This window comes from Yoonia sp. SS1-5, from assembly GCF_038443705.2.
GTDB lineage: Bacteria > Pseudomonadota > Alphaproteobacteria > Rhodobacterales > Rhodobacteraceae > Yoonia > Yoonia rhodophyticola.
Genome location: NZ_CP151767.2, coordinates 2,347,501 through 2,405,171 on the forward strand (window position 1 = coordinate 2,347,501; position 57,671 = coordinate 2,405,171).

Annotated in this window: 51 protein-coding genes, 1 tRNA gene, 1 pseudogene and 1 riboswitch (2 of these 54 only partly in view); of the genes and pseudogenes, 21 read left to right on the forward strand and 32 right to left on the reverse strand. The window is 58.9% G+C overall.

Going from position 1 to position 57,671, the window contains the following annotated elements; translation table 11 throughout:
* A protein-coding gene (msrQ, locus tag AABB31_RS13150; RefSeq protein ID WP_342077708.1) for a protein-methionine-sulfoxide reductase heme-binding subunit MsrQ crosses the window boundary here: on the reverse strand, positions 1 to 145 show its start. 467 nt of this gene lie to the left of the window's left edge; 145 of the gene's 612 nt are visible here — the first part of the coding sequence; its start codon is at positions 143 to 145; its stop codon lies off the left edge, out of view.
* A gap of 46 nt (positions 146 to 191) precedes the next feature.
* Positions 192 to 1,094 (reverse strand): protein-methionine-sulfoxide reductase catalytic subunit MsrP, encoded by a 903-nt coding sequence (gene msrP, locus AABB31_RS13155; protein ID WP_342077707.1) that lies wholly within the window; start codon positions 1,092 to 1,094, stop codon positions 192 to 194.
* Between the two features lie 280 nt (positions 1,095 to 1,374).
* Here msrP and AABB31_RS13160 point away from each other — a divergent pair, with 280 nt between their 5' ends.
* Both AABB31_RS13160 and AABB31_RS13165 read left to right on the forward strand, forming a co-directional pair.
* Entirely contained in the window at positions 1,375 to 1,851 is a 477-nt protein-coding gene (locus tag AABB31_RS13160) for a fasciclin domain-containing protein (protein WP_342077706.1), read from the forward strand.
* 70 nt (positions 1,852 to 1,921) lie between these two features.
* Complete coding sequence (locus tag AABB31_RS13165; RefSeq protein WP_342077705.1) at positions 1,922 to 4,504, forward strand: fasciclin domain-containing protein; 2,583 nt, start codon at positions 1,922 to 1,924, stop codon at positions 4,502 to 4,504.
* Between the two features lie 45 nt (positions 4,505 to 4,549).
* On the opposite strand, the gene AABB31_RS13170 is transcribed toward AABB31_RS13165, so the two are convergent.
* Complete coding sequence (locus AABB31_RS13170; protein WP_342077704.1) at positions 4,550 to 5,350, reverse strand: phytanoyl-CoA dioxygenase family protein; 801 nt, start codon at positions 5,348 to 5,350, stop codon at positions 4,550 to 4,552.
* A gap of 101 nt (positions 5,351 to 5,451) precedes the next feature.
* Positions 5,452 to 8,064 (reverse strand): ATP-dependent chaperone ClpB, encoded by a 2,613-nt coding sequence (gene clpB / locus AABB31_RS13175; protein ID WP_342077703.1) that lies wholly within the window; start codon positions 8,062 to 8,064, stop codon positions 5,452 to 5,454.
* A gap of 199 nt (positions 8,065 to 8,263) precedes the next feature.
* Here clpB and AABB31_RS13180 point away from each other — a divergent pair, with 199 nt between their 5' ends.
* The 3 genes from AABB31_RS13180 to AABB31_RS13190 all read left to right on the forward strand — a co-directional run bounded on the left by AABB31_RS13180 (position 8,264) and on the right by AABB31_RS13190 (position 9,687).
* Positions 8,264 to 8,410 (forward strand): hypothetical protein, encoded by a 147-nt coding sequence (locus AABB31_RS13180; protein WP_342077702.1) that lies wholly within the window; start codon positions 8,264 to 8,266, stop codon positions 8,408 to 8,410.
* A 180-nt stretch (positions 8,411 to 8,590) separates the two neighbouring features.
* Positions 8,591 to 9,304 carry an orotidine-5'-phosphate decarboxylase gene (gene pyrF, locus AABB31_RS13185; RefSeq protein ID WP_342077701.1) on the forward strand — a complete coding sequence of 238 codons (714 nt, stop codon included), beginning with the start codon at positions 8,591 to 8,593 and terminating at the stop codon, positions 9,302 to 9,304.
* A gap of 170 nt (positions 9,305 to 9,474) precedes the next feature.
* Positions 9,475 to 9,687: an orotidine 5'-phosphate decarboxylase gene (locus AABB31_RS13190; RefSeq protein ID WP_342077700.1), complete on the forward strand. Its 213-nt coding sequence runs from the start codon at positions 9,475 to 9,477 to the stop codon at positions 9,685 to 9,687.
* Between the two features lie 84 nt (positions 9,688 to 9,771).
* Here the strand turns inward: AABB31_RS13190 and AABB31_RS13195 are convergent, their stop codons facing one another.
* The 4 genes from AABB31_RS13195 to AABB31_RS13210 all read right to left on the reverse strand — a co-directional run bounded on the left by AABB31_RS13195 (position 9,772) and on the right by AABB31_RS13210 (position 12,948).
* A complete protein-coding gene (locus AABB31_RS13195) occupies positions 9,772 to 10,044 on the reverse strand; it encodes a hypothetical protein (RefSeq protein WP_342077699.1) in 273 nt (90 codons plus the stop codon).
* Between the two features lies 1 nt (position 10,045).
* The gene (locus AABB31_RS13200) at positions 10,046 to 10,936 is read right to left on the reverse strand and encodes an SPFH domain-containing protein (RefSeq protein WP_342077698.1); all 891 of its coding nucleotides are present in this window, start codon (positions 10,934 to 10,936) and stop codon (positions 10,046 to 10,048) included.
* 42 nt (positions 10,937 to 10,978) lie between these two features.
* Positions 10,979 to 12,220, reverse strand: coding sequence for a D-amino acid dehydrogenase (locus tag AABB31_RS13205; protein ID WP_342077697.1), 1,242 nt, complete (start codon positions 12,218 to 12,220; stop codon positions 10,979 to 10,981).
* 120 nt (positions 12,221 to 12,340) lie between these two features.
* Positions 12,341 to 12,435, reverse strand: a riboswitch (glycine riboswitch).
* A gap of 63 nt (positions 12,436 to 12,498) precedes the next feature.
* On the reverse strand, positions 12,499 to 12,948 hold the full coding sequence (locus tag AABB31_RS13210; RefSeq protein WP_342077696.1) for an NUDIX hydrolase: 450 nt from the start codon (positions 12,946 to 12,948) through the stop codon (positions 12,499 to 12,501).
* 25 nt (positions 12,949 to 12,973) lie between these two features.
* Between AABB31_RS13210 and AABB31_RS13215 the strand changes: the two genes are divergently transcribed.
* The gene (locus AABB31_RS13215; protein ID WP_342077695.1) at positions 12,974 to 14,227 is read left to right on the forward strand and encodes a DNA polymerase IV; all 1,254 of its coding nucleotides are present in this window, start codon (positions 12,974 to 12,976) and stop codon (positions 14,225 to 14,227) included.
* Here AABB31_RS13215 and AABB31_RS13220 read toward each other — a convergent pair.
* Complete coding sequence (locus AABB31_RS13220; protein WP_342077694.1) at positions 14,205 to 15,992, reverse strand: acyltransferase; 1,788 nt, start codon at positions 15,990 to 15,992, stop codon at positions 14,205 to 14,207. The two genes, AABB31_RS13215 and AABB31_RS13220, sit on opposite strands and share 23 nt — an antisense overlap.
* Positions 15,993 to 16,265: 273 nt before the next feature.
* Between AABB31_RS13220 and AABB31_RS13225 the strand changes: the two genes are divergently transcribed.
* The gene (locus AABB31_RS13225; protein ID WP_342077693.1) at positions 16,266 to 17,780 is read left to right on the forward strand and encodes an ABC-F family ATP-binding cassette domain-containing protein; all 1,515 of its coding nucleotides are present in this window, start codon (positions 16,266 to 16,268) and stop codon (positions 17,778 to 17,780) included.
* Between the two features lie 42 nt (positions 17,781 to 17,822).
* Here the strand turns inward: AABB31_RS13225 and otnK are convergent, their stop codons facing one another.
* From otnK to AABB31_RS13245, 4 genes are all read right to left on the reverse strand, one after another.
* On the reverse strand, positions 17,823 to 19,043 hold the full coding sequence (otnK, locus tag AABB31_RS13230; RefSeq protein ID WP_373634848.1) for a 3-oxo-tetronate kinase: 1,221 nt from the start codon (positions 19,041 to 19,043) through the stop codon (positions 17,823 to 17,825).
* A gap of 15 nt (positions 19,044 to 19,058) precedes the next feature.
* Entirely contained in the window at positions 19,059 to 20,567 is a 1,509-nt protein-coding gene (locus tag AABB31_RS13235; RefSeq protein ID WP_342077691.1) for a tripartite tricarboxylate transporter permease, read from the reverse strand.
* Entirely contained in the window at positions 20,567 to 21,313 is a 747-nt protein-coding gene (locus AABB31_RS13240) for a hypothetical protein (RefSeq protein ID WP_342077690.1), read from the reverse strand. The genes AABB31_RS13235 and AABB31_RS13240 overlap by 1 nt, the downstream gene beginning before the upstream one ends.
* Positions 21,314 to 21,398: 85 nt before the next feature.
* The gene (locus AABB31_RS13245) at positions 21,399 to 22,406 is read right to left on the reverse strand and encodes a tripartite tricarboxylate transporter substrate binding protein (protein WP_342077689.1); all 1,008 of its coding nucleotides are present in this window, start codon (positions 22,404 to 22,406) and stop codon (positions 21,399 to 21,401) included.
* A 132-nt stretch (positions 22,407 to 22,538) separates the two neighbouring features.
* Between AABB31_RS13245 and AABB31_RS13250 the strand changes: the two genes are divergently transcribed.
* Positions 22,539 to 23,630: an isocitrate/isopropylmalate family dehydrogenase gene (locus tag AABB31_RS13250; RefSeq protein ID WP_342077688.1), complete on the forward strand. Its 1,092-nt coding sequence runs from the start codon at positions 22,539 to 22,541 to the stop codon at positions 23,628 to 23,630.
* Between the two features lie 66 nt (positions 23,631 to 23,696).
* On the opposite strand, the gene AABB31_RS13255 is transcribed toward AABB31_RS13250, so the two are convergent.
* Positions 23,697 to 24,560: an N-formylglutamate amidohydrolase gene (locus AABB31_RS13255; RefSeq protein ID WP_342077687.1), complete on the reverse strand. Its 864-nt coding sequence runs from the start codon at positions 24,558 to 24,560 to the stop codon at positions 23,697 to 23,699.
* A gap of 151 nt (positions 24,561 to 24,711) precedes the next feature.
* Here AABB31_RS13255 and AABB31_RS13260 point away from each other — a divergent pair.
* The 11 genes and pseudogenes from AABB31_RS13260 to kynU all read left to right on the forward strand — a co-directional run bounded on the left by AABB31_RS13260 (position 24,712) and on the right by kynU (position 34,538).
* A tRNA-Val gene (locus AABB31_RS13260) sits at positions 24,712 to 24,786 on the forward strand.
* 75 nt (positions 24,787 to 24,861) lie between these two features.
* On the forward strand, positions 24,862 to 24,987 hold the full coding sequence (gene ykgO, locus AABB31_RS13265; RefSeq protein ID WP_010141322.1) for a type B 50S ribosomal protein L36: 126 nt from the start codon (positions 24,862 to 24,864) through the stop codon (positions 24,985 to 24,987).
* 171 nt (positions 24,988 to 25,158) lie between these two features.
* Positions 25,159 to 26,358 (forward strand): ABC transporter substrate-binding protein, encoded by a 1,200-nt coding sequence (locus AABB31_RS13270; protein ID WP_342077686.1) that lies wholly within the window; start codon positions 25,159 to 25,161, stop codon positions 26,356 to 26,358.
* 228 nt (positions 26,359 to 26,586) lie between these two features.
* Positions 26,587 to 29,439 carry a monovalent cation/H+ antiporter subunit A gene (locus tag AABB31_RS13275; protein ID WP_342077685.1) on the forward strand — a complete coding sequence of 951 codons (2,853 nt, stop codon included), beginning with the start codon at positions 26,587 to 26,589 and terminating at the stop codon, positions 29,437 to 29,439.
* Complete coding sequence (locus AABB31_RS13280) at positions 29,439 to 29,774, forward strand: Na+/H+ antiporter subunit C (RefSeq protein ID WP_342077684.1); 336 nt, start codon at positions 29,439 to 29,441, stop codon at positions 29,772 to 29,774. Before AABB31_RS13275 ends, AABB31_RS13280 begins: the two co-directional genes overlap by 1 nt.
* A pseudogene (locus tag AABB31_RS13285) lies at positions 29,771 to 31,326 on the forward strand (monovalent cation/H+ antiporter subunit D). Before AABB31_RS13280 ends, AABB31_RS13285 begins: the two are co-directional and overlap by 4 nt.
* Positions 31,316 to 31,819, forward strand: a complete 504-nt coding sequence (locus AABB31_RS13290) for a Na+/H+ antiporter subunit E (protein ID WP_373634850.1) — start codon at positions 31,316 to 31,318, stop codon at positions 31,817 to 31,819. Before AABB31_RS13285 ends, AABB31_RS13290 begins: the two are co-directional and overlap by 11 nt.
* On the forward strand, positions 31,816 to 32,103 hold the full coding sequence (locus tag AABB31_RS13295; protein ID WP_342077682.1) for a K+/H+ antiporter subunit F: 288 nt from the start codon (positions 31,816 to 31,818) through the stop codon (positions 32,101 to 32,103). The genes AABB31_RS13290 and AABB31_RS13295 overlap by 4 nt, the downstream gene beginning before the upstream one ends.
* Positions 32,100 to 32,486 (forward strand): Na+/H+ antiporter subunit G, encoded by a 387-nt coding sequence (locus tag AABB31_RS13300; protein WP_342077681.1) that lies wholly within the window; start codon positions 32,100 to 32,102, stop codon positions 32,484 to 32,486. Before AABB31_RS13295 ends, AABB31_RS13300 begins: the two co-directional genes overlap by 4 nt.
* A gap of 16 nt (positions 32,487 to 32,502) precedes the next feature.
* Positions 32,503 to 33,336 (forward strand): tryptophan 2,3-dioxygenase family protein, encoded by an 834-nt coding sequence (locus AABB31_RS13305; protein WP_342077680.1) that lies wholly within the window; start codon positions 32,503 to 32,505, stop codon positions 33,334 to 33,336.
* Positions 33,336 to 34,538 carry a kynureninase gene (gene kynU, locus AABB31_RS13310; RefSeq protein ID WP_342077679.1) on the forward strand — a complete coding sequence of 401 codons (1,203 nt, stop codon included), beginning with the start codon at positions 33,336 to 33,338 and terminating at the stop codon, positions 34,536 to 34,538. Before AABB31_RS13305 ends, kynU begins: the two co-directional genes overlap by 1 nt.
* 15 nt (positions 34,539 to 34,553) lie before the next feature.
* Here the strand turns inward: kynU and AABB31_RS13315 are convergent, their stop codons facing one another.
* The 4 genes from AABB31_RS13315 to AABB31_RS13330 all read right to left on the reverse strand — a co-directional run bounded on the left by AABB31_RS13315 (position 34,554) and on the right by AABB31_RS13330 (position 39,371).
* The gene (locus tag AABB31_RS13315; RefSeq protein ID WP_342077678.1) at positions 34,554 to 35,978 is read right to left on the reverse strand and encodes a mannose-1-phosphate guanylyltransferase/mannose-6-phosphate isomerase; all 1,425 of its coding nucleotides are present in this window, start codon (positions 35,976 to 35,978) and stop codon (positions 34,554 to 34,556) included.
* 69 nt (positions 35,979 to 36,047) lie between these two features.
* On the reverse strand, positions 36,048 to 37,286 hold the full coding sequence (locus tag AABB31_RS13320) for a polysaccharide biosynthesis/export family protein (protein WP_342078833.1): 1,239 nt from the start codon (positions 37,284 to 37,286) through the stop codon (positions 36,048 to 36,050).
* 181 nt (positions 37,287 to 37,467) lie between these two features.
* Positions 37,468 to 38,058, reverse strand: coding sequence for a YjbF family lipoprotein (locus AABB31_RS13325; RefSeq protein ID WP_342077677.1), 591 nt, complete (start codon positions 38,056 to 38,058; stop codon positions 37,468 to 37,470).
* Positions 38,055 to 39,371, reverse strand: a complete 1,317-nt coding sequence (locus tag AABB31_RS13330) for a YjbH domain-containing protein (RefSeq protein WP_342077676.1) — start codon at positions 39,369 to 39,371, stop codon at positions 38,055 to 38,057. The genes AABB31_RS13325 and AABB31_RS13330 overlap by 4 nt, the downstream gene beginning before the upstream one ends.
* A gap of 200 nt (positions 39,372 to 39,571) precedes the next feature.
* On the opposite strand from AABB31_RS13330, the gene AABB31_RS13335 reads away from it, so the two are divergent.
* Positions 39,572 to 40,738 (forward strand): nucleotide sugar dehydrogenase, encoded by a 1,167-nt coding sequence (locus AABB31_RS13335; RefSeq protein ID WP_342077675.1) that lies wholly within the window; start codon positions 39,572 to 39,574, stop codon positions 40,736 to 40,738.
* A 23-nt stretch (positions 40,739 to 40,761) separates the two neighbouring features.
* Here AABB31_RS13335 and AABB31_RS13340 read toward each other — a convergent pair whose 3' ends face one another.
* The 10 genes from AABB31_RS13340 to AABB31_RS13385 form a co-directional block, all read right to left on the reverse strand.
* The gene (locus AABB31_RS13340) at positions 40,762 to 42,471 is read right to left on the reverse strand and encodes a bifunctional sulfate adenylyltransferase/adenylylsulfate kinase (protein WP_373634851.1); all 1,710 of its coding nucleotides are present in this window, start codon (positions 42,469 to 42,471) and stop codon (positions 40,762 to 40,764) included.
* Between the two features lie 186 nt (positions 42,472 to 42,657).
* Complete coding sequence (locus AABB31_RS13345; protein ID WP_373634853.1) at positions 42,658 to 43,581, reverse strand: RDD family protein; 924 nt, start codon at positions 43,579 to 43,581, stop codon at positions 42,658 to 42,660.
* Positions 43,578 to 44,591 (reverse strand): stage II sporulation protein M, encoded by a 1,014-nt coding sequence (locus tag AABB31_RS13350; protein ID WP_373634854.1) that lies wholly within the window; start codon positions 44,589 to 44,591, stop codon positions 43,578 to 43,580. The genes AABB31_RS13345 and AABB31_RS13350 overlap by 4 nt, the downstream gene beginning before the upstream one ends.
* Complete coding sequence (locus AABB31_RS13355) at positions 44,588 to 45,826, reverse strand: DUF58 domain-containing protein (protein ID WP_373634856.1); 1,239 nt, start codon at positions 45,824 to 45,826, stop codon at positions 44,588 to 44,590. The genes AABB31_RS13350 and AABB31_RS13355 overlap by 4 nt, the downstream gene beginning before the upstream one ends.
* A 72-nt stretch (positions 45,827 to 45,898) precedes the next feature.
* Positions 45,899 to 46,855 carry a MoxR family ATPase gene (locus AABB31_RS13360; RefSeq protein WP_342078832.1) on the reverse strand — a complete coding sequence of 319 codons (957 nt, stop codon included), beginning with the start codon at positions 46,853 to 46,855 and terminating at the stop codon, positions 45,899 to 45,901.
* Positions 46,824 to 48,116, reverse strand: coding sequence for a hypothetical protein (locus tag AABB31_RS13365; RefSeq protein WP_373634857.1), 1,293 nt, complete (start codon positions 48,114 to 48,116; stop codon positions 46,824 to 46,826). Before AABB31_RS13365 ends, AABB31_RS13360 begins: the two co-directional genes overlap by 32 nt.
* 4 nt (positions 48,117 to 48,120) lie before the next feature.
* Complete coding sequence (locus AABB31_RS13370; RefSeq protein WP_373634858.1) at positions 48,121 to 48,831, reverse strand: hypothetical protein; 711 nt, start codon at positions 48,829 to 48,831, stop codon at positions 48,121 to 48,123.
* 5 nt (positions 48,832 to 48,836) lie between these two features.
* The gene (locus AABB31_RS13375) at positions 48,837 to 49,295 is read right to left on the reverse strand and encodes a DUF805 domain-containing protein (protein ID WP_342077668.1); all 459 of its coding nucleotides are present in this window, start codon (positions 49,293 to 49,295) and stop codon (positions 48,837 to 48,839) included.
* Positions 49,296 to 49,700: 405 nt separating this feature from the next.
* Positions 49,701 to 51,227 carry a peptidoglycan-binding domain-containing protein gene (locus AABB31_RS13380; RefSeq protein ID WP_342077667.1) on the reverse strand — a complete coding sequence of 509 codons (1,527 nt, stop codon included), beginning with the start codon at positions 51,225 to 51,227 and terminating at the stop codon, positions 49,701 to 49,703.
* Between the two features lie 19 nt (positions 51,228 to 51,246).
* Positions 51,247 to 52,443 carry a phenylacetate--CoA ligase family protein gene (locus AABB31_RS13385; protein ID WP_342078831.1) on the reverse strand — a complete coding sequence of 399 codons (1,197 nt, stop codon included), beginning with the start codon at positions 52,441 to 52,443 and terminating at the stop codon, positions 51,247 to 51,249.
* Positions 52,444 to 52,618: 175 nt separating this feature from the next.
* On the opposite strand from AABB31_RS13385, the gene AABB31_RS13390 reads away from it, so the two are divergent.
* Positions 52,619 to 53,260 carry a hypothetical protein gene (locus tag AABB31_RS13390; protein WP_342077666.1) on the forward strand — a complete coding sequence of 214 codons (642 nt, stop codon included), beginning with the start codon at positions 52,619 to 52,621 and terminating at the stop codon, positions 53,258 to 53,260.
* Positions 53,261 to 53,304: 44 nt separating this feature from the next.
* On the opposite strand, the gene AABB31_RS13395 is transcribed toward AABB31_RS13390, so the two are convergent.
* From AABB31_RS13395 to AABB31_RS13410, 4 genes are all read right to left on the reverse strand, one after another.
* Positions 53,305 to 54,132, reverse strand: a complete 828-nt coding sequence (locus AABB31_RS13395; RefSeq protein WP_342077665.1) for an ABC transporter ATP-binding protein — start codon at positions 54,130 to 54,132, stop codon at positions 53,305 to 53,307.
* Positions 54,133 to 54,141: 9 nt separating this feature from the next.
* The gene (locus AABB31_RS13400; RefSeq protein ID WP_342077664.1) at positions 54,142 to 55,275 is read right to left on the reverse strand and encodes a patatin-like phospholipase family protein; all 1,134 of its coding nucleotides are present in this window, start codon (positions 55,273 to 55,275) and stop codon (positions 54,142 to 54,144) included.
* A gap of 129 nt (positions 55,276 to 55,404) precedes the next feature.
* Complete coding sequence (locus AABB31_RS13405) at positions 55,405 to 56,688, reverse strand: ABC transporter substrate-binding protein (protein ID WP_342077663.1); 1,284 nt, start codon at positions 56,686 to 56,688, stop codon at positions 55,405 to 55,407.
* A gap of 61 nt (positions 56,689 to 56,749) precedes the next feature.
* A protein-coding gene (locus AABB31_RS13410) for a branched-chain amino acid ABC transporter permease (protein ID WP_342077662.1) crosses the window boundary here: on the reverse strand, positions 56,750 to 57,671 show its 3' portion. Its footprint extends 155 nt past the window's final position; only the last 922 of its 1,077 coding nucleotides appear in the window; the start codon falls outside the window, past its right edge — the gene reads right to left on this strand; it ends in the stop codon at positions 56,750 to 56,752.

Genomic DNA, 57,671 nt, shown 5'->3' on the forward strand with positions numbered 1-57,671 from the left:
GTTCAAGCGCATTGATCGGCTCTACCCCAAGACCACCCGTCAGGCCGAGGTAGAACATCCACACGGTCCATGCCGCGCAAACGATGTATATCGTCCAGGCGGGGATCTTGCGCAGCACTGTGTTTATGGGCTGAGACAGGCTCATCCGGTTCTCCGTCAATTCGCGATACTATATACCTACACGCAGATCCTTAGAAAAACTCGCGCAGATCCATGCCTTCATAAAGGCTGGCCACTTCTTTTTCGTAACCATTGAACATCAGCGTGTCCTGTCTGTCGGCAAACAGGCCGCCACCGATCTTGCGTTCGCTGGCCTGAGACCAGCGTGGATGATCCACGTTTGGATTTACATTGCTGTAAAAACCGTATTCGCGCGGGTTGGCCTTGTTCCAGCTGATTGGCGGCTCTTCGTCCGTCAGGGTAATGCGGACAATCGACTTGATCGACTTAAAGCCATATTTCCACGGCACAACCAAACGGATCGGGGCACCATTCTGATTGGCGATCGGCTCACCATAAATGCCCGTGGCCAGAATCGTCAGCGGATGCATCGCCTCATCCAGGCGCAGGCCTTCCACATAAGGGAAGTCAAGCACACGGCGCTGGACGCCGATCATGTTCTCGGGCTGCACGACCGTTTCAAAGGCGACATATTTGGCGCCCGACTGAACGCCCACCTTATTCAGGATGTCGGCCAGTTCGATACCGTTCCACGGAATAACCATTGACCAGGCCTCGACACAGCGAAACCGGTAAAGGCGATCTTCGACAGTCAGACCATCCAGCAGATCGGCCAAGGCATATTCGCCCGGATTATCGACCAGACCATCCACTTTGATCGACCACGGGGATGTCACAAGCGCGCCTGCATTCTTCGCCGGATCACCTTTGCCTGTGCCGAACTCATAGAAGTTGTTGTAGGAGGTAATCTCTTCCAGCGTGTTGGGCTCCAGCTCACCTTGTGCGCTTGCGGCGCCAGCAAGACCGATAGCGCCCAAGCCAACCGTACCGGCCAGAATCTGGCGGCGGTTGAGATAAGCAGCCTTGGGCGTGACATCTGTATATGTAAGGTCGTTGGTCCAGCGGTGCGCCATTTGGGTCTCCGTTTCAGTCGCGTTCGACAAGCATATAGGGCAGAAGCCGTGAAAGATGTCTCACGATGGCGCCAGAACACTGAAATGTTCCAACAATAAGGCGCCAAAGGTCACACCAGTTCACAGAACCGTGATTGGAAATGCAAGCGATTGCGGGCTTAGGCCACCCAACAATTCCGTCAAGTTGCATCGGCGTGTTTCGCCGGTGATCCGATACGGCACCCGTCCGTATAAAGCCCGATGCCGAAATAAAGGGCATCCGACAACTCGGAGAACTTACATGCTACGCAGAACTTTCATTGCCTTGACCGCAACAGCCGCATTCGCAACCGCGTCTTTTGCCGGTGAATCCAAGAAAGACATTGTCGACACTGCTGTCGAGGCTGGCACATTCACCACATTGCTTGCCGCAGCCGAGGCCGCTGGCCTGGTCGACACACTCAAAAGCGACGGCCCCTTCACCGTTTTTGCCCCCACGGATGAAGCATTTGCAGCACTGCCCGACGGAACAGTCGAGGGCCTGCTGGAAGATACCGACGCGCTGGCCGCCATCCTGACCTATCACGTTGTCCCCGGCAAAGTGATGTCCGGCGATCTGAGTGACGGTATGACTGCAACAACCGTCAACGGTGCAGACATCACCATCGGGACCGAGGACGGCGTGACCGTCAACGAAGTCACCGTTGCGGCAGCTGACGTCGAAGCCTCCAACGGTGTGATCCACGTCATCGACGGTGTGATCCTGCCACCAAGCTAAACCAAACCGAACAGGGCGGCCTTCAAAGGTCGCCCTTTCCATTTGACTGTTATGAAAAAGGAGGCGGAGAATGACAACTTTCGTTGGCATAGCCAGACACATTCCACAATTTAGCATTCTGCTAGAAACACTTTCCTATATCGACGCGAATATCGAAGGGTCCAATCTGGTCGCCACATTGAACGACCGGCACCAAAGCCTGACGGTGTTTGCACCGACAAACAACGCATTCGGGCAGTTGGCCGCGGATCTGGGCTTTGCCGGGAACCCGCATGATGCAGCAGCAGTCACCGCGTTTCTGGTCGGAAATGTCGATGTGGCAACGCTGAACGCCGTTGTGACATATCATGTTGCTGGCACCGCCCTCAGCGCTCATCAGATTGCCAATGCCGGCGCAGTTGAGACATTGCAGGGTGGCAGCATCGGGGCCGGTTCACTGCCCAACCTCGTTGATGCAGAACCCGATCTCGCCGATCCCCGACTGATCGCAACAGATATTCACGTGGCCAACGGTGTCTTGCACGTGATTGACCGGGTTCTATTGCCCATTGACCTGCCCGGCAACACGCCCGCACCTGCGGAACCCACCATCGCAGCCATCGCAATTGAAGATCCGAATTTCAGCATCCTTGTGGACACACTGCAATTTATCGACGCCAATCTGGCCGACTCTGATCTGGTTGGCACACTCTCGGACGCAAATGGCGATTTCACAGTCTTTGCACCAACCAACGCAGCCTTCGGGCAGTTGGCAGTCGATCTTGGCTTTGACGGCGACGCGGCAGACGCTGCGGCTGTGACGGCCTTTCTGACCGAAAACGTCCCGGTCGAGACCCTGAACGCCGTTGTCACATATCACGTTGCAGGCGGTGCGCTGACATTGGCCGACATCGCGGCCAGCGGAACGGTCGAGACCGTGCAGGGTGGCACCATTACCGCGGGGCCAGATGGAACGCTGGTTGATCTCGAACCTGATCTGGCCGATCCGACGCTGATCGCAACAGACCTGCCCGCCGCCAATGGCATCGTGCATGTGATCGACCGGGTTCTGTTGCCCGTCGATCTGCCAGGCAACAGCCCCGCGCCGGTAGAACCGACAATCGTCGACATTGCGCTTGGGGATACCAATTTCAGCATCCTCGTCGCGGCGCTGCAATTTATTGACGGCAATCTGGAAGGCTCTGACCTGGTCGGGACACTTGCCGATGCGGGCGGTGACTTTACTGTCTTTGCGCCGACGAATGCAGCCTTTGGGCAGTTGGCGGTCGATCTTGGTTTTGCGGGCGATGCCAGCGACACTGCGGCAGTCACAACATTCCTCGTTGAAAACGTGGATGTCGAGACCTTGAATGCCGTTGTGACCTACCATGTAGCGGGCGGTACGCTGTTGGCCGCAGATATCGCAGCAGCTGGCACCGTCCAAACGCTGCAGGGTGGCGAAATCGGTGCAGGCGAATTACCAACCCTGTCTGATCAGGAACCTGACCTGATTGATCCCTCATTGATCGCTACCGACATTCCGGCGGCCAATGGGGTGGTCCACGTCATTGATCGGGTCCTGTTGCCGGTTGATCTTGCGGATAATGATGCACCCAGCATCACCGACATTGTGGCTGCCTCCGGCGAAGGGTTCGACGACAACAACGCAGATTTCGATATTCTGCTGGAAGCCGTGAAAACGGCCGGGCTGGCGGAAACACTTGCATCGGCAGATGTCGATCTGACGGTTTTTGCGCCCAATGATGATGCATTCGTCAAGCTGGCGCAGGATATTGGCTTTGACGGGTCCGACGAAGGTGACGCGTGGACCTATCTGGTCGATGCGCTGACCGTTGTCAGCAAGGGCGATCCGGTATCGCTGTTGACCGACGTGCTGACCTATCACGTCGCCGGCACGTCACTACAGGCCAGCCAGGTGCTTGGACTGGATAACATCACAACGTTGCAGGGCGGGACGGTCGCAGTCGCGGACGCGGCGCTGATCGACAATGACCCCGAAACCTTTGATGCCAACCTTATCGCGACGGATATTCAGGCCAATAATGGTATTGTACACGTCATTGACGAGGTACTGATCCCGACCGATCTGCTGGCCGGCAACAATACCGACCTTGAGATCGGCACGGATGGCCGCGACTATATCCACACCGGACGGGGCGATGACTTCGTCAATGGCAAGGGTGGGAAAGACTTCATCCTGCTTGGCAGCGGCGACGATGTCGGCTTTGGCGGTGATGGGCGCGACCTGATCAGCGGCTGGCGGGGCGACGACCACATCGACGGTGGGGGCGATAGCGACCGGCTCTACGGTGGTAAGGGTGACGACATGGTCAGTGGTGGCGCCGGCCGTGACATGATCTTTGGCGGCCGGGGTGATGACATCATCAATGGCGGTACCGAGGACGACATGCTGTTTGGCGGCCGAGGCGCGGACACGTTCATCTTTGTCGAAGGTGATGGCATGGACAAGATCCGCGACTTCAACCACCGACAGGATCAGATTGACCTCAGCGCCTATGGGTTCGACGGGATTGATGATCTTGGGATCAGCACATCAGGCCATTCCACCCATATTGACCTGGGCAATGATGATGGGATCACGCTGGCCTGGGTCAATGCGGGCAACCTGACAGAAGACAACTTTATCTTCTAAATCAACATAGAATGACGATAGCCCCGGCCGCTTGCGTGGCCGGGGTCAGTGTTTGTCAAACACAACGGGGAACCAATCCTCGCGCAGGACGTCACCCGGGCGCATTCCATGGCCCGGAAATGGCGGCGATGTGGGGCCGGGTCTGTCCACATAGCGTGCATCATCACCCACAAACCGCACCGAGAACGCGCGTCTGCGAGCTGTTGTCGTGTTGCCGCGGGCGCCATGGAGAATGCCAAAGCTGAACGCAACGGCATCCCCCGGGGCCATCGCCCATTCCTTGATTGGCATTCCTTGCGCATCCGGGTCAGGGACCGGCTGATAGGCATCATCATCGGGGTAAAAACTGGTTTCAGCCAGCCAGCGGGTTGGCAGCACCGGCTTGTCCCAAAGATGACTTCCCGCCACGCAGCGCAGGCTTGCAGCATCAACTGGGTCCATCGGCGACCAAAAGCTGACGGTCTGGCGACCCTCAACAAAATAGTAGGGACCGTCCTGATGCCACGGGGTGGGTTTCGTCGTCCCCGGTTCCTTGACCAGAACATGATCGTGAAAAGCCTGCACCCGACGGGATTGCATCAGATCGGCTGCAACAGCGCCTGCCGGGGAATTGCGGATCGCGTCCTCGAACTCGTTGATGCGCATCCAATTGCAGTAATCGTCAAAGAAACGACCGGCTTCGCCGTCATGCAGGTTTTCGGCAGCATAGGGACCCGGCGCCGCCATGTTGCGGTCAATGCCGGTGCGGATCGTGTCCACATAGTCGGCAAACAGCCCCTTGATCAGGACAACGCCGTCACGTTGAAAGGTGTCGATATCAGCTTGGGTGACAAGCGGGTGGGTCATATGGCTGCTCCATTTCCGGTGCAGCCTAGGGCGAAATACCAATGCGGGACAATCAGATTTCCGCGACGAAAGCCCGGCCCCATGACGGGCCGGGCCCCCATTTAATGTACGACCGCGTCATCCGGCGTGCTGCGGTTCGAAGTCGACAGCCGGTCACCGACGATCAGCCCATCGGGTCCGGCAGTCACGTGAACCTCCGTACCATCCATGACATCACCCGCGAGGATCATCTCGGCCAGTTGGTCCTGCAAGGCGCGCTGGATCACCCGCTTCAGCGGGCGTGCGCCGAATACCGGATCATAGCCTTCATCGGCCAGCCATTTGAGGGCCGGTTCATCCAGATCAATCTGGATATTCCGCCCGGCCAACCGGCGCTCCAACCGCCTTAGCTGGATCGTGACGATCCCGGCCATATCCTCGCGCGCAAGCCGGTCAAAGATCACCGTCTCATCCAGTCGGTTCAGGAACTCGGGCCGGAAATGCGCGCGCATGGCATCCATGACGTCACGCTTGGCGTCAGATGCGTCCGCACCATCGGGCAGTTGGCTTAACGCTTGTGCCCCAAGGTTCGAGGTCAGGATGATCAAGGTCTGCTTGAAATCGACAGTCCGGCCCTGACCATCGGTCAGCACACCGTCATCAAGCACCTGCAACAGAACGTTGAAGACATCCGGATGCGCCTTTTCAACCTCGTCAAACAGAACCACCTGATAGGGCCGGCGCCGGACCGCTTCGGTCAACACGCCGCCCTCATCATAGCCGACATAGCCCGGAGGCGCACCAATCAGACGGGCAACCGCGTGCTTTTCCATGAACTCCGACATGTCGATGCGGACCATCGCGCTGTCATCGTCAAAGAGATATTCAGCGACGGCCTTGGTCAGCTCGGTCTTCCCCACACCCGTTGGGCCAAGAAACAGGAAAGAGCCCAGCGGGCGGTTCTCGTCATTCAGCCCGGCACGGGCGCGGCGGACCGCATTGGCCACCGATGTCACCGCAGCCCGTTGGCCGATGACCCGCTTGCCAAGCTCTTCTTCCATGCGCAGCAGCTTTTCGCGCTCGCCCTCCAGCATTTTAGAGGTCGGAATACCCGTCCAGCGTTCGACGACTTCGGCGATCTGCTCGGGGCGGACCGCCTCTTCGACCATCAGGTCATCATTGTCCTCGACTTCGGACAACTGACGCTCCAGCTCGGGGATGACGCCGTAAGACAACTCACCGGCCTTGGCCAGATTGCCCTCGCGCTTGGCGATATCCAGATCGGCACGGGCGCGGTCCAGCCGCTCCTTGACCTCGCGGGTCCCTTCCAGCTTGTCGCGCTCGGCCTGCCATTTTGCGGTCATCTCGGATGCGCGCTCGTTCAGGTCGGCAAGCTCTTTCTCCAAACGCTCCAACCTGTCCACGGACGCTGCATCATCCTCTTTCTTCAGCGCCTCGGCCTCGATCTGCAATTGCAGGATCTGACGGTCCAGCGCGTCCAGTTCCTCTGGCTTGCTGTCAACTTCCATGCGCAAGCGCGAGGCGGCCTCGTCCATCAAGTCAATCGCCTTATCAGGCAGGAAACGATCTGTGATATAGCGATGCGACAGGGTTGCCGCAGCCACAAGCGCGCTGTCGGAAATCCGGACACCGTGGTGCAGCTCGTACTTTTCCTTGATACCGCGCAAAATGCTGACCGTATCGGTGACAGTGGGTTCTTCCACCATCAACGGCTGGAACCGGCGGGCGAGGGCCGCATCCTTTTCAACATATTTGCGATACTCATCAAGCGTGGTTGCGCCAACGCAATGCAACTCGCCACGGGCAAGGGCAGGCTTGATCAGGTTGGCCGCATCCATGGCGCCATCTGACTTGCCCGCACCGACAAGCGTATGCATCTCATCAATGAACATGATGATTTCGCCTGCGGCGGATTCGATCTCTTTCAGGACTGCTTTCAGCCGTTCCTCGAACTCACCGCGATATTTTGCACCTGCAATCAGGGCGCCCATATCCAGCGACATCAGCTTTTTGTTGCGCAGGCTTTCGGGGACGTCACCATCGACGATCCGCAAGGCCAACCCCTCGGCGATCGCGGTCTTTCCAACGCCGGGTTCACCAATCAAAACAGGGTTGTTCTTGGTACGGCGGGACAGAACCTGCATGGCACGGCGGATTTCCTCGTCACGCCCGATAATCGGATCAATCTTGCCCTGCTCGGCCGCCTCGGTCAGATCGCGGGCATATTTGGCAAGCGCCTCAAAGCTGTCTTCGGCGGTGGCACTATCAGCCGTGCGACCTTTGCGAATGTCGTTGATCGCGGCATTCAGGGTCGCAGGCGTCACGCGACCGGCTTCAAGCGCATCGCGGGCCTTGGACTTTACAATTGCCAGTGCGGTCAGCAGCCGTTCCACGGGCACAAAACTGTCCCCGGCTTTCTTGGCGATCTGTTCGGCCTCATCGACGACCTTGGCAGTCAGATTGTCCAGATAGACCTGGGCTGCATCGCCTGTCACTTTGGGCAGTTTTGCCATGGCCGCATCGACGGCGCTGCGGACGGCTGCCGCGTCACCACCTGCACGCGCAATCAGATTGGCGGCAAGGCCTTCTTCATCATCCATTAATGCTTTGAGCAGATGCTCAGGCGCGAACCGCTGGTGGTTCTCACGCATTGCGATCGTTTGTGCCGCTTGTACGAAGCCGCGCGACCGCTCGGTGAACTTGTCTAAGTTCATGGGTCTCTCCTTTGTTAAGCGCCCGGTGTTGCGGGTGCCCGACTTGGCGGCACACCCTTGTCTGGGCCTCAGCATCTAGATGGGGAGCGGAACGTCACGTCGCAAGACCAAAAGGTATGGAATTCCATACGGGGAGGCGAAATCGCCTTTTCCCCGCGCACCTCAAAGCGCTTTGAGGCATAAGAGCGTCACAGAGGAAATGATGATGCAACAAGCGAACACAACGACAGACAGCGAACAACCCAACCCACCGCTGTTCCCGCTCTCTCCGGACATTATCCGGCAGTTGCGGGCAACCGATGAACGCAACGGGACTGCAGAAATCATGTCTTCAAACGACAAGTAATCACCACTCACGGTGCGCCGGGCCACATGTCCTCCCCATGTGGCCCGGCAGATAAAGGTGCAGCGCGGGACACGCTGCACCTTTTTTCTGTTTCAGACCCGGTAACATCACCCGCCTTGGCGATTGCGCAGCCTTGGGGCACGGGCTAGACCCGGCCCGACCACAAAAGGAATGCGCCCAATGACTGATGACCGCCTGATCGTTGCGATGGATTTGCCAAATGTGCTTGATGGGCTCGAACTGGCAAACGCATTGGGCGACAGCGTCAGTTTCTACAAGATCGGTCTGGGGATGCTGACAGGCGGTGGGCTCGCGCTGGCCAATGAGCTGAAACAAGATCATGGAAAGCGCATTTTCCTCGACATGAAATTCTTTGACATCGGTGCCACGGTCGAGGCGGCCGTGCGCGGTGTTGCGCAGTTCGATCTGGACTTCCTGACAGTGCATGGTGACCCGCATGTGGTGCGCGCAGCGCGCGAAGGGGCGGGCGGGTCCGATATGAAGATCCTCGCGGTAACGGTCCTGACCTCAATGGACAGGGACGATCTGGACGCGTCCTGCATCAAGGACGGCGAAATCGGTGATCTTGTGCAGGAACGGGCGGGAATTGCACTCGCAAACGGGGCGGACGGGGTCATCGCCTCCCCGCAAGAGGCGGCGTTGATCCGGGCATTGCCCGAGGCAGAGGGCAAGTTGATCGTGACGCCCGGCGTGCGGCCCGCAGGTGGGGACCCCGGCGACCAGAAACGGATCATGACACCGGCACAGGCCATCGCCAACGGGGCGGATCACGTTGTGGTCGGACGACCCATCTGGCAGGCCGCCAATCCGCGACAGGCTGCGCTGGCCATTCAGCAGGAATTGGTATCGCCGCAGGCAAAGCGCCCGAATTGACGCCCAGCGCGTCAGTGAAACAAAGTTAACGAAATACTCACGGGTCGTCACAGTGGTGATGCGTGTCTTGCGGAACTTTCCTGCATGACTGACGTTTGTGTCACATAACACAACGCCACCCGATCAGCGACGCGTCGTCAGTTCGGGCAAATGCGCGAAAGGAAAAGACAATGAATGACGTTCGGTTGCACAACGTACACTACAACCCACAGGCTGGCGCCTTTGAGGCGCGGGTAGATATCGACCGGGGGCAGACGACTTTTCGTTATCCCTGCCAGGTGCCAGGTCCGATGACGATGGATATGGATCAGGTCTGCCTCAGCCTGACGCGGCAGGCGCTGCGGATGTCAGATACCGGGGCAAACCTGCGTTCGCGTTTCTAACCGGTGGGGAAAACACAGACCCCGGCACAAGATTGCGGGGCCTGCGGTGGCGATGCGACGCCGTAGGATGGATCTTGATCCATCCTAGTCGTTGATGTCGGTGTCGCAGATTTTAACCTGCCCGGTGCGCAGGCCAAAGACCTTGCGCATGATGACATAGGAAATCAGTGACAATACGGCGAAGATCACAAGTGTGATGGCAAAACCGCTCGCAGACACACCCACCAGGATCAAAACGCCCATCATCGCGGCGCCGAGGGCGAAACCCAGAAAGATATAACCGGGGATCAGGACCTCGAGTGTTGCCAAGACCAACGCGCCCGACATCCATACCCACCATTCTGTCCACAAAGGCATCCTAGCGTCCTTTCAACATCTGAAATGCGTTTGCGAACGCATCTAGGGCATTGGCAGGCAGAACGACTGTCTGATTACCGTCACCAGCGCCGAGCTTCTGCAACGCCTCAACCTGCTTTAGCGCAACCTGATATTGGGCAGCCTCCAACCCGTTTTCGGCAATCGCGACCGCAACAACCTGCGTGGCATAAGCTTCGGCATCCGCCAGCACGCGACGGGCCTCGGCATCCTGCTTGGCGGCATACAGCTCTGCATCGGCCTGCAACTCCACAGCGCGCTTCTGACCCTCTGCTTCGGTCACTTGCGCACGGCGGGCACGCTCGGCGTTCAACTGCTGCAACATGGCAGCGCGGGTGGCAGCATCCAGGTTCACATCCAGGATTTCGGCACGGGTTACTTCGATACCCCAATCATCAACCTGCTGGGCGACCTGTTCGCGCACAGCGTCAATCAGGTTGGCGCGATTGGCCTGCACCTGATCCAGTTCCATGCGACCAATCTCGGACCTGACAATGCCCGCCACCGTTGTTGAAATCGCGCCATCAACGTCACGAATGCGGTAAACCGTCTTTTCCGGCTCAATAATGCGATAGAAGACACTGGTTTCGACCTGAACAAGCACGTTGTCAGACGTAATGGCGTCTTGCGTCATGGATGGCAGCTGGCGTTCAAGGATCGACACCTTGTGCCGAACGCGGTCCAGAAATGGCACGATCAGGTTAAACCCTGGCCCCAGAACCGAACGTAGTCTTCCCAGCCGTTCAACGACATATTTTTCGGATTGCGGTACAATCCGGATACCGGCGAGAATGCAAACAAGAACAAAGATTGCAGCCGCAAAATACAGCAGCTCCATTCCACCAAAATCAGCCATGAATTGTTCTATCGTCATATATCTGTCCCTTTATTGTTATGCATGACAGATATGCATGCACTAAGCTGATTTCAATGTATGCAACGGCATACTGTTGCCTTTGAACCGGGCTGCAACAACTGCACCAATCGTATCAGCGGTCGCCGGGCTCAAGGTCCAGCCAAGGTGGCCATGCCCTGTGTTATAGAAAACACGGTCCTTTTTTCCGGGGCCGACACGCGGCATCATATTGGGCATCATCGGGCGCAATCCGGCCCAAGGAATACAGTTTTCGGTTGATACGTCTGGAAAATGCTCTTCGCACCATTTGATCAGCGGACGCACGCGGCGATCCAGAATGTCGCGGTTTTCGCCGTTAAATTCAGCCGTACCTGCAATCCGCAAACGGGTCTTTCCCAACCGCGACGAAACGATCTTGGCCTTATCATCCAAAAGGGAGGTATTTGGCGCTGCCGCCTGACTGGCCGCATCATCAAGGTTCACGGTGATCGAATAGCCTTTCACCGGGTAGATATTCACCCGATCACCCAACATATGGGCGAATTTCCGGCTGGCGACACCGGCCGACACCACAATCCCGTCAAACCGTTCTTCGTGGTTGCACTCGACATAGACGCCATCATCCCTGACATGCAGATCCGTCACAGGCGCGCCAAGCTTAAAGACAACACCCTGTTTCTTCAGCCAATCCGCCAGACCCATGGTGAACTTGTGGATATCACCGGTGCTGTCGCTTTCTGTCCAGAACCCGCCGATGATGTCACCACGCAAGGCGGGCTCGCGGGCCATGACCTCGTCTACAGTCAACTCATGCCGTTCCAACCCGCCTTCGGCGAGCAGGCCGTTGACCATCCGGGCATGGGTCAGGTCTTTTTCTGTCTTGTAGAAATGCAGAATACCCGCGGGGCTGAAATCAAAATCCACACCGGATTTTTCTGCCATCTCGGCCAGCCCGGCACGGGCGGCAACGGCCATACCGGCTGTCTTGATCGTATTTGTCTTGTAACGCGGAATATTGGCCAGAAATTCGGTCATCCAACTGACCTTGTGCCAACCGGGGCGGGGGTTCACAAACAGGGGCGCATCGCCCTGCAACATCCATTTGAGCCCCTTCAGAACAGTAGACCACTGGTTCCAGACCTCGGCATTCGAGGCGCTTAACTGGCCGCCATTGGCAAAACTGGTTTCCATACCCGCATAGCGCTGGCGATCAAAAACCGTCACGTCAAATCCGCGGACATAAAGGGAATAGGCCGTTGTTACGCCGGTAATCCCGGCACCAAGTACTGCAATCGAAGGCATGGCATTTCTCCGCCAATGGCGCTTGCGCGCATGTGCCCCCGCCGTCTGCTGTACCTGAGAGATTCACCGCATGTGCGGCTTGCTCCTTCGGCGGACCTTGCGGTCTCTCTTCGGCGTGTTGCACCCCAACCGGTTCATTTGCCTGAGAGTGACCGGGGCGGTTGCTCCTTCGGCGACGGTTTTGGAATCGGGCCGTTCTCTCCCGGATGGCGTGTTGCTTGGGCTGCTCTTAGACGGACTGCAGGAAAACGCAATTCACATGTTTGCAACAAATAAGATCAGATTGGCCGGTCGTCGGGCAATCCGCCTGTATCTGCCTGCCATGCGGCCAGACGCGCGCCGTAGGACGGCACCCGATCACGCAACCCAACAAAGGTATCCAGATCGAACAGTGCCCAACGTTGCCCCTCGTCACCAAAAACGATCCGGCTGGCCATCACAGCTGGCATCTGTGCAACAAAGAACGCATTCCACAAGCGCGGGTCAGTCGACGAGCGGAACGCGCTTTGCCACAACACGGCATCCTCAGACAGGGTCAATCCCAACTCCTCGTGCAGTTCCCGCGATACGGTCTGAAACGGCGTCTCATCCCCCTCACGACCACCACCGGGCAGGTCCCACAGGTTCGGATAGTGGATATGGGCAAGGTCGTCACGCAGGATGCTTACCAGCTTGCGCCCAAGGAAAAGCGCGACTTTCGCACCCTGATGGTGACCCGTTGTTTCCACCTGCCGCGCTCCCTATCATAACGCCATGCCCGCACTTTGCCGTGACTGCCTTTCAACATTTGACAGCGAACAGCGCTGCCCGCAATGTCGTAGCCCCCGGGTGACACGGCATCCGGAATTGTTTGACCTGTCCATCGCGCATATGGATTGCGACGCATTTTATGCCAGCGTCGAGAAACGCGATAATCCCGGGCTAGCCGACAAACCTGTGATCATCGGCGGCGGCCGGCGCGGCGTGGTCTCAACGGCCTGCTATGTGGCCCGGATCAAGGGGGTCAGGTCGGCAATGCCGATGTTTCAGGCGCTCAAGCTTTGCCCAGAGGCCGTCGTGGTGCGCCCCCGTTTTGACGCCTATGTCGAGGCATCCCGCGCCATTCGTGCGATGATGGATGCGCTGACGCCGGTCGTCGAACCCCTGTCACTGGACGAGGCGTTCATGGACTTGACCGGCACCGCCCGACTGCATGGCGCACCCCCTGCTGTCATGCTCGCCAGACTGATCAAGCGGATGAAGACCGAGCTTGGCCTGACCGGCTCTATCGGGCTGAGCCACAATAAATTTCTGGCCAAGGTCGCATCCGACCTCGACAAGCCGCGCGGCTTTTCCATCATCGGCAAGGCAGAGACCACGGCATTTCTGCGCCCCAAATCGGTGCGCCTGATCTGGGGGATCGGCCCTGCGGCGCAAACAAGTCTGAACAATGCGGGCATTCGCACCTTTGATGATCTTCTGCGCTGGGACCGGCGCGATCTGCATGACCGATTTGGCGGCATGGGTGAGCGTCTTTATGCGCTGGCAAGGGGGGAAGACGGACGGCGGATCACGGCCCATAGCCCGGTCAAAACCCTGTCCAATGAAACCACATTTCATGAAGATACCAGCAATGTGGACATTCTGGATGGGCATATCTGGCGGATGGCTGAAAAGGTCAGCGCCCGCGCAAAAGCCAAGAACAAGGCCGGGCGCGTCGTGACGCTCAAGTTGAAAACGCATGATTTCAAGGGCATCACGAAGCGGATCAGCCTGCATCATCCAACGCAAATCGCCGATACAATCTACCGGACCGCGCGGGGACTATTCGATCAGGTTGGCGATAAGGGACCTTACCGGTTATTGGGCGTGGGCTTGTCCGAGATTACGGCCGACACAGATGCGGATCGCGAGGGGGACCTTCTGGATCCGGACGCGGGGAAACGCGCGCAGGCTGAAAAGGCAGCCGATGCGATCCGCGAGAAATTCGGCAGCGATGCCATCATCAAGGGTCGCGCCCTGCGCTAAGATCCGCAACGGCCGGGTGATCCCGCAACCGCGCGCCCAGAAAAACGGCGCCGGCCTTGGTCAGATGCACGCGGTCCGCCGGGATCATATCACCATGAGCGTCAAATACCCGGCCATGCTGCCCGTCATCCGACAAAAGATTCACCAGATCAATATAATGGCTTTGCGGCAGGATCGCCCGGTTCGCCGCATTGCTGGCCAAAATCGCATCCGGAATCCGCGCCGTCGCTGACCGCCGCTGAACAGGGTCGATTTGCCCGTAGACGTTCAAGTTATATCCAAAATGCTTCGGCCCGACGAAAACCGTATTGAGGTTCTGGTGCATCTTGCCCGCGACAAAACCCGAACACGCATCTTCGACGGCAATGACCGGCAGGAACACAATATCTGCCGCATCAACGAGTGCTTTGTCGCCGCTTGCCATTTGCGGATATTCGCAAAGCGCGATATCGGCCCGATACACCACATTGTCCCGTGCGGTCAGGCCGGATTCGAGCAGTATGTTCGCAAAATCCCGCCCCTGACTGTTGCCCAGCACCAGAACATTGCGGCCCCGGGGCGGTTTTGGAAAATGCGCAAGCTGCAGCTGTCGGATGTTTTCGTTATAGGCCATATGCATCCCGGCTACCAAATCCGGGCGGGTCTGAAATATTCGGGCCGGATAGCCCTGCTGCAGGTGCAACGCGATGCCTGCCACCACACCGGCCAGTGACGCGCCGATCAATGTGCCACCAACAAAGATGCCGGACGTTTTTTGCGGATCGCGGAACGGACGCTCGACAAAGCGCCATGTCAACACCGACAGGATCAGGCAGAGCAGGATCAGCGCGGCATATAGCAGCCCAGAGGGTTCCTCGTAGCTATTGATCCGCGCAAAGGCAAAGACCGGCTGATGCCATAGATACAGGCTGTAGCTGATCAGCCCGATGCCAACCAAAACCCGCATCTGCAACAATCGGGCGACATGGCCGCCCCGCCTGCCAAACATCAGAACAAGCAGCGTGCCGCCAACTGGGATCAGGGTGTAGGCGGACGGAAACGGCGTTGTTTCATCGAACCACAAAACCGACAAGGCTATCGCCGTTAAACCGGCCAGCGCCAACCGATCATTGCCGCGCACCGGTCGCGACCGCTCCCAAAACGCGCCCAGCGCGCCGATCCCCAACTCCCACGCCCGACTGTGCAACAGATAAAAGGTGCCGGTCGGGGCGCTACTATAAAAAACCAGACAGGCGGCAAAACTGGCCAGACAAATCAGCGCAACAATATAGACGGATCGTAGTTTCAGCCGTGGCCAGCAGATGATCAGGACCAGCGGAAATAGCAGATAGAACTGCTCCTCAACCGCGAGGCTCCATGTGTGCAGCAGCGGTTTGAACTCTGCCTCCAGGTCCCAATATCCGCTGGTCAGGGTCAACAGGAGGTTGTTGGCGGACAAGAAAGTCGCGACAACGCTTTGGCCGAAGTTCTCTAACGGCTCGGGCAGCATCCACAGCCATGCCAAGGGAATGCAGGCCAGAACCACCACCGTCAGCGCGGGCAGGATGCGCCGGGCGCGGCGACAGTAAAAATGCCACAGGCTGAATTCACCCCGCGACAGATCGGTCAGGATGATCCCGGTAATCAGATAACCACTGATGACAAAGAAGACATCGACACCCACGAACCCGCCCGAAAACGTCGCAAACCCCGCGTGAAACAGGATCACCGAAATCACGGCCACCGCCCGCAGCCCATCAACCTCTGTTCGGTAGTTCCCTGCCACACCCGACCCTTTGTGATGCCTGCCGAAATGTGCCCGGTTAATGGTTAATGGCGCGTAAAAATCAGGGGGCTGCATTGCATAAGCCCGCGCGCGGGCGTAACTTTCCGGCACGGAAACCGATCAACAACAGGAGGGCACAAGCTGAGCATGCGTATCATCCGCCGACTCCAGCATGGTCCCCGCGCTGCCCTGTAAACGTGTTTGCAGGGCATGATCTTCACGGTCTGCCCTTATCGCCGCGCCAGCGGCACGCTTTGTTGATAAGAGAGCACCATGACAATCGTTAATATCAATGGCCTGGGCGTCACCCTGGGCGAGACACTTTTCACCGACCTGAACCTGACAATTTCCAAGGGCGACAGGATTGGCCTTGTGGCTGCAAACGGCCGGGGCAAATCGACGCTTATGGCCTGCCTTGCCAGGGAACTGGAACAGACGACGGGCCAGATCACCTATGCGCGCGGCATGCGGATCGGCCATGTTCTGCAAAATGTGCCAGACAACGCCCTTGCGCGGACGTTATACGATCTGGTGCTGGATGCCTTGCCGCAGGAACAGGCGGATTATGAAAGCTGGCGGGTTGATGTTGTTCTGGACGATCTGAACGTGCCGCACGCCCTGCAGCAACAGCCCTTGTCATCGCTCAGCGGCGGGTGGCAACGCACCGCACTTTTGGCGGCGGCCTGGGTGACAGAACCCGACATGCTGCTGCTGGATGAACCAACCAACCATCTTGACCTTCACCGCATCGGGTTGCTGCAAGAGTGGCTGACCGCCCTGCCCCGGGACGTTCCCGCGCTGATCACCAGCCATGACCGGGCCTTTCTGGACGCCACCACAAATCGCACATTGTTTCTGCGTCAGGAGAATAGCCGCGTCTTTCAATTGCCCTTCACCGCAGCCCGGGTCGCCCTGGCCGAAGCGGACGCTGCGGATGAACGCCGCTTTGCCAACGACCTCAACAAGGTCGCTCAATTGCGCAAACAGGCCGCCAAGCTCAAGAATATCGGGATCAATTCGGGCTCGGACCTTTTGGTCAACAAAACCAAGCAACTCACCGAACGGGCGGCCAAGATCGAGGCCGCCGCAAAACCTGCACATCAGGACCGCAGCGCCGGTGACATCAGGCTTGCCAATAGCGGCACGCATGCCAAGGCGTTGATCGCACTTGACGATGTTGCGGTGACAACACCCGATGGCAAAGATCTTTATCGCAGTGGCAAGAAATGGATCGGACAAGGCGACCGGATTGTTCTGCTGGGGGCCAACGGCACCGGAAAGACGCAGTTGGTCAAGTTGATCCACCGGGCCATCACCGGGGCAGAGGGCGCCATCAAATGCGCGCCCACCGTCGTCGAAGGCTATTCCGATCAGCATCTGACACAGCTTGATGGGTGGGACACGCCGATGGAGGCGGTTGCCGGCCAATTTGATGTCGGCGATCAGCGCGCCCGGGGGCTGCTGGCGGGGGCCGGGGTGAATATCCAGATGCAGGACACACGTATTGATGCCTTGTCAGGTGGCCAGAAAGCCCGGCTGGCGATGCTGATCCTGCGGTTGAAACAGCCGAATTTCTATCTTCTGGACGAGCCCACGAACCATCTGGATATCGAAGGCCAGGAGGCGCTGGAAGACGAGTTGATTGCCCATGGTGCGTCCTGTCTTCTGGTCAGTCACGACCGCAGCTTTCTGCGCAATGTGGGCAACCGGTTTTGGGAAATCCAACGCAAGCGGCTGGTGGAAGTCGATGATCCAGAGGCATTTCTGAATGCCGAAATGACGGGCTGAAAGGACAGACACCGGCATGCGGGCGACCATGGTTGGCTTGTTTCAGGCAGAGGCCTGCATCATCGCAAGTGCCTGGGCAAAAAAGTCGGGCCCACCAAAGTTGCCCGATTTCAATGCCAGCGCCGTCGGCCCGCTGCGCAGCAACGGGACACCCGCAGCGGCCCTCGGTCCAATGCGCAACGCGCTTGCGCCAAGGCCAGTAACCACCGCACCCGAGGTTTCGCCCCCCGCCACCACCAGCCGCCGGACGCCTGCATCAACAAGTGCAGGCGCCAGCCGCGCAAAAAACGTCTCAATCGCATGGGCCGCCACGCCCGCGCCATACCTGTCCTGTGCTGTCTTCACGACGGCGGGATCGGCAGATGCATGGATCATCGGGGTCGTGTTTTGTGCCGCGACCCAGGCCACAATATCAGCGATCTGATAATCCCCCATAACGGCGCGGTCAGCGTCGATCTGGAAGGTTGGCGCTTTGGCGGCATAAACATCGACCTGCTGGCGGGTGGCGATACTGCAAGAACCCGAGAAGACGACGCCAGGACCTGTAACAGGTGCCCAATCGGGGGTCTTGGGCAAGCGGTCAAAATTTGCAGGCAGGCCAAGGGCAATGCCTGATCCGCCGCAGAGCAGCGGCAAATGTTTCGCAGCGCGGCCGATCGCGATCAGGTCAGCATCCGTGATCGCATCGGTGATCAGATGCGCCCGGCCATGCAGCGCGGCCGCAATTGCGCGAGCCCCCTGTTGCACGACATGCGCCGGAACATGCCCCACATCCCGTGCCGACTGGGCGGATAGGACACGGCGCAAATCCGCATCCGTCATCGGGGTCAGCGGATGGTGCTGCATCCCGCTTTCATTCAGCAGTGCGTCGCCCACAAACAGATGGCCTTGATAGACGCTACGCCCGTTTTCGGGAAAGGCGGGGCAGACAATCACGGCCTCAGCCCCAAGATGGGCAGCCAGCGCATCCAGAACAGGGCCGATATTGCCCTGCGGCGTGCTGTCAAATGTCGAACAGACCTTAAAGACGATCTGCCCGGCCCCTTGTGCCTGCAACCAGTCACAGGCGGCCAGCGATGCGGCAATTGCCTGATCCACCGGGGCCGTCCGGGATTTCAACGCGATGACACCCGCATCAAGCGCGGCGTCAGCTGCGCCATCAGGCACGCCGATAAACTGGGTCACGGTCATGCCCGCCTCGGCCAGCGTCAGTCCGATATCAGATGCACCCGTAAAGTCATCCGCGATGACGCCCAGCTTCATGACAACACCTGCATGTCAGACCCGTCCCCGCAAACGCCGGAACCCGCGCCGAATGAAAGGAAGCTGGCTGGAAATCAGGATCAGGTTGAGCAACAGCAGAATCCCCGCAACCGGCCGCGAGGCAAACACCATCAGATCGCCACCCGAAATCAGCAGTGAGCGGCGGAAGGTTTCATCAAACAATCCGCCAAGGATCACGCCGATAACCAGCGGGGCAATCGGGAATTTCAGCATATTCAGGAAATAGGCCACAAAACCAACCCCAAGCATCAGGTACAGATCATTGATCCCCCCGCCCACACTGAACGACCCGATGGTCGTCAGGACCATCACGATGGGCAGAAAGACGACCTGCGGGATTTGCAGGATCTTGATAAAGATGCGCGCTGTGAAAATCCCCATGATGAACATCGTCACCGAGGCCAGCACCATGATTGCCACCACCCGCAGGATGATTTCGGGGTCGATGGTCGGGCCGGGGATGATGTTGTTCAGCTTGAAAGCGCCCATCAGGGCAGCTGCAGGCGGCGATCCGGGGATGCCAAGCACCAGCAACGGGATCAGCGCGCCACCGATACAGGCGTTGTTTGCAGTTTCGGAACACAATAACCCGTCCAGCGACCCTTTACCGAACGTGTCACTTTCATTGCTGACGGTTTTGCCCACCCCGTAACTGACCCAGCCCGCAACATCCTCGCCCACACCGGGCAAGGCACCGACCCCGGTGCCAATCACGCCTGATCGGGTGATCGTCGGCAAGTGTCGTCGGACTGTCCGCAGATTTGGCAGAATGCGCCCTTTCAACGCGGCGACCTTGCCGACATCCATATGCCGCATCCCGTCGATGATCTGGGGAATGGCGAAGGCACCCATCAGGACGGGGACGACCTGAAAACCGCTCAGCATATAGGACCAGCCAAAGGTGTATCGCGGCTCGCTTAACAGCGGATCAAGCCCGACCATTGCCATGGCCAACCCAATCAGGCCCGCGATCCAGCCTTTGACAACCAGATCTTCCGACATCAGCGTGCCCGATAGCAGAATGCCGAAAAGTGCCAGCAGCGCCTTTTCCGGACTGGCAATGTTCTGGGACAAAAGAAGCAGAACCCAAACAAAAACCAGCAGGGCAATCGTCCCGATCAGTGTGCCGATAAAGCTGGCTGTGGTCGTCAGGCCCAGCGCCTCACCCCCGCGGCCCGCTTTGGCCAAAGGGTAGCCGTCCATCGCCGTCGCGGCACTTGCCGCGGTGCCGGGTATATTCAACAGAATAGACGGGTAGGACCCGCCATAGATGGCCCCGACATAGGCCCCTAACAACGCGATAAGGGAATAGTCCAGCGGGATCTTGTTGCCAAAGAAACCGGTCAGGATCGTTACGGCAAGCGTGGCGGTCAGCCCGGGAAGCGCACCGAACGTGATCCCCAGAAACACCGAAACAAGAAGATAGGCGTAGGTCAGCGGGTCGGTCACCAGAGCCACGAAAGCACCGCCAAATCCGGTCAGTTGCGACAGCACGAATTCCATCACGACCTCCAGATCGGTCGCAGGGTGACGTAGTAGTGATACTCGATCTGCGTAAAGATAATGCCGCCGCGATTGGGCACATTCTGGCGAAAACCAAAGGCCATGGCGCAGACCAGAAGGGTGGGCGCAATCACCGCAATTGCCGGGCAGACCCTTAGTACCCGATCATCGCGCGCGCGCCACAGCATCAGGCCGGTCAACGTGGCCCAGGCAAGCAACGTCACCACGTCATCATCATGTGCGGCCCATTCGGCCTGTGGTAAATGCGCGATCAGCGCATAGGCACCGCATAGCGCCACAGCGCTGGCAGCCAGTATCATGCGCCGTGGCAGGCCCCGGTGAAACCCAAACGTCAATGCGGTGATCAGCAAGCCGCTACCGGCAATAAAATCGACCCGCGGAACCAGACCCGCGATGTAGAAAAACAAAATGATCCCGATGGTGGTAAAACGGATCGCTTCCTGTCTGTCCCAACCGATGCCCACAGCACTTAGCGCGCGTGTGGCGCCGCCAGCGCGGACGGAAATGATCAGCAAAACAACCGACAGGACCAGCATCGCGGAAAAGATACCAAGTGGCACGATGGCAGCCGAATTGTACCAATCCGCCCCGCTGACCCCGGCCCGGTTGCCGCCCCATAACGGTATGTCGAACGTGCGGACAAGAAAGAACAGGGAAACCCCGATCAACACCAATGCGCCCCAAAAATCCCGGGCGCGCAGGGTCGCGATATCGTCTTCATTCATGCCGGGCTGTCCTTGTCGCTGCGCGAAGAAAGGCGCGGAGGGAGAGACCCGCGCCTTTCAGTCCTATGAACTGAGCGTCCTGCGGTCAGGGTTTCTCAATTCCAAGGCTTGCCGGGTCAACGGTGGTCGCGCCCAGCTCTTGCAGCGTGTAGGCAAAGTTCGCCTCGAGCGTGGCAAAGATGGCCTTTGCGTCATCACCATACTGGCCGCCGACGTCGTAATTATTCGCAGCAGCCCAGTCTGCAACAACATCCGAGGCAATTGCCTGTTCAAAAGCGGCCCCGAGTGTTGATTTCACATCGTCGGACGCGCTGTCATGCACTGCAAATCCAATGGCCTGTTTCAGCGGAAGATACTTGTCCAGACCGTCATAGATATCAAAGGCGGACGGGACCGTCTGGCCGGCAATTTCAGCGCTGTCTTCGGTCAGCATGGCCAGCGGCCGCAGCTTGCCACCCTCGATCAGTGGCGCCTGCTCTGCAAGAGAGGTCACAACCAGCGCGACCTCTCCGGCAATCGCGGCTTCCTGACCCGGGGCCGAGCCCTGGTAGGGAACAAACAGAAACTCCGCATCGGCGCCGTTCTGGATCGCCAGCAGATTCAAATGGTGAATCGACCCCGCACCGGACGCGGCGGCCGGAATGGTCTCGGGTGCTGCCTTGGCCGCATCCACCAGCTCTTCCAGGCTATTATAGGGGCTGTCGGCAGGAACAGAGATCAGATCAGGCGAGCCCCCGACAATGAAGGGGTACCAAAAGTCGAATTTCTTGTCCCAACCGCCCTGAACGGCGGCGGTGACGTTGGATTCAGACAGACCAACCAGCGTATAGCCATCATCAGGCTGGTTCATGACATAGACCATGCCATTGGACCCGGCCACGCCCCCGGTTTGATTGATCACATTGATCGACACAGGCAGATGTTTTTCCATCTCGGCCATGATCATGCGGTTGATGCTGTCCGTGCCACCACCCGCGCCCCAGACAACGGCGGTTGTGATGTCACGGAATGGGTAGTCCTGCGCGGATACGCCACTTGCCAGCCCCGTCACCAATGTGACGGTCGCCACCAGTTTCCCTAGCTTGATTGTCATTGCTTGTCCTCCCAGACGTCATTGTTCTTTGTTGCATTTATTTACGTATGCATTAAATGATACGCTGTCAACTTTTCCATTGAGTGCATCAAGGAATGCGTTGACAGTCGGCGCGGCACAAAAGGGGCAAGTATGACCAAGACCTTCAAAATTGCGGTTTTTCATGGGGATGGGATCGGCCCTGAAATCATGGGGCCAACAGTTCAAATCCTACAGCAAATGGCCGACGCGTCGGATAGCTACGCACTGACATTTGCGGATGCCCCCGCCGGGGCAGCGCATTACGCAAAAACAGGCGAATCGCTGCCTGCCGCCTCGATGGAAACAGCGCGCGCCGCCGATGCGATTCTGCTTTCGGCGATGGGATTGCCAGACGTGCGATACGATGATGGCACCGAGATTTCGCCACAGATCGACCTGCGCAAGGCGCTGACCTTGTTCGCCGGTGTCCGCCCTGTGACGTTGAAACACGGCCAGCAGACGCCGCTGAACATGCCGGAGGGACGTGAAATTGACTTTGTGCTGATCCGCGAAAGCACCGAAGGATTGTTTCATACCCAAGGCCGGGGCGAGGTCAGCCAGAACGAAGCCCGCGAGACCTTGCTGATCACGCGCGACATTTCCGAAAAACTGTTCCGCTTTGCCTTTGATCTTGCCAAGAACCGCAAAACCGCAGGTCGCGGCCCCGGCAAGGTAACTTGCGTCGACAAAGCCAATGTTTTCCGCGCATTCGCCTTTTTCCGCGAGATGTTTGATACAGAGGCACGCAAACATCCCGACATCCTCGCCGACCATGCCTATGTGGACGCAACCGCCCTTTGGATGGTTCAGAAGCCATGGGATTTCGATGTGCTTGTGACCGAGAACATGTTCGGCGACATCCTGTCGGATCTGGGCGCGGGTCTGATGGGCGGGCTGGGCCTTGCGCCGTCAGCCGATATCGGGCTGGACCACGCCGTTTTTCAGCCCTGCCATGGGTCCGCACCTGACATCGCGGGCCAAGGTCTTGCCAATCCGTTTGCCATGATCTTGTCGGCGGCCATGATGCTGGACTGGCTTGGGATCAAGCATGACAGTGCCGCAATGCGCAACGATGGCACGCGCCTGCGCGAAGCTGTCGAAGAGGTCGTTGCCCGCGGTAACGTACTGACCCGCGATCTGGGCGGTACCGCAGATACAGAGGCCGCAGCAAGCGCCATCCTGAGCGCGCTGTTTGTGACATAGTATCGCCCGACTATCATATTTTGGATGATCTGCGCCGCGAATGGGCAATGATCGGGCCGGTTCAAGCTATTCCGCCGCGACCCGTTGTTCGTCGCCGCGCCCGATCTCGGCAAGTTCGGCGATGACCCCGTTCAGGATCGCCTTGAACGGTTCAAATGCCGCGTTTGGTTTCAATGTCCGCTCGTCCATATAAAGCGCGCGGTCGATTTCGACCTGAATTGCGTGCTGTTGCCGGGCCGGGCGGCCGTAATGTTGTGTGATGAACGCACCCGCAAATGGCATGTTGCGCGCAACGCGCAGGCCGGCGCGGGCAAAAGCGGCCTCGACCTGTTCAACGACCGATCCGGCGGCAGTTGCACCAAACCTGTCACCCAGCACGATATCGGGGCGGGCCGCACCGGGCGGGCCCACATTCTCGAGCGCCTCATGCGGCATGGAATGACAATCAATCAGGATCGCTTCGCCAAATGCGGCATGGCTTTCATCAATCAGGGCTTGCAACTGATCGTGGTAAGGCCGCCAGCACCCCGATATCCGCGCATGCGCCTCGGCCAGGGTCAGCTTTCCACGATAGATTTGCCGCCCATTGGCCACAACCCGTGGGATCACACCAAGGCCGCTGGCAATGCGCGGGTTATGCGCGTGACGCCGCACGCCTTCGATCAGGGCTGCGTCCAGCTCGTCCGGGCCACGGTTCAAATCAAGAAAAGCCCGCGGCGCGCGGGCGGTCAGCAGTGGCGCACCGGATCCCGGAGCGTTCGCAAAAAGCTGATCGACAAATGCATCCTCTGACGATCTGATCACAGCAGCATCAAGGACAGTGCGATCAAGGAACGATTGCGGATAATCGCGCCCGCTATGCGGCGACGCGAAGATGACACTGGTCGTGCGGGCCGCCGGGCGGGCAAGATGATAGGCTGTTTGATGCAAGAAATCGGGTCCTTATCGACCAACATAACCTGAATTCCAAATTTTCCAAAAGCCCTTGATCCCTCATCCGACTCCTTCTATAGACCGGGCGACTGACGTGGGCCTCCCGCGTCCTATTTCTTTATGGGATGCGAGATACCACTTTGGACATGGATGATTAGCTCAGCGGTAGAGCACTTCGTTGACATCGAAGGGGTCACTGGTTCGATCCCAGTATCGTCCACCATGAATTCACGGGGCACGCGCCCGTAACAGTAACCCAAGGCGCAATCCGCGCGCCGCGACATGAAGGAACGCACCCATGAAGGTACGTAACTCCCTCCGCTCGCTCAAGCAGCGCCATCGCGATTGCCGCGTCGTGCGCCGCAAGGGCCGCGTCTATGTGATCAACAAGACGCAACGCCGGTTCAAGGCCCGCCAGGGCTGAACCTGCTGACCAGAGCTATGAAAAAGCCGCGCCCCTACCGGGCGCGGCTTTTTTCGTATGGCGGATCAAGATCCACCTCACGACCACAGCGCAATTGGCCAGCGACAGACTGGTCAACAGGCGTGGAAAATCATAGGCTGCCCCCGACCTCAGGAATACAGGACCGCCCCCATGACTGCCGTAAAATCCAAATTGCCCCCACTTGCCTTGACCCTGGCCTGCTTTGCTGGACCGGCCTTGGCCCAAAATGGCCTTTGTGGTGGCGTTGGCGACAACGGTCAGTGGATTGGTGGTGCGCAGGCAAGTTCCGATATCAGCACCGTGGACAACTATCAGGAACAGATGGCACTGGTTCTGGGCGGCAATGAATATGTCGCCCTGTTTTCGGTCAGTGAAGGTACGGATGTCCGGATCGAGGCCGCGGGTCGCGGTGCAGGTGACCCGATCATTGATCTGCTGGATGCCGCAGGCGGTGTCATCCTGTCCGACGACGATTCTGGCGGGAACGCGGCTGCGCGGGCCGAAGCATTTCTTGAACCGGGTGATTACTGCATGTCATTGCGCAGCTATGAGGGCGGCCCCATGACCGCGTTCGTACGCGTCGGCCGCACAGAGCATGACCCGCTGACCACAGGCGTGGCCGAGGCCGCTACGGACACGACGACCGGAAACTGTGCGACGGCCGTGCCGATGGGCACGATCGGTGACAGCGTCACCGCCCCGGTCACCGAGACCGCCTATTGGAGCTTTACCATTGACGCCCCGACCCCGATCACCCTGACCGCCGAAGGTGAGGATGCCGACCCGACGGTGACCCTTTACGACGCTGACGAAACATTCATTGACGAGAATGACGACTTCAACGGCTTGAACTCGCAAATTGATGTCAGCGAACCCCTGCAGCCGGGCACCTATTGTGTGGGTCTGGGCGCGCTTGGCGATGATACGTTTCCGATCACGGTCAGCCTGTCCGTCTATGATCCCGAAGCCGCGTTGTTGGGCATGTTTGCCCGCGGCGAGGCTGCCCCGCCACTGGACGGATCCGTTCCGGTCACCGATTTGGGCGCGCTGCAGTCCCGCGCGCGGCAAGATGTGCAAGCCAGCGAAAATGTTACCTGGTTCAGTACCGATATCGAAGAACCCGGTCTGATCGTGGTCGAGGCCATCGGATCCACAGGCGTTGATCCCTGGCTGGTCATTTTCGACGATCTGGGCCGCCAACTGGGCCAGAATGACGATAGCGGTGACAGCCTGGACAGCATGATCGCCACCAAGGTCGAGCGCGGCACCTACCTGATCGGCGTCAAGCAATATGATGCGGGCCAGGGCCTGATCCGGCTGGTCATGGAAAGATACGTCCGGGCGCAATAGCACCAAAGCCAGCGGCGGCGCATGAGGGGTCATGCTGCCGCGTGGTCGCGGCCACAATCGTTTCAGGCACCGACACGCCCCAATTGGCGGAAATTCACCCGATCACATCTTGAAAAGACAGCACGCTGCCACATCATCTGCGGGTGAAAATCTGTCGGTTTCGCTTGAGGTCGGCCCGAAATTGCAACACACAGGGGCATCTATCAGGCCCATAGATCAGGAGTTCGCGTGTCCCTCTTCCTTATCGTTGCCTTGCCTTTCCTGGGCGCATTGCTGCCTGGTCTGATGATTTCGGCAGGCAGACAGGCCTGCGCCGGCGTGACATTCATGGTGACACTGGCAGCCCTTGTCGGCCTTTTAAGCCACGCGCCTGCGGTTTGGGCCGGCGAGGTCGTGATGGTCGGGGCAGAGTGGCTTCCCGCACTTGGCCTGAACATGAACCTGATGCTTGACGGGCTTGGTTTTTTCTTTGCCAGCCTTATCCTCGGGATCGGCCTGCTGATCATCACTTACGCCCGGTTCTACCTGTCCCGCGAGGACAATATGGGCGAGTTTTTCACCTATCTTCTGCTGTTTCAGGGCGCGATGGTTGGGATCGTCCTGTCCGACAACATCCTGCTTTTGCTGATCTTCTGGGAGCTGACCTCGCTGTCCTCATTCCTGTTGATCGGATATTGGAAGCATTTGCCCGAAGGTCGCCAGGGTGCCCGCATGGCGCTGACCGTCACCGGGATGGGTGGGCTTGCGATGATCGGTGGCATGCTGATCCTTGGCAATATCGCCGGCAGTTATGACCTCAGCGTTATTCTGCAGAACAGGGACCTGATTCAGGACAGCCCGCTTTACCTGCCGGCGCTGATCCTGATCCTTTTGGGCTGTTTTACCAAGTCCGCGCAATTTCCGTTTCATTTCTGGTTGCCGCATGCAATGGCCGCGCCGACCCCTGTTTCGGCCTATCTGCACTCTGCCACGATGGTGAAGGCAGGGATTTTCCTGATGGCGCGGATGTGGCCCGCTCTGTCCGGGACGCAGGAATGGTTCGTGATCGTCACAAGCGCCGGGCTGATCACGATGGTTCTGGGGGCGGTGATTGCGCTCTTCAAACATGACCTGAAGGCGCTGTTGGCGTTTTCGACGGTGAGTCATCTTGGCCTGATCACGATGCTTCTGGGGACCGGCACACCCTATGGGGCCATGGCCGCGGTCTTTCACATCCTCAACCATGCAACATTCAAGGCGGCCCTGTTTATGTCAGCCGGGATCATTGATCACGAGACACATACAAGGGACATCCGCAGGCTGGGCGGGTTGCGGCACCTGATGCCGGTCACCTTCGTGATCGCCACCCTTGCTGCATTGTCGATGGCGGGCATTCCGTTTCTGAACGGGTTCCTGTCCAAGGAAATGATGCTGGAGGAGGCGACGCATACAGTCCTGTTCAACAATGCCTGGCTGGTGCCTGCGCTTGCGACTATCGGTTCGCTATTCTCTGCGGCCTACTGCTTTCGGCTGATCGGGCATGTGTTTCTGGGGCCGGTTCGCGATGACTATCCCGCCAAGCCGCATGACCCACCATTTGGCCTTTGGGGCCCGCCCGGACTGCTGGTCGTTCTGGTTGTCCTCATCGGCTGCGCGCCGTTTCTGGCCGAACCGCTGGTGAAACTGGTGTCAGGCGCGGTGATGGGTGTTGCAGCCGAAGTGCCGGACAAACACCTGAAAATCTGGCATGGCTGGGTGCCCGCCCTTTATATGTCGATCGTAGCGGTTGTGGGCGGCTTGATCCTGATGGCGATCTTCCAGGCACTGCTGAAAGCATGGGACGCCGCACCGCGCCCCGAGGCCAAGACAATCTTTGATGCGATCATCGCAGCCGTTGTCGGACTGGCCCGCGCGATCATCCTGCCACTGCATAACGGGGCTTTCAGCCGCTATGCCGCCGTTATGGCGCTAACGGTTGTGGCCATCGGCTATCACGCCTGGACAACGGGCGCCGTTGGCGCGCCAACCCGGGACATGCAGCCTGCGGGCGTCGTGCCAATTGCCGGCTGGCTGATGCTGGTTGCGGCGACGGTCGGGTTGGTCTTCCTGCATCGCAATCGCCTGCTGTCGCTGATCCTGATCGGGATCGTGGGGCTGATGGTGTCTGTCGGCTTTGTCTTCTTCAGCGCACCTGATCTGGCCATGACGCAGATTACAGTTGAGGTGGTAACGATCATTCTGTTGCTGCTTGCGCTGAACTTCCTGCCAAACCGGACACCAATTGAAAGCTCTGTTCTGCGCCGCACCCGCGACGCAGGCGCAGCCATCGTCGGGGGGCTGGCGGCATTGGCGTTGTCGTACCACTACCTGCTGCGCGACGCAGTCACGACCCCGATTTCAGAGTTCCATCTTGCCAATTCCTACAAAGGCGGAGGCGGCACCAATGTGGTGAACGTGATCCTCGTAGATTTCCGGGGCTTTGATACATATGGCGAGATTATCGTGCTGGGGATTGCGGCATTGCTGATCTATGCCCTGACCGAAACCTTGCTGAACGGGCCTGTCCGGGCCCGGCTGCTGAACCGCAAACCGGATCAGCCCCGTGCGGGGGACATGCATCCGATGATGATGGTGGTCCTGACGCGGGTCATGATGCCCGTCGTCATGATGGTTGGCTTTTACATCTTCCTGCGCGGCCATAACGAGCCGGGCGGCGGTTTCATCGCTGGCCTGATCGTGTCAATCGGGGTTGTCATGCAGTATATGGCCAGCGGTTTCAGCTGGGCGTCGGACCGGTTGCGTTATCCCTATCATGGGGTGATCGGGGCCGGGGTACTGGTCGCCGGGCTGACGGGGATCGGGTCATGGTTTGTGGGCAAGCCTTTCCTGACCTCTGATTTCGAATATGTGCGCATCCCGCCCTTTGAGAAATTCGAGCTTGCGACCGCAGCCGCGTTTGACCTTGGCGTCTTCCTTGCGGTTGTGGGGGCGGTGATGCTGTCGCTGGAAAGCTTTTCGCGCCTTGCCCGCCGGGCACATGTGCGTGACCCGGAACATCCGATGGATATTGATCCATCGCGCAACGATGCGGAGGCGGTGTAATGGAACTGCTTGTTGCTTCTGCCATCGGCATCCTGACTGCGGCGGGGATTTATCTGGTGCTGCGCCTGCGCAGTTTCCCGGTGATCATGGGGATTTCGCTGCTGACCTATGCGGTGAACGTCTTTTTGTTCGCATCAGGCCGCCTGACCGTGGGCGCCCCCCCGATCCTCACCGATGCCACGACCTATACAGACCCCCTGCCACAAGCCTTGGTGCTGACCGCCATCGTGATTTCCTTTGGGATGACCGCCGTGGTGGTCATGATCGCGCTAGGGGCCTATCTGGGGTCAGATGATGATCACGTCGATGATCAGGTGCCGGAGGACGCGCCATGACCCATTGGATCATCCTGCCCGTCATCCTGCCCGCCATTCTGGCGCCCTTCATCGTGCTGGCCGCGCGCTATCATATCGGCATCCAGCGGGTTTTGTCGCTGGCGGGGGTGCTGGGCTTGATCTGCGTCGCCGCTGGGCTGGCATGGCAAGCCTCGGACAGCACCGTCACGCTGTATCAGCTGGGTGACTGGGCGGCACCTTTCGGGATCGTCCTTGTGGCCGACCGGCTATCGACAATGATGGTGCTGCTGACGGCTGTGCTTGCGTTTTTTGTGCTGCTCTACGCGGTTGGGTCAGGCTGGGATGACCGGGGGCGGCATTTTCATGCGCTTTACCAGTTCCAGTTGATGGGAATTATGGGGGCGTTCCTGACCGGCGACCTGTTCAACCTGTTTGTGTTTTTCGAAGTTCTGCTTATCGCCTCCTACGGGTTGATGATCCATGCGGGGGGCAATGAAAGGCTGCGGGCGGGCGTGCAATACGTGCTGTTGAACCTGCTTGGCTCGACCCTGTTCCTGTTTGCGCTTGGGGCGATCTACGCGGAAACAGGCACGCTGAATATGGCGGATCTGGCGGCGCGGGTCCAACTGATTGACCCTGATGCGACTGTCGGTATCCGGGTTGCCGCGGTACTGCTGCTGCTGGTCTTTGCGATCAAGGCGGCGGTTGTCCCGCTGCATTTCTGGCTGCCATCCAGCTATGCCGAAGCCCCCGCACCGGTGGCCGCGCTGTTTGCGATCATGACAAAGGTCGGCGCCTACGCGATCATCCGGGTCTATACATTGGTTTTTCACCCCGAACTCGAGGTCACAGATGGCCTGCATGATGTGTGGCTGCTGCCTGCCGCGCTGATCTCGCTGGGGATCGGGGCGGTGGGCATATTGGCGGCGAAAAAGCTTGACCGGCTGGTCGCCTTTGCTGTCATCGGGTCGATGGGCATGGTCATGGTGGCAATATCGCTCTTTACGCCGGTCAGCATCGCTGCTGCGCTCTACTACATGATCCACTCGACACTGGCGGCGGCAGCACTGTTCCTGATCGTCGATCTGACCCGCAGCGGTCGCGACAGCCTGACATTGGAAGAAGCCGCGCCGCCGGTATCCGGTGCGGTCCTGACATCCGCGATGTTCTTTGTCGCGGCCATTGCAATGACCGGTCTGCCACCGCTTTCGGGCTTTGTGGGCAAGCTGATGATCCTGGATGCCAGTTTCCAATCAAGCTGGGCGGTATGGGCATGGGCAGTGATCCTGTCCGCTAGCCTGATCAGCGTCGTGGGCTTTGGCCGGGCCGGCAGCACATTGTTCTGGAAAGCCAAAAGCGTCGTCCCCCCGAAGACACAGAACCAGCTGCGGCGCCTGCGCCAATGGCCTATGTCGCGGTCGGGGGGCTTGTTGCGCTGTTGATCGCACATACGGTGTTTGCCGGGCAGATGCACCGGTTCACCATCGCCACGGCAGCTCAACTTTTTGCGCCAACCGCCTATGTAGAGACTGTGCTGGAAACACCCGGCAAACTCAGCAAACCAAAGGAGGGCGAAGACGATGGGTACTAGAGCATTTCGCTGGCTGCTGCCGCACCCCTTTGTGACAGTTCTCCTCGCGATTGTCTGGATATTGCTGCAAAATCAGGTCTCGGCGGGCATGGTTGTCTTTGGACTGATCCTTGGGGTCATTATCCCATGGGGAACATCAATCTGGTGGCCCGACACGCCGCGCGGCTTCAAAATGGGCAAGATGGTCATCTATTGTCTGATCGTCATGTGGGACATCGTCGTTGCGAATATCCAGGTTGCCTGGATCGTTCTGACGCGGCCCAATGACAAGCTGCGCCCGGCTTGGGTGATCGTCCCGCTTGATCTGCGCCAGCCCGAGGCCATCAGCATATTGGCCGGAACAATCACCCTGACACCCGGAACCGTGTCGGCCGATCTGTCAAACGAGGGGCACAGCCTGCTGGTACATGCGCTGGATACCGATGACCCCGACGGTGTGCGCGACGAGATCAAGCAGCGCTACGAGCGGCGACTGAAGGAGATTTTCGCATGAGCTTTGCAAATGCATTCATGGATTGGGCTTTGATCATTGCCTTCGGCGTCGTCGCATTGTCGCAAATCATGTCCATGATCCGGCTTGTTATCGGGCCGGATACCGGCGACCGGATACTGGCGCTGGATACGATGGTTATCAACGCAATCGGGCTGATCATCCTGCTAGGTGTCGCCCAGGGCACCCGGATCTATTTCGAAGCGTCGATGATCATTGCCATGCTCGGCTTTGTGTCGACAGTCGCCTATGCCCGGTTCGTCTTGCGGGGGGATATCATCGAATGACCTTTACGCTGATTGGGACAATCGCAACGGCTGTCTTTTTGCTGATCGGGGCAAGTTTCACGCTGGTGGCAGCCATTGGTCTGCTGAAACTGAATGACGGGATGACCCGCCTGCATGCCCCGACCAAGGCAGGCACTGTTGGGGTCGGGGCCTTGTTGCTGGCCTCGATGACGCATTCCCATACGCTGGGCGAGGGATCCATGCATGAGTTGCTGATCATGGCGTTCTTGTTTGTCACCGCGCCAATCTCGGCCAATTTCATTGCCAAGGTGAATATCCACCGCCGGTCCTGTCAGACCCCGCCATCGCCGCCCCGCGATGACATGTGGTCCACACTTGACGTCCCCGAAGCTGATCGAGAGTTTGTCGAGGCTGAACAATAAAGGGCGCTGCCCGCAAATGACTGACGCCTATGATCCAGCCCGCGAGGGCGCGAAAATGTCCTTTGCCGAGGATATGAGCTATGGCGACTACCTGTCGCTTGACCCCATTCTCGGCGCGCAGAATTGCCAGTCAGATGCGCATGACGAGATGCTGTTCATCATTCAGCATCAAACCTCTGAACTATGGATGCGGCTGGCATTGCACGAATTGTCGACCGCACGCGATCTGCTGGCCGCGGGCCAGCTATCCGCGGTCTTCAAGATGCTGACCCGGGTTTCGCGCATCTTTGATCAGTTGAACAATGCCTGGGACGTGCTGCGCACGATGACCCCCAGCGAATACACCGCCTTTCGAGATGATCTGGGCGCGTCATCGGGGTTTCAGTCTCATCAGTACCGGTTGATCGAATTCATTCTGGGGAACCGGAATACGGCAATGCTGAAGGTCCACGAACACCGGCCAGAGCTGCATCATATGTTGCAGCAGGAATTGGGGACACCGTCGCTATATCATGTCGTGCTGCGCCGGCTTGCATCCCAGCTGGGCCTGTCCTTTCCGGATGACACGTTCCGGATGGATCAGCCGCATGCGGCCTCCGACCTGGTGATGGATGCATGGGCGCAGATTTACCAGGCACCACATGACAATTGGCAATTCTACGAGCTTGCCGAAAAGCTGGTCGATCTTGAGGATTATTTCCGGCGTTGGCGGTTCAATCATGTGACCACCGTTGAACGGATCATTGGTTTCAAGGAAGGAACCGGCGGCACATCGGGCGTGAAGTATCTGCGCCGGATGCTCGAGGTCGAACTTTTTCCAGAGCTTTGGAACGTACGGGGGCGCTTGTGATGGATAATGCCAAACGGGAATTGCCGATCAAGGATCAGTTCATCCTGCCCGATGGCATGATCTATCTCGACGGCAACTCGCTTGGCCCGTTGCCAAAAGCTGTCGAGGCCACATTGCAGACTTGCGTCCGGGATCAGTGGGGCCAGCATCTGATCAAAGGGTGGAACCTTGATGACTGGATGGGGCAGCCGATGCGCGTCGGCAATCTTGTCGGCCGGCTGATCGGTGCGCCGGAAGGGTCCGTCGTCATGGGCGACACCCTGTCGGTCAAGGTCTATCAGGCGCTGGCATCCGCGTTGAAGATGCGGCCAGACCGCAAGGTCATTCTGTCCGACAGCGGCAATTTCCCATCCGATCTTTATATGGCGCAAGGCCTGATCGCACAGTTGGCGCAGGGTCACGAACTAAAGATCGTCGCGCCCGAGGCCGTGTCAGCCGCGATCACAGAAGATGTCGCCGCCGTCATGATCACGCAGGTCGATTATCGGACGGGCCGGATTCACGACATGAATGCGATCACTGCAGCGGCGCATGCGGCTGGGGCGGTGATGATCTGGGATCTGGCCCATAGCGCGGGTGCCATTCCCGTTGATATTGCCGCCAGCGGCGCAGAATTCGCAGTGGGCTGCACGTATAAATACCTCAACGGTGGGCCGGGCGCGCCGGCCTTCATCTATGCCCGTCCCGACATTGTCGCCGATCTTTCGACCGCGCTCAGCGGGTGGTTGGGCCATGACGCGCCATTTGCGTTTGAGGCATCTTACAGACCCGCCGCAGATATCGAACGGATGCGCGTCGGCACCCCACCGGTTCTGCAACTTGCAGCACTTGAGGCCGCGATGACGGTTTGGGGGGAGGTGGACATGCACGACCTGCGCGCCGCCAGCATCGCGTTGTCAGAACTGTTTATCGCCGAGGTCGAGGCACGCTGCCCGGCCCTTGAACTCGCCAGCCCGCGGGACTCTGCGCAACGCGGCAGTCAGGTCTCGTTCCGGTTTGCGCATGGCTACGCGGCGATCCAGGCTTTGATTGCCCAGGATGTGATAGGGGATTTCCGGGCGCCCGATATCATGCGGTTCGGGTTCACGCCGCTCTACCTTGATAGCGACGACGTGCGCAGGGCCGTTGATATCCTGCAAAATGTGCTGGACGCCCGGCTTTGGGACAATCCAGCATTTCAGGCAGTCAGCCGGGTCACCTAGGGTCAGAACCCTAGACTAGCTGCGCGCGTAGATATCCTCGTACCGGATGATGTCATCCTCGCCCAGATATGTGCCGGTCTGCACCTCGATCAGGACCATCGGCACTTTGCCGGGGTTCTCCATGCGGTGGACCGCACCCAGCGGGATATAGACCGACTGGTTTTCGGTCACCAGCTTGACCTCTTCATCCACGGTGACGCGGGCGGTGCCTTCAACAACGATCCAGTGTTCGGATCGGTGGTGGTGGGACTGCAAACTCAACGAGCCGCCGGGATGCACCATGATCCGTTTGACCTGAAACCGCTCGCCGATCACGAGACTTTCGAACCAGCCCCATGGGCGGTGATCCTTGGGGAAAGCCTCGGCCTGCACCGCCGACTTCGCCCGTAGCTCTGACACTGCCAGCTTTACATCCTGTGCGCGGCTTGCATCGGCGATCAGAACGGCGTCCGGCATGGCAACGGCCAGAATATTCTGCAGGCCGATCCCCACGACTTCCAGGCGCGGATCCTCTGACCGCAGTAGCGTGTTGTCGCAATCAATCGCCGTTGCAGCACCCGAGACCGCAACGCCGCGTTCATCCTGAACCGTTTCACGCCACACCGCGTCCCATCCGCCCAGATCGGACCAACCGGCGCCAAATGGCACCACCGCCAGATTGTCGGCATGTTCCATGACCGCATAGTCAATTGATATGTCATCGGCTTTTGCCCAAGGCTCTGGCGCAAGGCGCAGGAACCCCAGATCAGGCTTGGCGGCCTCAACCGCCTGGGACACAGGGGCGATCAACTGCGCGGCATGGGCCTTGAAGGCCGCCAGAATTGTCTTGACCGAAAACAGGAAAATACCCGCATTCCAAAGATGGCACCCTGATGCGACCAGCGTTGCCGCTGCTTCGGCATCTGGTTTTTCAACGAACTGCTTCAGCGGGATGACCGGACCATCCGCGGCGTCAACCGCCTGTGTCAGTTCCAGATAGCCATAGCCGGTTTCAGGATGGGTTGGTGTGATCCCGAAGGTGATGATCTTGCCATCGCGGGCGGCCGTCGCCCCCTGTGCGACCGCTGCCTGAAAGGCCGGACCATCGGGGATGACATGATCCGATGGCGACACCAGCATCAGCGCATCGGGGTCCGTCTTTTCCAGCCACAATGCCGCCGCCAATACTGCAGGCGCCGTATTGCGGCCCTCTGGTTCGATCAACACCGCACCGGGATCAATCCCCATTTCGGCCAGTTGTTCGGTCACGATGAAACGGAAATCCGAATTGGTCAGCACAAGTGGCGCGGCATACTCACTGCCCGCCAGACGGCTGGCTGTCGTCTGAAAGAGGGTGTGATCACCCACCAGCGGCACAAACTGCTTGGGATAGCTTTTGCGCGAAAGCGGCCACAGGCGCGTGCCCGAGCCACCGCACAGAAGAACGGGGGTAATTGTCATCAAAAAATACTCACTTCAAACGCGTTGTTATGGACTGGTTATCTCAGGTCCGCTTGTCGCAAAGCAATGCTAAATTTGATTTCCAACGGTCACAAGCGTCGGCACGATCTGCGAAACGGCACGATCCCAACGGGTTACCGGCTGCTGGGCAACAAAGATCACGTCTTCGGGCCGCAGTTCAAACGCCGTCAGCAAGGTCAGGTTGCCCGCGTTTCGCCCATCAAGATGCCAAGCGGTCACCGCGCCAAATTCGCGTGGGTCCTTGGATGCGCGCAACACGTAGATCTGCGATACATCCCCCGTCGCCCCATCAATACCTCCTGCATCAAACAAGGCGTCCGCCAGTTTCGCGCGGCGGCCAAGCGGCAACGCAAAGCGGGATTGGGTGCCAACCTCGCCGGTGACGTAGACATATTCATTCACATCCTCACCAAGCTCGCGGCGCGCACGCAGGTTACTGCGGGCTTCATCCAGCTCACCCCGGCGCAGGGCGACTTCCAGCTGTAACTCTTGCAGGGCGCTGGCGCGGGCGCGTTGGCGTGTTTCGACGATCTGGATTTGCTGCTCGAAATAGGATTGCGCGCGGGCCAGATCGTATTCGGTGTCCACAAAGATGGCGTCACCGGCCAGCAGGCGGGTCCGGGTCAATCCAACCTGCGAATAAAGTGCTGTCAACGGGATCTGGTACAGGTTCCCATCGCGGTACAACCTGACCGATGCAAAATCCTGATCCTGAACCGTGATCCCACCCGCGGCCGCAAGCGCCTCATCCAGGTAAACCGGCGTCAATGCGACGGGCACAACTGTCGGGTTTTGCACCGCCCCGCCGATAGAAATTCTGCGGGAATTGAATTCCGCGATCTCCAGGCTGAATGTGGGATCAATCTGGTTTTCGACGAGGCGCTGGAACAACACGGCCTCGGCATCCTCGATCGTACGGCCCGCAATTTCGGCGCGGCCCACATTGGGAATGTTGATCGAGCCATCATCCTGCACCGTGTAGCCTTGGCGCGCATTCTGTGCCGCCAGAAGGCCGGACAGCTCTTCGACAGTGTTTGCTGCGGTTGGCGTCGAAAGCAGCACCACATCGCCAACACCAATCCGGTAGGGTCCGGGGTCGACCATTGGCGGCAGCCGCAATTCCAACGCGCCGGGGCGGTTTTCTGGCACTGCTGGCGGCTCTGGCAGTGCACCAGCACCCCGGATGCCCGACCCTGTGCCGGCTGTCAGCGTAAAGATCGCCGGGGCCGATTGCGGTTGATAGGCTGACCGGTTGGCCTGAATGACGCTTTCAGCGGTCATCGGCAGAACCCGGACATTGGTAGCCCCGTTTGCGCCAGCAACAACATCAGGCGTGCGGTACACCGCACCGCAGCCTGCAAGCCCCACAAGCACAGAAAACATCACAATTAAGCGCACGAAACTCTCCTCTGGTCCGCGGCTTTCGCCGTCGAACACCTTAATAAACGGATTGCAGGACGGAGCAACATCAGCGGACCGCCCCGATCATGATGTAGCCGATACCCGGCCCCGCCCATTGGCGGGATTGCGATACGCGCCCGGCCGCATCAAGCTGATAGGTATTGATGAATGACTGGTCCAGACTGCGGCAGTCTTCGGACATCCCGTCAGATGTCGGGGTTATGGCGCAGCGATAGGTGCGTGTAACGATCTGGCCGTTGCTGTCCAAGAAGCTGTGCAGTCGGTCGGCCCGGCCTGCCCGACGTGCCCGGATCAAGCCAATACTGTCCGAAATCTCGGATGCCGCCAGACGCGCAGGCAAGGCGCGGGTGCTGTGCAAGACGCCGTTCTGCAAAGTCAATGTCGCCCCGGCGGGCGTCAGCCACGTTGCATAGCCCGCCTGCCGGTTTTCCAACAGCGTCGTGATGGGCGGCTGATCCGCCCATTGCATTTCGCGGGCCGCTGCGCCGGCGCGTTCCAATTCATGATAGCGCGTCACCGGTGGGTTATCGCGAAAGGCGGCCAACACGGCACCAGCAGCGTTTATTTCACCTGTCGGGCTATTGCTGCAGGCCACCAATGCAATCAAAGCGGCAATGATCAGGGTTGCGCGTCTCATTGCAGGTAGCTTCCCCAATCGTCGGTCAGACCGATGCCACGATAGTCCCGCACCGTGCCAAAGAGCCGTTCGTCGATATCCAGACGCGCGCCACCGTCACGCAATGCGGGGCGGATTGTCTGCTCAAATCGGCGCCGTGACGGGCGGCCCGTTATCACCGAAAGCGGCAGCGCAATGCGCACCCCCTTGTCAAACGACCCCTTGCCGAAATCCTCGAAAGACGCATCCGTTCGGGTCACAAATGCCCCGACACTGATACCGTTGCCAAACACCCGATCAACCGAGAACGTCCCGCCCCAGTCGCCAGCCAGATAACGGCCCAGATCAAGCTGCGCCGAATACCCGCGGCTGAAATCGTAATAGGCCGAGGCATGGCCGGTCAGCACATCGTAATCCTGAAACCCAAACAGCTGATCAAAATCGCGCTGCTGGACGTAGTTCAACTCTGCCCCCAATGCCAGGCGACTGTCATTGGGATACCACAGCACTTCGGTTGAAACCCCGCCGAACATATCCTCCAGATAGCCGGCGGTGACGCGCCCGAACAGGTCCGGACCGGGGCGGAACAGATAGCGGGCCGTCAGCCGTGTGACCTCAAAATCGGCGGCACGTGCATATTGGCCAAAGCCGGTCCGGACCGGATCAAGACCCGATTGCACCGCATCAGCGGCCTCATCCGCGTTCCCCAGCAGCGCATAGCGAAACTGCCCCGAAAATGTCAGACCGGGTGCTGCACGATAGGCCACGTCAAATTGCGGCCCGATACTGGCCCGCGCCTTTCCTTCCGGATCAGCCAGCGTCAGGTCTGCAAATGCACCAAGGCTGTAGGTCAGACGCGGCGCGCCCGTGGGGGGACCATCCGCATCCCCGATCTGAGCCTGGGCCAGGGTCCGCCATGCACCATCATAGTCGAATTGCAGTTCTTGCAGACTGCTGCGCTTTGTCCGGATATCAGTGATCGGAACGCCGTCTTCCTGCAGGGTCACGGTCAGGTTTTCGGTCCCCGCGGGCAGCGTATTGGCCATCACCCGCGCCGCCCGGCCTGCCGCCTGTGCGGTCTTATCCCAGCGTTCATTTTGCACTTGGATCTGCGCGGCGTCACCGTCAATTGCAAACCCTTCGAGGATCAACCCCTCAGCAGCGAGCGCCATGCGCAAACTTGTCTGCATATCGGTCAGTGGTGCATCCGCCGCAATCCGGTTCGACGCCGCAACAATATCGCGTGCTTGCACCACATGCGGCGCAACCTCAGCAGCGGAGCCGCCCACAAAGGACAGACCCAGACCTGCAAGGGCAAATGTGCGCAGCCTCACCAGCGCCACCCGTCGCCATTCTGAGCTACCCAGACGACCAAAAAACAACCCCCACGTTAGTGCTGGCACATTGGCAAGAACGGCGGCCCGCTGCAACCGCGAACATGCGCATGGCATTGATCCGCCAAGGCGAAACCTCTAGGAGTTGGCCGTATTGGATAACGCCCCCGGGGCGTATGATGTGTTGATAGGAAAAGTATATGAAGATCGCCGTTGCGGGCCTTGGTTATGTGGGTCTTTCGAATGCCTTGTTGCTTGCGGGCGAACATGAGGTGATTGGCGTTGATACCTCTACCGATCGGGTCGCAATGATCAATGCAGGGCAGTCCCCCATCGTCGACCCAGACATCGAGGCGGCGCTGGCAAGCGGCGCCGGCCATCTGAAGGCCACAACCGACCCGGCGGCGGCCTATACTGGCGCGGACTATATCATCATATCAACACCCACGAATTATGACCCCGAGACCAACCGCTTTGATACCACAAGCGTGGAATCCGTGATCAGGTCGGTGATGGACTTGGCCCCCGAGGCTACAATGGTGATAAAGTCAACAATTCCAGTCGGCTACACTGATGCGACATCAGCAGCGCTTGGCACCAAAAACCTGATCTTCAGCCCGGAATTCCTGCGCGAGGGCCGGGCACTTTATGACAATCTGCACCCGTCCCGGATTGTTGTGGGCGAAAAATCTGATCGCGCCAGAACCTTTGCGGAACTGCTGGCCGCAGGGGCGGTCAAGGACGATGTCCCGATCCTGTTGACCGGGGCTGCCGAGGCCGAGGCGATCAAGCTGTTTGCCAACACCTACCTTGCGATGCGTGTGGCGTTCTTCAACGAGTTGGACACATATGCGCTAAGCCGCGGGATTGGATCCAGAGATATCATCGACGGCATCGGCCTCGATCCCCGGATCGGCGATCACTACAATAACCCATCCTTCGGCTATGGCGGCTACTGCCTGCCCAAGGACACCAAGCAACTTTTGGCCAATTATCACGAAGTGCCGCAGAACATGATGACGGCCATCGTGGATGCCAACCGGACGCGCAAGGATTTTCTGGCCGACGCGATCATTGCCAAAGCGCCCAAGACCGTCGGAATTTACCGGCTGGTGATGAAAGCCGGGTCTGACAATTTCCGCCAAAGCGCGATCCAAGGCATCATGAAGCGGATCAAGGCCAAGGGGATCGAGGTGATCGTCTACGAACCAGAGCTGGACGCGCCGCATTTCTTCCAGTCGAAGGTCACCCATGATCTGGCCGAGCTAAAGGCCCAGTCCGACATCATCGTCGCCAATCGCCAAACGGATGATCTTGCCGATGTCGCGGATAAGGTGTTCACCCGCGACCTGTTTGGAAATGACTAGAGGCGCTTGTTAGGGTCCTGACCCTAGGCCTTGATCAGCCCAAGGCTTTCAAGTTTCAGAATGACCTGATGCGCACAGCTATCGACCGGAACGCTTTCGGTCTCCAGCCGCAGTTCGGGATTTTCCGGAACATCATACGGGTCTGAAATGCCCGTAAATTCCTTGATCTTCCCTTCGCGGGCAAGCTTGTAAAGACCCTTGCGATCCCGGCGCTCGCATTCCTCGATCGAGGTGGCGACGTGAATTTCAAGGAATGCGCCGAACTGCTCGATATCCTCGCGGACCGCCCGGCGGGTCGTCGCATAAGGGGCAATTGGCGCGCAAATCGCGATACCGCCGTTTTTGGTGATCTCCGACGCAACATAGCCGATCCGGCGAATGTTCAGATCGCGGTGCTCCTTGGAGAAACCCAGCTCGGAGCTGAGGTTCTTACGCACGATATCGCCATCAAGCAGCGTCACCGGCCGCCCGCCCATTTCCATGAGTTTGACCATCAGCGCATTGGCAATGGTTGATTTGCCAGAGCCGGAAAAGCCGGTGAAAAACACGGTGAACCCCTGTTCGGCGCGTGGCGGGCGGGTCTTGCGCAACTCCTCAACAACCGTGGGAAAGCTGAACCATTCGGGAATTTCAATGCCCTCGGCCAGACGGCGGCGCAATTCCGTGCCCGAGATATTGAGGATGGTCACATTGTCCTTATCGGTGATCTCGTCTGCCGGTTCGTATTGGGCGCGGTCCTGCACATAGACCATGTGCTTAAAGTCGACCATTTCGATGCCCATCTCCTCCTGATGGGTCCGGAACAGATCCTGCGCGTCATAAGGGCCGTAGAAATCCTCACCCGCAGAATTTTTGCCGGGTCCGGCATGATCGCGGCCAACGATAAAATGGGTGCAGCCGTGATTTTTGCGGATCAGACCATGCCAGACCGCCTCGCGTGGGCCTGCCATGCGCATGGCCAGGTTCAAAAGGCTCATCGTTGTTGTCGATGACGGATATTGGTCAAGAACCGCCTCGTAGCAGCGGACGCGGGTGAAATGGTCGATATCGCCCGGCTTGGTCATACCAACGACCGGATGGATCAGCAGATTGGCCTGCGCCTCTTTCGCGGCGCGAAATGTCAGCTCTTGGTGGGCGCGGTGAAGGGGGTTTCGGGTCTGGAAGGCCACGACGCGGTGCCATCCAAGCTTGCGAAAATAGGCGCGCAACTCGTTGGGCGTGTCGCGACGGCCGCGGAAATCATAATGTACGGGCTGCTGAATCCCGACAACCGGCCCGCCAAGATAGACGGCACCGGCTGTGTTATGCAGGTAATTCACGGCAGGATGCGCCGCATCATCTGCGCCGAAGACCATCGTAGCCTCGCGGGCCTTGTCAGGGGTCCATTTGTCGGTGACGGTCATGGTCGCCAGAATGACGCCTTCCTGATCACGCAATGCGATATCCTGACCGATCGCGATGGTATCTGCCTCGGCCTGCGACACATCCAGGGTGATCGGCATTGGCCAAAGCGTCCCGTCAGCAAGCCGCATATCGGTGACAACACCGTCATAATCCGCCTGCGTCAGGAAACCCTTGAGCGGATTGAAGCCGCCATTCATCAAGAGTTCCAGATCACAGATCTGGCGCGGCGTCAGGTCATGCGACGGCAAAGACGCCGCCTCGACCTTCAGCTTTTGAGCGGATTCGTATGACACATAAAGTTCGGGGATCGGGGCAAGGGGGGCGGACACTGGCGGTTCATACCTTCTTGGTTCTCATTTCTGCGCTGGCTAAACGATATCCCCGGAATTGCAAGCGCTGGTCGTGGTCCCGGTGGTTTTTGGCCGGCGTCAGACCTTTGGCAATGATGACCCCCCCATATATGCTGTCAGGTGCAACATCGTGGTGCCACCCGGACGCCCACTGTCATCCGGCAACTACGAATGATCGGTCTCACGCGCCCGGTGGGTCTTGTCCTCGCGCCGGTCCCCGAACATCTGGCGCGCCTCCAGATGCGCGCGCTGCGCGTTGTAGAACGATGACAGAAACTTGCGCGCATCCGCACTGGAAAAGCGGTCGGTATAGCCGATCTTTTTGGCGATGGTCCGGGCGACTTCAACGTCGCGTTCGTGCGCGACACGGGATGTAGATGCATCGCGCAGGATACCTTCGAGCGACTGCAATTCAAAACGCCCGTAATGATCCAGATGATTGGTCTCGAACACGAATGTATCGGCCAGGGGTTTGCCAGCATCCGTGATCTCGCGGCTTTGCTTGATCTTGGGCACTTCAACCACGCAGGTGCCCGCGATCATGTCACCCAAACGCTGGCTTTGCTTGGAAAAGATCGGAATGGCCAGAACGATCATCAGCCACACAGCCATTATCGTCTGCACCCAGCCCGATGAGCTCATGATCCCGAAAAGCAGCATGATGGGGGTGAACACCTCGGCCTCTTTCAGCAGGTTGCGCACGACAACCTGATGCGGGTCCAGCCTGCGCCCATTGGCCGAGATCACCCTGACCTTGGTGATCTTCTTGCCAAGTGTCTGCCCGTTCCAGACAAGCTCTGTCAGGATGTAATAGGGGATGCGGATCAGAAAGGCCAAAAGCGCGAATAGCGCCTCGCCCGTCTCATATCCAATGGCAATGACGGTTGAGAACAGCAGGATCAGTGCGATCAAGCCGCCATAGGTAATCGTCAGATCCAGCAGCTGCGCCCCGATCCGTGTGCCGATCCCGGCGCGGGTGAATGAAATCGGTACACCCTCGGGTGGGGTGATCGACAGGATGTATTTCTGTTCGCGCCGACGATGGGCCTGCGCATATTCGCTGGCGCTTTTCTTGGGTTTGCGGCTCATTTACGATCCTCGCGCCCGCTGCCCAAAAGCCAGAGCAACCACAACGCGCCCATCCCCCACCCGATGGTCAAACGCAGCCCGGGCGACTGCACAATCTGGCGAAAGAACCCTTCCAGAATGGCCGCAGCGACCAGCATCACAGCCGCCAGGATCAGCAGTTTCGTCGCATCACGCCCACGCAGGCGCAGCGCATCTGCCCGGCTAAGGTCGCCGGGCAGCAATATGGCCAGACCCAGCTGCGCCCCACCAGCCGCCGCCACACAAATCGCCGAAATCTCTGTCACACCGTGGATGGACAGCCACGCAAAGACATCAAACCCAAGCCCGGCCTGCGTGAACACCGCGAAAAAGGCCCCGATGACCGTCCCGTTGTAAAAGGTCAAAAGTGCGGTTGGCAAAGCCCAGAAAACGCCCAGCGCAAAGACCAGAATGGCCACCTGTGTATTGTGCGAAAACAGATATGTCGCGAAACTGGCCAGGGTGTTCTGCGACCCCGGAACATCCCCATAAAGGGAGCCTTCCAGCATTTCGCGCGAGCTTGATGGCCCTCGTCCGCCCGCCAACTCGCCCGGCACAAATGTATAATACCAGCTGCTATCCTGCATCACGAGCGCATAGCCAATCAGCGCCCCGATAAACATCAGTGCAAAGCCGATCAGCAAGACAGGTCCGGACCGGCGAAAGGCCTGCGGAATGCCCGACACGAACAGGCGGGCCAGAAGGCTACGAATGCTTGCCTGAGGGGCGTAGATCACCAGATATGCGCGCGCCGCAAGGTTATCGAGATAGTTCAGCAGGGCCTGATCCATTGAGATTTCGCGCGCAACTGACAGGGAATTCACCGTTTGGCGATAGGTTGATGTCAGATCCCGCGCCTCATCAAAGTTCAGCTTGGCCATCCCGCCAGCTTCGGCTTTGGCAACAAGCTCTTCCAGCCGGGTCCAGCCGGGTTCCCGTTCACGGCGGAACCGGACGGACCGCAGGTCGCTGCTGATCGTGGTATCGGTCATATCAGCTCCCGCGCCTTGATATCGAGATAGGCCGAAACCAGTTCAGGCGACAACTGGTCGGGGGCCACATCCAGACAGACGACGCCCAGACGGCGCAACCGGTCCAGCACGATCTGGCGCTCTTTTTCGATCTGCCCACCGGCCACGGCCATGGCCACATTGTTCAGGTTTGGGGTCGCAGGGTTGGTGATGCTGTGCAATGCGGGATCTTTCAGTGCCACAAAGATCAACAGATGATGCCGGTTCAGGACGGCCATATTCTCGACCATCAATTCGGCCGTGATACTGTCCACAAAATCCGAAAACACGATGATCAGGGACCTGCGGTTCAGCAAGCCGTTCAGATGGGCCAGCGCCAGCGTGTGATTGCTCTCGACGCTGCTATAGGACAGGGCGGCTGCCTCTGCCCGGATGCGGTTGAACGCCTTGCGTCCGGGGCTTGGCGGCAAAAAGACCCGGGGCCGGCTGTCAAAGCTGTAAAACCCCACAAGATCACCGCCAATCCCGGCGGCCCATGTGGTGGTCAAGGCCGCGTTGATCGCTCTGTCAATCTTGGGCAAGCCGCCGATCTGCTCGCGCATCAGATACCCGTTATCGACACACATGATAATCTGGTGGTTCTGTTCCACATGGGTTTCGCGCGCAACAAGCGACCCATGCCGGGCCGAGCGTTTCCAGTCGATCAGCCTTGGGTCCATGCCGGTCGTGAAGTCGCGCAACTGATGAAACTCGGACCCCTCGCCACGGAAGGAGGTGTCTTTCACCCCGAAAAGCTGCGCCTGCACCAGCGTGGTGATCTGGCCGCTGAGCACAGGCTGAATATTCGGGACGCCGTCGATGGGGTGATCCACCTTGGTCGTGCTGATGATATCAAACAAGCCAAACCGCGACGGCCAGAAGAACCAGACCCGGTCAAAGGTAAACTTGCCCCTCGCGTTGCAGGTGATCGGTGCGTCGATTGTTGCAGTGGGTTGGGTGTTGTCCCATTGAAAGGCGCCCACTTGCAATTCGGGCGAGGTCTGAAACCGTAATCCCAACCCTGCGGGCAGCGCGCCTTTGGTCGATGATAGGGTGATCTGCGCCTTCGCCGTGGTGCCGACAAATATCTGCTTGGGCAAATCCGCTTGGGCTTGCACGCTGCGCCTGCTTCGGGTCAGCATCAGGTCAGCCAGACAGATCAGCGCCAACCCGGCCCAGATCACCTGCAACACGAACTCTCCGTCAGCTTGTGTCATTGCAATGACACAAGTGATCAGGACAAGCCCGACGGCAATGATCACAAGGAAACGGGACGGGCGCATCAATGCCTACCGGGGCGCGTCGATGCGATTAAGAATATTGCTCAAGACATCTTCGGGTGTGCGGCCCTCAATCTCGGCTGTGGGGCCAAGCACGATCCGATGCCGCATGGCGGGGATCAGCAGGGCCTGCACATCGTCGGGGATGGCATAGTCGCGCCCTTCGATGGCAGCACGCGCGCGCACCGCCGCTGCCAGCGCGTCCGCAGCACGGGTAGAGGCACCATGACGCACCTCGGCATCCGTGCGCGTCGCGCGGATCAGGTCAACAATATAGGCAAGTATCGTATCATCCAGCCGGATCCCATCAACCATCGCGCGCCCGGCCTGCAGGGTTTCGCCGGTCAATATCTTGGCGATATCGTCATCCGCGCGGTCAGCGCCCACCGGGCGGCTACGGTTCCGGCTGAGGATTTCGAACTCGGCGTCGCGATCCGGGAAATCAACAATCAGCTTGAACAGGAACCGGTCAAGTTGCGCTTCGGGCAGTGGGTAGGTGCCTTGCTGTTCAATCGGGTTCTGCGTGGCCAGAACAAAGAAATCCTCGCCCAGCGGATAGGTGACCCCATCAATCGTGACCTGCCGTTCATTCATCGCCTGCAGCAGGGATGACTGGGTCTTGGGCGGGGCGCGGTTGATCTCATCGGCCAGCAGAATATCGGTAAAGACAGGCCCCCGGGTCAGGGTGAATGCCCCGGTCTGAAAGTTGAAGATATTCGCACCCAGCACATCGCCCGGCATCAGGTCCGGAGTAAACTGGATGCGCCCGAAATCAAGATCCATTGTTTGGGCGATTGTCTTTGCAAGCAGGGTCTTGGCGGTGCCGGGCGGGCCTTCCAACAGGCAATGCCCGCGCGCAAAGATCGCAACCAGAAGGCTGGTGACGATTTCGTCCTGGCCATGGACGATTTTACCGATCTCACTGCGCGCCGTGTTAACGACGTCGCGAAACATGTCCAAGTTCATCACGTATTCTCCGGTGGGTCTGTTCAAAGGTTTCGGCCAAGCGATCAAGATCAGCGGCAGGCGTACCTGCATGCATCTGATCCAGCCTGGCGAGCGCGTTTTCAAGCGCGGGTGTTGCGTTAGGGGCAATATCGTGCAGGCGTCGGATCAACCTTGGCTGCGCGATGCCCGCATGCTTGCCCATGATATCGCGCGCCAGCGCCGTCATCTTGTCGGCCACATATTCGCGCAGCAGGGCCAGATCATCGCCTGCCAGCCGCATCAGATAACCCTTTGCCTCGATCGAGGCCGTCTTGGACGCCGTGATACGGCCGTCATCGACCCGGCGCGGCGGGCCAAAGCGGACAAGCCCGCGCCATAGCAGGATCACAAAACAAAAGCCCGCCCCAAGCCAGATCAGGGAAAACGGATAGCTGAAAAAGCGGGACACATCTTCGGTGGTGCGTGGCCGGATCTGGCGCGCATCCTCTTCATTGATGCTCAGCACGATCTGGGTCGAGACATCCAGCAAGGTTGTTCCGGGATGATCCCCGACGATCCCTGACACAACCGCCAACGCCTGTTCGGCATTCTGCCCAAGGGCCAGACCGTGATTGTTCAGAAAATCCGGATCCGACAGAATATACACAGTTGCAGCGTCACGGGGATCGCATCGGGCAATCAGAACACCCCCGGGGACACGCAGATAGGGACGGCACGTGCGACCCAGCGACCGCTCGTCGAAGAGCTGCGGTTGATACAGGACAATACCGTCATCGGTGGTCAACAGCTTAGGGCCCGTCCGCTGCAGACGCAGATCACCCAGTTCGAATTGACCAATCAGCCGCCGATAAATCGCAGAGGAAATCAGCAGCTGTTCATCCAGCAGGCCAAGCTCTATCACCCCTGTCCGCCATTTCGGCAAGACCAGCATGGTCGGGACATAGGTCATCTTTTCGATCACAACGGCGCGGTCGATGTCGCGTTGGGTTTCTGCGGCACGGCGTTCGGTGCGGTCGGTGGGCGGTTCGACATCCCAATCAAGATTGATATCGTAGAGCGGCAGAATGCGCAGCGCGACCTCACTTTCGGATAGCGCAACCCGGCGATGCGACCGGATCGTGCGCAGGTCATTGTCGCTCAGCCACAGTTCCAGACCATTTGTGCCAATCGGGGACTGATCCAGCGCACGATTACTGGCGCCGGTGACCAAATAGATCAGCAGGGCCAACAAGGCGATAATGCCGCCAAACAGCACGACGGATGATTTTGCGTCGCCCATGCGTCTAACGTGCCTCCATCAAAATGCGGGCACCGTTCTGCAGGGCCGTTTCATAGGCATCGTCAGCAATCTCGCGGCCACCGTAGTGGACAAGTTCGGTCTGGAACATCAGCCCCTGCAATTGCGTGTAGAACCGCCATTTCTGCGGCAGGCGTGACAAGGCTTCGCGTTCCGTATCCGAGCGTTTGAAATTCGTCTCGGTCTCGTCGGCGGCTTGCAACAGGCAGTGGCGCAGCAAAAGGATCAATGCATCACGACGCGAGGCCATCGCCCGGATCTGCGCCAATATATCTGCGGCTGACTTCTCTGCCGCGGTCAGGCCCCAAGCCCGCGCCCGTTTGCGGGGCTTCTTGGTGGCGTTGGGATCGGCCCGCAAAAGCGCACCGCCAGCGCCGAACTTGAGGAACAGAAACAACAATCCCGCGACCACAAGAACGACAAGGAATGTGCCCAGACCATCCCCGTCAAAGTTGACAGGTCGCCCGGGTTCACGCGCGGCCTCGACATTGTTTTCCAGCAAGTCGCGGTCGGTCTCGTCCACATAGCGGACATCGGTGGACACACCACGCCCGTCGACAGCCGCAAGATAGGCGCTGTCAGGGTCGCGTTCCGGTGTCAGGTAGGTTGTCTGGTCTTGCGCCGAAACCAAACCGGCGGCAGTCGCAAACGCAAAACCAAGAAGAAACCGGCGCGCCCAAGCGCACCGGCCTAACATTCGCATCAGGCAAAAACGTCCGCGTCACCCTTCAACGGGTCGGGGCCAAAGTTGTTTGGACCATCTGTGCCCTTCAGGCACATCAAGACCAGAATGGCGAGGCTTGCAAGGATCCCGACGAATGGGATGAAACCCGCAACGATCAGACCCAGATACCACCAGCCGGACATGTTCCGGTCGTGGAAACGGCGCACAACAACCGCGATGGACGGGATGATCATCGCAAGCATCGCGATACCCATGACGACCATCAGGATCGTCCCGATGATGTTCAAGCCGCCCTGGCCTGTCGTCGGGTCCATCATTGACATGCCGCCACCGATCAGCACCAAAAGCAGCATCGGGACGAGTAGAACCAACATGTAGAACACGAAGAACCACCAATATTCCGAGCGCGGCGCCCGTCCTTTGAAGGTTGCGTATTTCTCGCGCAAGCATGTGTTCACAGCTTCTGAAAATGTCATCTTAGTATCCCATCTTTCTGATATCGTCGGCTACGTGGTGTAAATTCTTAGTTTGAGGCCGGGATTGGGCAATAATGTGGCCAATCCGGTCGCGTGGCATGGATTTATGCAGCGGATTGGCATAATCGCAACCCAAAGATGACGCGATCCGTCTGACAGGTGCCGTTCGGCATCATTCAGCGCATGCAACGCAAAGACGGCCCCGCATCAGGCAAACGCCCAAAGCAGATGGCCATCTCGTGCCTGCCCGATCCTTGTCTGTTAGACAGCACCCAAGCGCCGATCATCTTGGGCGACGAAAGGCGCTTGGATTAATTCAACAAATTGCGCCTTGGCCAAACCCTTTGCCAGGCAATATGCGCCTTTTTTCAACATTGCCGCTACAACTCTGCAGCGACGCCGTGATCACCGCCCGAATGAATCAGCAAGCAGCCGCGCAAGCGTCGGTTCGCTAAGATAGCCCGTCGCGGGCAGGCCCCGATTGGATTGGTAACGGCTGATTGCGCCACGTGTGTCACGATCAAACCGGCCATCCACCCGACCGGGATTAAAGCCAAGCTGATCCAGGCGGCTTTCGATCAGGCGGGCCAAGACGGGATTGACGTTTAGCCGGCGCTCTTGCTCTTGGGCGGCATTTCCCTGCTCTTGCTGGGCCTGGCGTTGGGCCTCTTCCTCGCGTTCGCGTGCAGCACCGGTGATTTCGTCAAGTTTGGCCTGCGCCTCGCCGGCAAATATCCCCTCGGGATAACGGTTGAGATAGGCGCGATATCCGGCCTCGTCGCCACGTGCGCCGGTTTCGTCCCAATAGGCGCGATCAAGGCGCAACGCCTCTTCGCGCGCGCGCGCCTCTTCCGCTTCGATCTCGGCGCGGCGACGGCTGGCCTGAGCGTCAATGCGGTTGATCTGTTCGCGGGTCAGAAACGAGGTCTGCTCAAACCCGTTGCGCTGCTGCCAGTTACGGATCGCACCCCGGCTGCCGGGTCCAAAGATGCCGTCAACACCACGGGTGTTATATTCAAGAATTGTCAGGTTACGCTGGATGGCACGCCGTTCATTGCGCGTCAGGTTCATTGCATCTTCGGCGATCTCGGCCAGACGCACGGGATCATTTTCGATATCATCCAACCGGCGCCGGGCCTCTGCCGCATTGGGGCTGCCGGGGTAGTCAAACAGAAAGTCGCGATAGGCATCTGCGGTATCCGCACGCCGCGCGGCTGCCCAGGCCGCCGCACTTGGATCCTCGGTCGGGCGGGGCGTCGGGGCGGGGGCAGGTGTGGCGCTGTCCTCGGCCTGCAGGACAAGCCGGGCTGGCTGGTAACCGATCATGCGCATCCGCCGGTTGTCACGCACATATGCGGCAATATCCGCACCGGGGCGTGTTGCTTCCTCAAGCAGGTCGTCAACGGTGTTTGGCGTTGCAATCACAACGGACACACCCTGCGGGACCTCAAGATCACCAAGACCTGCATTCAGCAGATTGCCGATGGCATCATCATCGCCGCTGTCAACGCCAAGCACCAACAACGCCTGCCCGGGGGTCTGTGCCAGAACCTGCAAAAGACTGTCGATGGACACCGCCGTATCGCCCATCCCGAACAGGGATGGCTGGCGCGCATCGGCGGCCAACAGCCACGTACGCGCACCATCAGTATAGAACCTGCCGGACAAGGCTGCGATCAGCCTGCCCGCCTCGTCCGCACCAGCAACAAACCGGTTGATCTGCGGCAGCATCGCGCGGCCATCCGCATCAATCGCCATTTCAACATCGTAGCCCGCATCGGTCAGCGCATCATCGGCTGCGCGCAGATCATCGCCGCCGGACAGTCTGCGAAACTCTTCGTACCGTTCGACGCCCAACAACAGGGCGGCATCCTGCGCGGCCAGTGGGAAAGCGGTGGCTGCCAGTGCGGCAGCAAGGATCGTGATGCGCATGTTGCGTCTCCTTTGGTCTTCATGTCTCGTAGGTGCGGCGATCTTCGATCACCAGCCCATCACGGGGCAAGGTGCCGGGCGCATGGCAGGTCACCTCCCCCTTCAATTTCAGGACAGATTGAACGGCGCTTGCAGCGGCGTTTTGGTCCAGGTCGGCCCCTTCCAGCTGTACGATCATCTTATCTGCATCACCGTCACGATCCGCGATCACGCGCGCACGGTCGGCACCAGTTTGGGTGACAAGCGTGGCGACCTGCTCGGGCCGGACGAACATGCCCTTGATCTTGGTGGTTTGGTCGGCACGGCCCATCCATCCCTTTATCCGCATATTTGTGCGGCCACAGGGGCTGGACCCTTCCATCACTGCGCTCATATCGCCAGTTGCAAAGCGGATCAGGGGATAGTCGGGGTTCAGCGAAGTAACGACAATTTCGCCAACATCGCCCGCCGCGACCGGATCACCGGTGCCGGGCGTGACAATTTCGATGATGACCCCTTCATCAACCACCATCCCCTCGCCGGGCATGGTTTCGTAGGCCAGATGGCCCAGATCGGCGGTTGCGTAGCATTGCAGGCAGTCAATCCCGCGATCCGCATAATAACTGCGAAGCTGGGGAAACAGCGCGCCGCCCGAAACCGCCGCCTTGGTGAGGCCAAGCTTGACGCCCATCTCATCCGCTTTTTCAAGAATAACCTTCAGGTAATCCGGCGTCCCTGCATAAGCCGTCGTGCCAATATCCTTGGCGGCCTGCACCTGTAACGCGGTTTGGCCCGTGCCTGCCGGCAATACCTTTGCGCCCACGGCCCGTGCACCATTTTCGAACATGCTGCCGGCAGGGGTCAGGTGATAGCCAAAACAGTTCTGCACGATGTCCGTCTTGCCGATCCCGCATGCGTGCAGGAACCGGCCAAAGCGCCACCAGTCATGGGTCGACCCACCGGGTTCGTAGATCGGTCCGGGGGATTGGAAAACATGTGTAAAGTCGCCCATGGCCACGCCGCCAAAGGGCGGATTGGTCTGCTGCCAGTCATGCAGGGTCGACTTGCGCAGAACGGGAAATTTAGCCAGATCAGACAGGTCGGTTACGTCGCCCGCCGGAAAACACGACCCCACATGGTCCTGCACCATGGCAATCAGCACCTTTAGCCGCGCCAGGTGATCCGCAGCACGCGCATCCGCCGAGCGTGTTTCCAAGTCATCGTAATAGGCCGTCATGATGTCCCCCAGTGTCGGTTGCACCCACCATGGCGAAACCCACGCAAGAAAAATAGGTTCCGCCGCTTGTGATATTCAATAGCGGGCAGATTTGAGAATTCAGAATGTCGGAAGGGTTGCGATTTCCGGGCCGATCGGATCAATCTATGCGTGCAGCCACCAAGGAGCCGACAATATGCCAACCCTGTCCGACATCTTGACGGCCCGGTGCCGCACATTGTTGAACAAATTCCACCTTGATGATGTGCCGCCGTTGACCGCGACCGATGATCTGGAAGGCAAGCTGACCGTAACCCCCTATGGTGGTGGTACGTTGCGCGCCTTACCCGGACGGCGGGGTCCGGTGATCTGGGACCAGTCCGGCCCACACGGATCATCGCTTTGGGTTCCCAAAAGCTACGAGGCCTACAGGGCGGCCTTTTTCGATTTCATCGCGCTTGTCTATGGTCCCGATGTGGATATGGCCGGCAAGGACCTTTACGATGTCGACCACATCTTCAATCGCGCCCGTGCGCCCCAAGGCTTTTTCGTCCGGGTCGAGGCGGTTGTATCTGAAATCAACCAAAGTCATGGGCGTACTTTCGAGAAGACCAACACCAATTCGCTTGTCGAACTGGCGCGGCGGTCCAATGGCAAGGATCATCGCAAGATGACCTTTATCTCGGCGCTGAAATTGGCCAATCTGGATCCTCCGCGGAATGCAAACGATGCCGAGCAGATTGCGGCGATCACCCAATATTTCACGCAAAATGGGTGGCCACCATTTCTGATTACGCAAGCGCTTGATAACCTGATCGAAGTTGCGCAACGCCGATAAATTCCAGGTTTGTCAGGCGCGGCGATGGGGCCGGCGCACATAGATCACGCCAACCAGCGTTTCCGCCGGCGGTAGCTGCGCACATCACGAAAGCTCTTGCGCCCTTCATCCGACATGCCGAGGTAAAATTCCTTAACGTCGGGGTTCTCTCGCAGTTCGGCCGCAGGGCCTTCCATCACCACGCGTCCGCTTTCCAGAATATAACCCTGATGGGCAAAGCGCAGTGCCACGTTGGTGTTCTGTTCGGCAAGCAGAAAGGAAACGCCCTCGTTTTCATTAAGGTTCTTCACAATGGTGAAAATCTCTTCGACCAATTGCGGGGCAAGGCCCATGGATGGTTCATCCAGCAGGATCGTTTCAGGTCGGGACATCAGGGCGCGGCCGATGGCACACATCTGCTGTTCACCCCCTGACGTATAGCCCGCCTGACTTTTGCGGCGCTCCTTTAACCGGGGGAAATAGGTATAGACCATATCGAGATCGGCGCTGACCGCACCGCCCCCATCGCGACGGGTATAGGCGCCGGTCAACAGATTTTCCTCAACCGTGAGGTGTTCGAAACAATGGCGTCCTTCCATCACTTGGATCACGCCTTTCTTGACCAATGCTTCGGGCGACAGATCCTGCACGCGCTCGCCGCGATAGATGATCGACCCCTTGGTGACCTCGCCTCTTTCGGAATGCAGCAGGTTCGAGATCGCCTTGAGGGTTGTGGTCTTGCCCGCCCCATTGCCCCCCAGCAGGGCGGTAATCCCGCCCTTGGGTACATTCAGTGAAACGCCCTTCAGCACAAGGATCACGTGATTATAGATCACCTCGATATTGTTGACCTCAAGCAGGGTCTCCGTCTTCGTCTCAGCAGTATCCAACATCTACGGCTCCTATAGTTCACCCGCCTTCTGACGAAGGTCCTGGGCAGATTTCCAGTTAATCGGTGCGGTCGCGGCAAGCGTTCGACCCGCGTCAAAAAGGGCCGTCGTCACACAAGGATCAATCGTCCCACTTGCCTGGGATGCGGCACAGCCTGCGGCGGTCAGGTCGACCTCGGCAAACACGCCTTTGATCCGCCAATGCGGGCGGCCCTGCGCAAAGGCGACAGTTTCGGCAATTGAATCGCGCAGAACCTCGTCGGCCAGTATTTCAGCAGAGCGCGCGAAATACCCCGTCAGTGTATCTGGCGCGGGACTACCCGGACGGCGCAAGGCGCCATTGACGATAACCGAGGCCTCGACCCGCAAATCCCGGCCGGTATCGCGCGCAACCTGCGCCCGTGCGCTTTCAACCGCACGGAAGAACACATGATCACGCAAGCCGCCATCGGCGTAAAGCTCGCCACCAATCTGGCGCGGCGCAAACAGGCCCGGAACAGCAGCCGATGCCAGCAACACCTCTGTCAGGCAGTTGCGGCGCATGGCGGCCGATGTCGGGCTTGACGCCACATCAGTCAGATTGAATATCCGGTTTTCCGTTGTGTCCAGATTGGCAGCCGAGACCAGTAGCTGGGCGCCTTCATTCGTATGGCGCGCGGCAATCGTGTCGATCAGTTCATCCGATAATTGATTGTTGATCAGACGCTGCAATGGCGCCGTTGACGCGACAGAGGGGCGAAAAGGGATCGTGAGTGGTGGGTAGTTTCGGTAGACATCGGCCTGGGCGATCCCGCGATATGTATCCAATATCGGATCAAAGGCCGCACCGGCAAAGGCAACCGGGGCCAGCAAACCCCCTGTGCTGACCCCGGTGACAAGGTCGAAATCCGGGCGCGGTGTGACAGGGTTTTCCGACCAGCCCCGCAGGAACCCGGCCCCAAAGGCCCCATATTGGCCGCCCGACGACAATGACAAAACATGGACAGTGACCGGCCCAGCGCTGCTTTGACTGACAGCTTGCTGCATTGCTGTTGTGGCCATGTCGACGGTGGCCATCTCGGCCGCGGACTGCCCGACAAGGACCGGCGCAAACTGCTTGCTTTCATCCGTCGGGGCGACGCATTGCGCACCTGTTGGTCGGGCCACGGTACAGCCCGCTGCCAAGAGGCAGCAAAAAACCAGAGGAATGATACGGAAAATTGGCATTTGCCCAAAAGCCCTTGCGCAAATCGGCTGGTTCGGGCGGCGAAGGTGCCGCCCGAACACTGTTTTAGATCACAGGCAACCGGGTGTGATGTTGTTTTCACTGGCAAAGGCGGCTGAATCCTCGGCGATCAGCGGTTCAATCACGCTCTTGTCGGGTGCGATGAAGTCTGTCAGCGGCTCCCATACACCAGCAGAAGCGTTCCACTGTTGCACCAGACCCTGGCCGGACCCACCGTGATTTTGGCAGCTGACCGAGAACTCTGGCCCAATTCCGGCCATGCCAAGCTCGCCCATCCGCGCCTCGGTGATTTCGAGTGCGGCCATGCCGTCGCGGACCATCGCAGGGGTCACGTCAGCTTCACCATGGATTTCCTGCGCCTTGGCAATCGCTTCGGCAGCCAACATGGCGGCATACATGCCACGGACATACAGCACCGAACCAAGGTTGGACCCGTCACCAGCCGCGTTGCCGGCGTCGTGAACCATGGACTGAATTTCAGCCAGAACAGGGTAATCCACCACACGGTTCATGTTCAGCGACTTATAGCCATTGGCCGCATCACCGGCAGGGGTCACGTCATGTTCAGCACCGGCCCACCAGTTGCCGATGAAGTTTTCCATCGGGAAACCAATATTGGCGGCTTCCTGCACGGCAACCTGGTTCATCACGCCCCAGCCCCACATCAGCACATAGTCAGGGCGTTCGCGGCGGATTTGCAGCCACTGCGATTTCTGCTCCTGGCCCGGGTGATCAACGGCCAGTTGCGACAGTTCGAACCCATGCATTTCAGACAAGGCTTCAAGCGTCCGGATCGGCTCTTTGCCATAGGCAGAGTTGTGGTAGACCAGCGCGATGGTCTTGCCATCAAGCGATCCGCCATTCTCATCCAGCAGATAGTTCACCGCCACAGATGCGGCATCCCAGTAGTTCGCAGGGTAGTTGAACACCCAGTTGAACACTTCACCATTCGCAGCCGAGGTCCGGCCATAGCCCATGGTGTGGATCGGGATCTGGTCAGCGGTCGCTTTTGGGATGATCTGGTAGGTGATCCCGGTTGAAAGCGGTTGATAAATCAATGCGCCTTCGCCCTTGGTGGATTCATAGCATTCCACACCCTTTTCGGTGTTGTAGCCGGTCTCGCATTCGACAATCCGGACCGCCTCGCCGCCGATCCCGCCATCGCGGGCGTTCAGCAGGGCAAAGTAATCCTGATACCCGTCCGAGAACGGAGTGCCACCCGCCGCATAGGGGCCAGTGCGATAGCTTAGATCCGGGATGACCAGATCGGCCATCGCTGGTGCGGCCGCCACCATGGCGCCCATGGCCATTGCGGCCAGTCTCTTCATTTTCATCGGTTTTATCCTCCCATAGGTTTTTTCCGAAATGTCGCCGGGGTTTGCCCCGCCTTTGGTCTTAATAAGGGAACGGCCAGAGCCGCAGTTTTTCTTTTGCCAGTCGCCACAGCTGCGCCAGCCCATGCGGTTCCTTGATCAGGAAGAACATGATCAAACCACCAATGATGACCAGCTGCAAATGCGCCACAAGGTCCGTGGGCCAACCCAGAAGATCAACACCGATCACCTTCAGCGCAACCGGCAGCAGCACAAGGAACGCCGCACCGGCAAAACTGCCGAAGATGCTGCCAAGTCCGCCGATGATGATCATGAATAGCACAAGGAATGATTTCTGAATGCCGAATGCTTCGCCCACTTCCACAGCACCCAGATAGACCGCAAAGAACAGCGCGCCGGAGATCCCGATGAAAAAGGACGACACCGCAAAGGCCGTAAGCTTGGCCTTGAGCGGGTTCACCCCGATGATCTCGGCAGCGATATCCATATCCCGGATCGCCATCCATGATCGGCCGATGGTCCCGCGTGTCAGGTTACGGGCCAGCAGCGCGCAAGCGGTCAGAAACACCAGACAGATCATATACTGTGCCCAAGGGGCGGTATTCGGGCCGGTGACGGCGACGCCCGCAACAAAGCGTTCTGGCGCGTTGATCTGGCCAGAGGCAGAGTAGTTGTAGAACCACGATACCTTGTTAAAGAGCCAGACAAGAAAGAATTGCGCGGCCAGCGTGGCAACCGCAAGATAGAACCCCTTGATCCGCAAACTGGGCAGGCCGAAAGCAGCCCCCACTGCCGCGGTAATCCCGCCCGCAAGGACGATGTGGATGACGATTGAGACATCCGGGAAGGCTGTCATCAGCTTGTAGCAAGCATAGGCCCCTACCGCCATGAACCCACCGGTTCCAAGACTGACCTGCCCGCAATAGCCTGTCAGAATGTTCAACCCGATCGCCGCAACCGCGTAGATCAGGAAGGGCACGAAA

Bases quoted from the DNA above. Each gene is read 5' to 3' on its own strand.
- AABB31_RS13205 (WP_342077697.1), bottom strand. From the start codon at position 12,220: ATGCCTTCGATTGCAGTACTTGGTGCCGGGATTACCGGCGTAACAACG.
- AABB31_RS13325 (WP_342077677.1), bottom strand. From the start codon at position 38,058: ATGAGACGCGCAACCCTGATCATTGCCGCTTTGATTGCATTGGTGGCC.
- AABB31_RS13370 (WP_373634858.1), bottom strand. From the start codon at position 48,831: ATGTTAGGCCGGTGCGCTTGGGCGCGCCGGTTTCTTCTTGGTTTTGCG.
- AABB31_RS13315 (WP_342077678.1), bottom strand. From the start codon at position 35,978: ATGACAATTACCCCCGTTCTTCTGTGCGGTGGCTCGGGCACGCGCCTG.
- AABB31_RS13395 (WP_342077665.1), bottom strand. From the start codon at position 54,132: ATGTTGGATACTGCTGAGACGAAGACGGAGACCCTGCTTGAGGTCAAC.
- AABB31_RS13270 (WP_342077686.1), top strand. From the start codon at position 25,159: ATGACTGCCGTAAAATCCAAATTGCCCCCACTTGCCTTGACCCTGGCC.
- kynU (WP_342077679.1), top strand. From the start codon at position 33,336: ATGGATAATGCCAAACGGGAATTGCCGATCAAGGATCAGTTCATCCTG.
- AABB31_RS13365 (WP_373634857.1), bottom strand. From the start codon at position 48,116: ATGGGCGACGCAAAATCATCCGTCGTGCTGTTTGGCGGCATTATCGCC.
- AABB31_RS13295 (WP_342077682.1), top strand. From the start codon at position 31,816: ATGAGCTTTGCAAATGCATTCATGGATTGGGCTTTGATCATTGCCTTC.
- AABB31_RS13195 (WP_342077699.1), bottom strand. From the start codon at position 10,044: ATGCCTTTGTGGACAGAATGGTGGGTATGGATGTCGGGCGCGTTGGTC.
- AABB31_RS13245 (WP_342077689.1), bottom strand. From the start codon at position 22,406: ATGACAATCAAGCTAGGGAAACTGGTGGCGACCGTCACATTGGTGACG.
- AABB31_RS13200 (WP_342077698.1), bottom strand. From the start codon at position 10,936: ATGACGATAGAACAATTCATGGCTGATTTTGGTGGAATGGAGCTGCTG.
- AABB31_RS13250 (WP_342077688.1), top strand. From the start codon at position 22,539: ATGACCAAGACCTTCAAAATTGCGGTTTTTCATGGGGATGGGATCGGC.
- otnK (WP_373634848.1), bottom strand. From the start codon at position 19,043: ATGAAGCTGGGCGTCATCGCGGATGACTTTACGGGTGCATCTGATATC.
- AABB31_RS13300 (WP_342077681.1), top strand. From the start codon at position 32,100: ATGACCTTTACGCTGATTGGGACAATCGCAACGGCTGTCTTTTTGCTG.
- AABB31_RS13355 (WP_373634856.1), bottom strand. From the start codon at position 45,826: ATGACACAAGCTGACGGAGAGTTCGTGTTGCAGGTGATCTGGGCCGGG.
- AABB31_RS13390 (WP_342077666.1), top strand. From the start codon at position 52,619: ATGCCAACCCTGTCCGACATCTTGACGGCCCGGTGCCGCACATTGTTG.
- AABB31_RS13335 (WP_342077675.1), top strand. From the start codon at position 39,572: ATGAAGATCGCCGTTGCGGGCCTTGGTTATGTGGGTCTTTCGAATGCC.
- msrP (WP_342077707.1), bottom strand. From the start codon at position 1,094: ATGGCGCACCGCTGGACCAACGACCTTACATATACAGATGTCACGCCC.
- AABB31_RS13385 (WP_342078831.1), bottom strand. From the start codon at position 52,443: ATGACGGCCTATTACGATGACTTGGAAACACGCTCGGCGGATGCGCGT.
- ykgO (WP_010141322.1), top strand. From the start codon at position 24,862: ATGAAGGTACGTAACTCCCTCCGCTCGCTCAAGCAGCGCCATCGCGAT.
- AABB31_RS13280 (WP_342077684.1), top strand. From the start codon at position 29,439: ATGGAACTGCTTGTTGCTTCTGCCATCGGCATCCTGACTGCGGCGGGG.
- AABB31_RS13350 (WP_373634854.1), bottom strand. From the start codon at position 44,591: ATGACCGATACCACGATCAGCAGCGACCTGCGGTCCGTCCGGTTCCGC.
- AABB31_RS13305 (WP_342077680.1), top strand. From the start codon at position 32,503: ATGACTGACGCCTATGATCCAGCCCGCGAGGGCGCGAAAATGTCCTTT.
- pyrF (WP_342077701.1), top strand. From the start codon at position 8,591: ATGACTGATGACCGCCTGATCGTTGCGATGGATTTGCCAAATGTGCTT.
- AABB31_RS13345 (WP_373634853.1), bottom strand. From the start codon at position 43,581: ATGAGCCGCAAACCCAAGAAAAGCGCCAGCGAATATGCGCAGGCCCAT.
- AABB31_RS13405 (WP_342077663.1), bottom strand. From the start codon at position 56,688: ATGAAAATGAAGAGACTGGCCGCAATGGCCATGGGCGCCATGGTGGCG.
- AABB31_RS13240 (WP_342077690.1), bottom strand. From the start codon at position 21,313: ATGAATGAAGACGATATCGCGACCCTGCGCGCCCGGGATTTTTGGGGC.
- AABB31_RS13215 (WP_342077695.1), top strand. From the start codon at position 12,974: ATGCCCGCACTTTGCCGTGACTGCCTTTCAACATTTGACAGCGAACAG.
- AABB31_RS13290 (WP_373634850.1), top strand. From the start codon at position 31,316: ATGGGTACTAGAGCATTTCGCTGGCTGCTGCCGCACCCCTTTGTGACA.
- AABB31_RS13235 (WP_342077691.1), bottom strand. From the start codon at position 20,567: ATGGAATTCGTGCTGTCGCAACTGACCGGATTTGGCGGTGCTTTCGTG.
- AABB31_RS13190 (WP_342077700.1), top strand. From the start codon at position 9,475: ATGAATGACGTTCGGTTGCACAACGTACACTACAACCCACAGGCTGGC.
- AABB31_RS13225 (WP_342077693.1), top strand. From the start codon at position 16,266: ATGACAATCGTTAATATCAATGGCCTGGGCGTCACCCTGGGCGAGACA.
- AABB31_RS13160 (WP_342077706.1), top strand. From the start codon at position 1,375: ATGCTACGCAGAACTTTCATTGCCTTGACCGCAACAGCCGCATTCGCA.
- AABB31_RS13380 (WP_342077667.1), bottom strand. From the start codon at position 51,227: ATGCGCATCACGATCCTTGCTGCCGCACTGGCAGCCACCGCTTTCCCA.
- clpB (WP_342077703.1), bottom strand. From the start codon at position 8,064: ATGAACTTAGACAAGTTCACCGAGCGGTCGCGCGGCTTCGTACAAGCG.
- AABB31_RS13360 (WP_342078832.1), bottom strand. From the start codon at position 46,855: ATGAACTTGGACATGTTTCGCGACGTCGTTAACACGGCGCGCAGTGAG.
- AABB31_RS13165 (WP_342077705.1), top strand. From the start codon at position 1,922: ATGACAACTTTCGTTGGCATAGCCAGACACATTCCACAATTTAGCATT.
- AABB31_RS13375 (WP_342077668.1), bottom strand. From the start codon at position 49,295: ATGACATTTTCAGAAGCTGTGAACACATGCTTGCGCGAGAAATACGCA.
- AABB31_RS13170 (WP_342077704.1), bottom strand. From the start codon at position 5,350: ATGACCCACCCGCTTGTCACCCAAGCTGATATCGACACCTTTCAACGT.
- AABB31_RS13180 (WP_342077702.1), top strand. From the start codon at position 8,264: ATGATGATGCAACAAGCGAACACAACGACAGACAGCGAACAACCCAAC.